Source organism: Undibacterium sp. (assembly GCF_030683615.1).
GTDB classification, from domain to species: Bacteria; Pseudomonadota; Gammaproteobacteria; order Burkholderiales; family Burkholderiaceae_D; genus Undibacterium; species Undibacterium umbellatum.
Genome location: NZ_JAUXQE010000036.1, coordinates 1 through 57,671, shown reverse-complemented (window position 1 = coordinate 57,671; position 57,671 = coordinate 1). Strand labels below are relative to the sequence as shown.

Here is a 57,671-nt window from a genome sequence, read left to right as displayed (position 1 = left end):
CCTACGTCCGGTGCGGGACATGAATGGCCTTGTGATACTGGCTGAAGATGAATTCATCAAGCCACAATCCAGCATGACAGCGCTGGCCTCACTCAAGGCTTCATTTGAAATGCCCGGCAAGATGGGTTTTGATAGTGTCGCCATACGCAAGTATCCGCACATTGAACGCATCAACCATGTGCATACAGCCGGCAACTCTTCCGGCATCGTCGATGGTGCTGCCCTCGCCCTGATAGGCAGCGAAACTATGGGCAAGCGCCTGGGACTGAACCCGCGTGCCCGCATCGTCGCTACAGCAGTGACGGGCACTGACCCGACCATCATGCTGACTGGACCCGGGCCCGCCACTTTGAAAGCTCTGGGCAAAGCTGGCCTGAGGATAGAAGATGTCGACCTATTTGAAGTCAATGAAGCCTTTTCTGCTGTCGTCATGAAGTTCATGAAAGACCTCAAGGTGCCGGAAGAAAAAGTGAATGTGAATGGCGGCTCGATTGCCTTGGGCCACCCACTGGGGGCAACTGGCTGCATGTTACTGGGCAATCTGATAGACGAACTGGAAGCGCGTCAGTTAAAACGTGGCCTCATTACCCTGTGTGTGGGTGGCGGCATGGGCATCGCCACCATCATAGAGCGCGTTTAAACCAGAAATATAAGCGAAAAAAACATCATGATCAATTACAGCAAAGACGAACACAACATAGTCACTCTCAGCATAGACATGCCGGGTTTGTCAGTGAATATCATGAACGCAGCATTTCGTGATGCACTGGCATCTGCCGTCGCCAGACTGGAAGAAGAAAAAGAACAACTCAGCGGCGTCATCCTGACTTCAGGCAAGGACAGTTTTTTTGCTGGTGGCGACTTGCGCGAACTCATCAGCATACAAGATGCAAAGTCCTGTCTGGACATGGTAGAGAAAAACAAGGCTGTGTTGCGTCGTCTGGAAAAACTCAGCAAGCCCGTGGTCGCCGCCATCAATGGCAGCGCCATTGGCGGCGGACTGGAGTTGGCGCTGGCCTGCCATTACCGCATTGCACTGGATAATCCCAAAGCAAAAATCGGTTTCCCCGAAGTGACGCTGGGATTATTACCCGGTGCGGGTGGCGTGGTACGCAGTGTACGTCTGCTGGGATTGCAGGAAGTCATGCCTTATCTGCTGGAAGGCAAGCAGGTTTCTCCGGCAGCCGCTGTAAAGGCTGGTCTGGTACATGCCCTCGCCAGCAGCCATGAAGGCATGTTGCAACAGGCTACAACATGGATACTGGCCAATCCACACGCACAGCAGCCATGGGATGATGCGGCCTATAAACTGCCCGGTGGCGCAGCCAATTCTGCCAAACTGCTGCCGATGATTATGGTGGCACCAGCCATGTTGCGTGAAAAAACTCGTGGCAATTATCCCGCTCCAGAAGCAATACTGGCAGCGATGGTCGAAGGCGCACAAGTTGATTTTGACAATGCCCTGAAAATTGAAGGCCGTTACTTCACCCACCTAGCAACTGGGCAGGTCGCCAAGAATATGATAGGCACCCTGTTCTTCCAGATGCAGGAAATCAGCTCAGGCAAAAGTCGCCCGCAACATATCCCGAAATCCAATGTAAGCGAACTCGGTATCATTGGTGCTGGCATGATGGGCGCAGGCATAGCCGCTGTCAGTGCGGCGCGAGGCATCACTACCATATTGAAAGAGCATACACTGGAAAAAGCTGAGCAAGGCAAAACCAATATTGCCAACAATCTGCATAAAAAAGTCGCGCAAGGTCGCCTGCCAGCAGAAACAGCAGCACGCCAACTGGAGTTGATACTGCCAACAGCACATACCAGTGATTTTTCTGGATGCGACCTCATCATCGAAGCCGTGTTTGAAAACCGTGAACTCAAAGCCACGGTCAGCAGTGAAGCTGAAAGCATGCTGGCAGCAGATGGCATCATGGCAAGCAACACCTCTACCCTGCCGATCAGCGGCCTGGCAAAGGCTATCAACCATCCCGAACGTTTCATAGGTATACACTTCTTTTCACCTGTTGACAAAATGCAACTGGTGGAAATCATCAAGGGTAAACTAACGAATGAGGTAACACTGGCCCGCGCATATGACTACGTCCTGCAGATAGGAAAGACGCCCATTGTCGTCAATGACTCACGCGGTTTTTTCACCAGCAGAGTGTTTGCCAGTTTTGTCAACGAGGGTTTGAGCATGCTGGCAGAGGGCTTGCCAGCAGCGCTCATAGAAAACGCTGCACTCTCAGTCGGCATGCCGGTTGGTCCACTGGCAGTGCAGGACGAAGTATCGCTGAGCCTGTCGCGCCATGTCGCAGCGCAAACCAAAGCCGATCTGGAAGCGGAAGGCAAGAGCTGGCAAGCCCCGGCGTCTGCAGCCATTATCAATGCCATGCTTGATGAGCATCAGCGTGCAGGTAAAGCTGCTGGTGCTGGCTTTTATGAATATCCCGCAGACGGTGGCAAGAAATATTTGTGGCCAGAATTGCCCAAGTTGTTTGAAAAAGTCGGATACAGGCTGCCATATGCCGATTTGCAAGACAGGTTCCTCTATATACAGTCCATAGAAACCCTGCGTTGCATGGCTGAAGGCGTACTCGAATCCAGCCGCGATGCCAATATAGGTTCTATTTTTGGCATCGGCTTCCCAGCCTGGACTGGCGGTGCAGTGCAATTTATTAATCATGTAGGCGCAGAACGGTTTGCCGTGCGTGCAGCACGATTACAAGCGCAATTTGGGGAGCGTTTCGCCTTGCCAGAAAATTACCTGGCACTTACCCAGCCCCGTGCGAATGATTGAGTTAGCACAAACAAGTTGAATCTAATGGTAGCCTGCAATTGATTTGCAATTGACTCCAGTATGCCTGCGCGTGTTCAATAGTGTTTGAGTTCTTTGGACTTGCCTGACGACAGGGTAAGTTGAAAACACTACCCCTGACTGGAGGTGTATTTTGATCAAACTGCATTTCTTGGGTGCCGCTGGCACAGTAACCGGATCACGTTATCTACTGATTTCTGATCAAAGCAGAATTATGGTGGATTGTGGTCTGTTTCAGGGCTACAAACAATTGCGTTTGCGCAATTGGGAAGAGCCGCCCTTTGACCCAGCAAAAGTCGATGCCATTTTGTTGACCCATGCCCATCTTGATCATTCTGGCTACCTGCCACTGATGGTAAAACTCGGGTTCAAGGGCAAGATTTACTGCAGCAAAGCCACTTTCGCGCTATGTAAATTATTGCTGCGCGATTCTGCGCATCTTTTTGAAGAAGAAGCGGCCTACCTTAATCGACACCATCTGTCCAAGCATCAGCAAGCCCTGCCTTTGTATGACAGCAAAGATGTCGAGAAGGCACTCAAGCACTTTCATTACGTAGATGAACACACCAGCATTACGATTGCCGATGATGTGCAGGCAAAGTGGATACCAAATGGGCATATCCTTGGGTCTTGCAGTATCTCTTTGAAAATGGAGCAGACCAGCCTGTTATTTTCTGGCGATGTAGGGCGGCCGCGTGACTACATCATGAAGGCACCGGAATTCCCGGAAAAAACTGACTACCTGATCGTTGAATCAACTTACGGTGATCGACTACATAGCACGAACGTTCCAGAAAGTGATTTGCGTGATGTCATCAACAGTACTGTGCAACACGGTGGCTCAGTACTGATACCCTCCTTTGCTGTTGGGCGCGCGCAAACCTTGCTGTATTTGTTGTATCAGTTGCGCAAGAATAAGCAGATACATGATTTCCCCATTTATATGGACAGTCCCATGTCTGAAAGTGCGACGGGCATCTATAGTCACTATGCCGATTCTTTGAAACTCTCTGCTGAGGATGTCGCAGGTATGGTGGCCATGACCACCTATGTCAAAACGCCAGAAGAATCGCAGCGCCTCAATAATGAACGCTGGCCCAAGGTTATCATCTCCGCCAGCGGCATGGCAACAGGTGGCCGGGTGCTACATCACATGAAATACATGGCATCTGACGACAGAAATACCATCGTCTTTTGTGGTCATCAGGCTGGTGGAACTCGCGGCGAATCGATGGTTAATGGCGCAAACACGGTACGCATACATGGCCAGGATGTCAGGATACGCGCCAAAGTTGTACAAATTGATGGCTTGTCGGCCCATGCAGACTACCTAGAATTATTGGGCTGGCTCAAACATCTGAAGCAAGCACCACTGCGCACTTTTATCACACATGGTGAGCCTGCGGCGGCTGACCATCTGCGCAAGAAAATAGAGCGTGAACTGGGCTGGCGCTGTGAAGTTCCTGAACATTTATCCTGTTACAAGATCGAAGCTAAAACTCTGACTTCCCTGCATCCCCAAATACTGTGATAATCGCTGCTCGTATAAACGAACATCGGTGAACCTATGCAGGCACTCGCAGTGACGAAGAAAAAGTATCGTGTATCGCAATTAGTTGGTGGTGTTTTTTTGATGGCAAGCTGCCTGAGCGCAGCCAGCCATGCAAAACCCGTGTTGCGCTGTTATGTCAGCTATGCTGGCAGCATGCAAACGATAGAAAGTCAGATGGTGCAAGACCCCTATGATGTAAAGGCGACGGACATCGGTGAGCGCTTCACTTTCAAGGCGGTCATGGTAGGCAAGGTGCAACAGATAGACTATGTCAAACTATACGCCTATTTCCAGACACGTCGCGGCGACATACCTGTCCATCAGGCGACCTACCACCCACCCTTCAAAGTGACGGCCAAAGAAACTCGGTTAACGCCGCAAAATTCTGTCTATGCTGGCGATGTCGAGCGTGAATTGCAGTATCGCTGCACACTGCAAGAGGTGAAGCAATGAAATCCTTTAAACAAACTCTGAGTCATATAATTGCAGCCAGCACCTTGTCTATCATGGCTGCAGGTTCAGCACTGGCACAAGACAATAGCGTCAGCATACTCTTTGCCGGCGATGTGGTGTTGGATGGCAAGCCAGGAAAAATGATCGCTGAGGGTAAAGATCCGTTTTTCGCCTTTGCCAAGTTATTCAAGAACGCCGACATCCGCGTCGTCAACCTGGAATGCGTCGTCGCCACGACGGGTGACGCTGCCGACAAGAATTTTACTTTCCGCGCCCATCCTCGGACATTAGCTACGCTGAAGCAACATGTAGATGCAGTATCAATAGCGAATAATCATTCTGGTGATTTTGGACGTGCAGCTTTCCAGGAAATGCTGGGCTTACTGGATCAGCAGCACATCAAACGCTTTGGTGGTGGCTATAATCTGCGTGAAGCGCATACGCCACTGATCATTGAAAAGAAGGGTTTGCGCATCGCCCTTCTGGGCTATAACGAATACATGCCGCGCAGTTTTGAAGCAGAAGCACAGGCCGCTGGTGTGGCCTGGAGTGAAGATGAACAAGTGGTACTGGATATACGCAAGGCACGCCAGCAATACCACGCAGACCTGGTCATCCCGTATATGCACTGGGGCTGGGAGAATGACAAACTGGCAGTCGACAGACAGCGTCAGTTAGCCAAAGTCATGATCGACGCGGGTGCCGATGCCATCATAGGCGGCCATCCCCATGTGATACAGGATGTAGAACATTACAAGGGAAAACCTATCATTTACAGCCTGGGTAATTTCGTCATGGATGAACTCGACAATGAACCGCAAACCCGTGGCTGGGTGATACGCCTGCAACTGGACAAGAAAGGCGTGAAAGCCTGGGATACCCGTTTGGCCAAGATAGATGATGATGGCGTGCCACACCCTGTGCCTGAAGCCAGCACTGCCTGCTGGAATCGCAAGGATGGGCAACTCATGCAGTGCAGTAATGCGGCTGACTAAATTTCCTTATTAAACACGGTCGTTGCTGCTGGCACGTCCAGCACCACATCCGAGCGGGCCTGGGCTACACAAGGCAGTATCCAGCCCTCCTGCTTTTCTTCCAGGCTCAGGCCGGGCCAGTCTATCTTGTAATTAATTTTCCCTGCCAGCATCTTGCATATGCAAGTGCGGCAGGTGCCATTGCGACATGAATTGGGGATGCGTATACCTTCCAGCAAGGCGGCCTCCAGCAAGCTGAGTTCGGCCACAGTTTCGCAGGCCCAGCCATGCGGCTGCACAGTCAGCGTCCATATTGTATTGGCTAATGCATCCTGCTTACTCATTTTTTCTCGCTATCGTCCTTGTCTTCATGTCTGAATTTTACTAGATTGAAAGCCTGCCCTCCTGTTGACTGTCAGCAGCGGCAGAAGTCACTCCAGGAGCTAAACATGATGACAGCCAGTGCACATCTACTTTCCCAACAGCAAGATAGTTATTCAGAAAGGCGTAATGCCCGCGCACCAGATTTTATCCTGATGCAGCTTGATCCCCGCGACGTCATAGAAGGAGTAATGTTAGAAGGAGGTTTTCAATCCGAAGATGCGCCGTCGGCAGGTAATATGCGTGAGCATTGCCCCCACTGCAGCAGCGTGCAATTACAACTGATACTGCGCTATAAATTCGTCAAGCGCTCCCACCTGTTTTGCAGCAGTTGCACACGCTGCTATGATGCCCTGTATCCAGACGGTACTTCGGCACTGGCATTGAGTGCGATGTCGCTGGTGTGAGGGAAACGATATAGCAAGCCCCAGATAAAAACGGCATTTCCTCACAAAAGGAAATGCCGCTCTATTTAAGTTGGCCTTTCAGACCAGACTTACACCACCGTCTGCAAGCGCATGGCAACGCTCATGTCGCCTGTTACCTTAAGTTTGCCCATCATGAAACCATTCATAGGATTCAATTGACCAGTCAGCAAGGCTGCCAGGTTTTCCAGAGAAATTGTGATGGTGCAGCCAGCTTCGTTGTTTTCATTACTGACTGTATTTGGTGTCACCAGCGCATCAACAAATACCACGCCTTCATCACCGCAATCAAACTTCAGGGTGGCATTCAAACCACTATCATCACCAACTTTAGCGCGTATCGCTTCTGTGCAAGCTTGCAGATCCATGAATTACTCCAGAAAAAATATAAACGACTTGCAATGTATCACGGCAGGCTTTCGAGGGACAATACTAGAACTCATTTCAAGATACAAGTCAGCATCCAGTAGTAAGTATTTCTGAAAATACGGATATCGCGCACGGCAGGGCCAAATTTCTTGCGCAGTGCACTATCAGTAGGGAAATTCTTGAGTATCTCTACCCTGCTGCCATCTTCCTGCTTGCGTAACTGGAAGGTATTGCCTTCGAGGTCAGTGCGGGCGACTACCGTGCTACTGCCTTCTACATAATTATTGTCGATCAGGACCAGGGTAGTGCCTTTACCCGTCACCTTGCTCAGGTGGCCTAGCAAACTGGTTTGATCATCACGCATGACATGTGACCAGAAAAAACCGGCAAAGCAAGTTGTGTATTGGTCTGCCGTGGCTGCGGGCAAGTCATGCAAGTCAGCCAGGGCAAATTGCACTTTACCTTCAGGGTAAGACTTAGCCTGAGCCACGTCCAGCATGGGCTGGTTATAATCAGTTGCCACGACGCTTGCTGCCACAGGGGCAAAACGCTCAGTCCAGTAGCCTGTACCGCAAGCCACTTCCAGCACGCGCTGGTCTTTCAATACATCGAGGACTTTGCCCTGAATTTCGCGCAAGTCTTGCTGACGCTCGGGTTTTTGGTAAACCTTTTCCAGGGTCTGTGCACGTTGCGCATAGTATTCGCGCATTTTATTTTCACTCATTTTTATCTTTCAACAGAAAATCAACCAGCTCAACAAATCCCTCGCCGTATTGGGCCTGACAAACATAAGCCGGATGGGCTTCAAATCTGTCCAGATATTTGTAGATATTTGCCACCCCAACTGAAAGCGGGTAATGGGCAAACATACTGGCATCATTGGCAGAATCACCAATAAATACATAAGTCGTTTTTGCGACATCATCGCTGACGCCAAATACTTCATGCAGCACCCGCTGGCTCATGCTTTGCTTGCTGAAGGGCGCAACCGAGGCATGGGCATGGATGCTACTGGTGGTGGCATGCAAACCATGTTCATGGATCAGGGCCACGACCTCATTCAATTGTGACAGCGGTATCGCAGGAATATTTTCCGCTATATCAAAAGCCAGATCACCTATACGTTGCGAGGCATCGGCAGCTGGCAATACATTCGGAAAATGCCTTTGCATGATGTCGACAAAGTCCAGCAAACGTTGTCTGTGTTGCTGACGGGTTTGGGCATCAGCATAGAACATGGACTGCTGCCTGCCATCCCCACCCAGCCAAAACGCACTTGCACCATTCTCAGCAATGACAGCATCAAAATCACATAAGCGTAACAAAGGCAAGGTCCAGTAAGTTGGCCGCCCTGTCACGGCTATTCGCCGCAAACCCGCAGTTTTTGCCCGGTCAAGTGCGGCCAGAGCTGCTACTGTCAGCTTGCCGTGGCTACTGAAGGTATCGTCAATATCCGTCAATATGCCGCGCACTTGCCTGCGATGCTCTGCAGGCCAGGCACTCAGTGCCTGCATGCTCATAAATCGTAGGTATCCTTATTGCCCTGCATGACATTGTCTATCATTTTACGGTTCAGGGTAGGATTCAGTAATTCTATAAAAGTATAAATATAACTGCGCAGGTAAGCACCCTGCTTGATCGCTACCCGTGAAATGTTCATGCCAAACAAATGACCAACCGGTATGGCACGTAAATTCTTGTCGCGTTCGGCATCAAAGGCCATACCTGCAATAATACCAACGCCCATGCCTAGCTCCACATAAGTCTTGATGACGTCGGCATCAATGGCTTCCAGCAAGATATCTGGTTTCAGATTCCGGATCTGGAAGGCATGATCTATCTTGCTGCGGCCAGCAAAGGCAGCATCATAGGTAATCAATGAATAATTGGCAATTTCTTCCAGGCTGATATTCTTTAACTTCAGCAAGGGATGCTCGACCGGAACAACGACGACATGCTCCCATTGGTAGCATGGCAAGGAAATCAGACCATCAAAGCCAGCGATGGCTTCCGTTGCAATGGCAATATCAGCCTGGTCACGCATGACCATTTCGGCAATTTGCTTGGGATTGCCCTGCAACAGTGACAACCTTACCTTGGGATACTTTTGCATGAAGGCCTGCACGACCTTGGGCAAGGCATAGCGCGCTTGGGTATGGGTGGTGGCAATGGTAAAGCTGCCACTGTCCTGAGCTGCAAATTCCTTGCCTATGCGTTTAAGTCCGTCAATTTCTTGCATGATGAGTTCAACTGACTTCAACACTGCCCTGCCCGGCTCGGTGAGACCACGTATGCGCTTGCCATGACGGGTAAAAATATCGACGCCCAACTCTTCTTCAAGTTCAATAATTGCCTTGGAAACACCGGGCTGCGACGTAAATAAGGCCTTGGCAGCCTCAGTCAGATTAAAATTCTGTCTTACAGCTTCGCGTACAAAGCGCAATTGATGTAGGTTCATGGGTAGTTTTTGTAATAGCGAGGATAATCTCTTATGCAATTAGACCTAGGTTAGCATCGTTTGATATGCATACGCTAGTATATAGACCCTGAACCAAGAATTCCATGTTTCCACCAATTACCACATGCTTAAATCACTTTTACTGCTAGTTTTTAGTCTTGTCAGTTGTTTGCTGACCCCTACCCTCTCGTATGCAGAGAGCATTACCGTGCAAGCAACACATGTAAAGCAGCCCAAAATTTGCCTTGCATTGTCGGGCGGCGGCGCACGTGGCTTTGCCCACTTGGGCGTACTTAAGGTGCTGGAAGAACTACGCATCCCAATAGACTGCATTGCCGGCACCAGCATGGGTGCGGTAGTAGGAGGCCTGTATGCAGCAGGTTTCTCGGCCAGCGAAATCGAAGCCAGGCTGGATACTCTGAAACTCAATGACATCGCCCTCGACAGAGTAGAGCGACGTTTCCTGCCGCAAAGCGTCAGAGAAGAGGACGAGCAATATCCTTTGGGAGCTACCCTGGGCCTGAGTTCCAACGGTGTAAGATTACCCGCAGGCGTCGTCCAGGCCAGCCAGTTTCTTGAAATATTACAGAACTGGACTGCCCATCTACAGCCGGACATAGAATTTGACAGCCTGCCCATCCCCTTCCGCACTCTGGCGACCGATATGGAAACCGGTAAAATGGTCGTCTTTACCAAGGGGCATCTGCATAAAGCCATACGGGCCAGCATGGCAGCACCAGGAGTATTTGCCCCTATTGAGATAGATGGCAAATTATTATCAGATGGCGGCCTGGTCAGAAACTTGCCCGTGGATATTGCAAAAAAAATGGGCGCTGATGTAGTGATCGCCGTGAATATAGGCACACCTCTGATGCCTCGCGATCAGTTACTGACCTTGTTCAATGTCAGCCAGCAAATGGTTAATATCCTGACCGAGCAAAATGTGGAAGCGCAAAAGGCTTTGCTTGGTCCGAATGATTTGCTGATAGAACCCAGCATGGGCAATATCAGTTTCATGGATTTCGCCAGGTCAAAAGAAGCTGTGCTGATCGGTGAAAAAGCCACCCGCTCCATGGATGCCAAGCTGGCAGCCTATAGCCTGCCAGCAGAAATCTATGCCATCAGACATGAGATACGCCTGAACCCACAACTACCGCCAATCAAAATACAATTTGTCGATGTGGCTACCAATGGCGCAGTTCCTGAGAGCGATATCCGGCGTCAATTGGATATACGCACAGGCCTTGAATACAAGGCTGAAGACATCAACCGTAAGCTGGCCATACTCAACAATGCCCGTGAATTTGACAGTGTCAATCATGAACTGGTGGAGCGCGATGGCGAGTACGGCATACGCGTGAATGCCTATGGCCGTAACTGGGGCCCGCACTTCCTGCGCTTTGGTCTGGCACTTTCAAGCGGATTTGCAGGCACGGGCGGCTTCAAGCTACAGGTTGGACATAGACGCCCCTGGTTGACTGAGGGCGGACTTGAGTGGCGCAACGATCTTGAATTTGGCAACAGCATCAAGTTCCATACAGAATTACGACAGCCCTTGTTTGAACGCGAAGGTATGTACCTTGCACCATTTGCACAAGTCGGGCAAAACAACCGAAACTTATATAATGGCGATACCCGCATTGCCGAATACAATGTCCGCAGTGACAAACTGGGCCTGGATGTAGGTTTTCGCCTGGGCGAACAAAGCATACTAGGCGAAGCCAAGGTAGGTTTGAATTTCAACCACTATCGTGTACGCCCCAAGATTGGCGGACTATTGTATGCCAATGGAGATGGTAGTGTGGTTGCTGATTCCTTGCCCAGCGCTGACCTGCAGCAATTCGGCGTCAAGACGGCAATCGTAATTGACCAGCTTAGCGATACCAGCTTCCCTCGTTATGGCTATAAATTCGATGCCAACGCTTTTCTGGGAACCAATCGCGCACGCAAAAATTACCAGGAAGTCGCTGTCAATACAACCTGGGCGAATAGCTTCAATAATCACAGCATCAACCTGAAACTGAATGCGGCTGGGCTACTACAGACAGACACCGAAATACGTGGTGTCGGATCAACGCTGGGTGGCTTCCAGCAATTGTCAGCCTATCAGCCAGACCAGTTCACTGGCAACTATATGCTCTACGGCAGCGTGACATATTTGCTGCGTGCCGTGAAGTTTGACCTGGCTGGGCAAAGCCTGTTCTTGGGCACATCGCTGGAGGCAGGCAATGTCTGGAACAAGAGTGGAGATATTTCCTTGCAGTCGTTACGCAAAAGCGCCAGTCTGTTTGCTGGCTTCAATAGTTTTATGGGCCCTATATACCTGGGCTTTGCCCTTGGTCAGGGTGGTGCCAGAAATGTCTTTTTCCAGCTAGGCAGACAATAGAAAAGCTGGCTCATTTCTTCCGAAGTGAGCGCGTCCTTCTTATTTCTTAAAGCTGGAAACAGGTTTCAACCACCATACGCATAGACAAATTTCCCGCCCTGGATCTTGCCCATGACACGCGAGCGCTGGTCCAGTCCTACATGGTCAGTCGCACTCATATTGATCACCCCCTGAGGCACGACCAGGTCTTTGGTTTTTTCCAGCGCAGTGCGCAAGGCGAGTCGAAATGCCTTGCTGCCCGGCTGTGCAGTTTTCAAGGCAAGGGGAATTGCATTCGCCAGTAATATGTATGCACCCCAGGCATCGCCAGCAAACTGCGTTGCGCTGCCAGCACCATAGGCGGCCTCATATTGCCGCACAAAATCAGTAGAGACTTTTTTCACCACATGTTTTTCAGGCAATTGCCAAGCCACCACGGCTGGTCCGGTAGGGAATAAAGTACCCTCGACATCCTTGCCGCCCAGCTTTAAAAACTCAAGACTGGCGATACCATGAGTCTGGTAAATCTGTGACTTGTAACCACGCTCTATCAGGGTCTTTTGCGGCAAGACTGCAGGCGTGCCTGAACCAGCAATGAGCACCGCATCCGGCTTGGCTGCCATCATCTTCAAAACCTGCCCTGTAACGCTGGTATCGGTACGGGCGAAACGTTCATTGGCCACGACCTTGATATGCCGCAGCTCAGCCAGTTTGGAAAATTCACGCCACCAGCCTTCACCATACGCGTCAGCAAAACCGATGAAGGCTACCGTCTTTACGCCATGGTCAGCCATATGTTGCGTCAATATGGTAGTCATGTGAGTATCATTCTGTGGCATCTTGAAAGCCCAGGCACGCTTGGCATCCATGGGTTCAACGATACTGGCCGATGCTGCCAGGGTAATCATGGGCGTTTCGTTTTCTGCCACTGTTTCCAGCATTGCCAATGCACTGGGCGTCGTATTTGGGCCAACGATGACATCAACCTTTTCTTCTGTGATGAGCTTGCGCGCATTCTTTACTGCAATGCCGGGATCGCTAGCGTCATCCAGCAGGATGTACTCCACTTTCTTGCCGCCAATCTCTTTCGGCCACAGCATGATGGCATTTTTGGATGAAGCACCGATAGCTGCTGCCGGACCCGTCGTTGACAGATTAATGCCCACCCGTATTTGCGCCTGCGCTGCCAGGCTACTCAGGCTCAAAGCGGTGACAACAGCAGTACGCAAGGAATAAGAAAAGATCAAAGACATGCTGTGCTCCAGAACAGGTTTTTCAGGATATTGGATTGATTTCAACCCATGTTTACAAGTCAGGTTCAGCCACGCTCTGATCTATCGCCCCAAAGATGGATTTACCATTTTTATCCAGCATTTCTATCTTGATGCTGTCACCATATTTCATAAAAGGAGTAACAGGCTCGCCGACAGCGATCATTTCCAATGCGCGTTTTTCAGCGATGCAGCTATAGCCTTTGCTTGCATCCTTGTTCGAGACTGTGCCAGAACCGATGATGGTGCCTGCTCTCGCATTCCTGGTTTTGCACAAATGCGTGATCAATTGCGGGAAGGAAAACACCATATCCACACCTGCATTGGGTTGCCCGACCAGCATGCCGTTGACACTGGAGCGGAGTGCCAGATTGACTTTACCACCTTTCCAGGCCTCACCCAGCTCGTCTGGCGTCACTGCCACTGGTGAAAAACTGGACGCCGGTTTGGACTGAAAAAAGCCAAAGCCTTTCGCCAATTCTGCCGGGATCAGGTTGCGCAGGGACACATCATTCACCAGCATCAGCAGGCGTATGTAGTCACCTGCATGCTGCACCTTGACACCCATGGGCACGTCCCCAGTCACAACAGCAATTTCACTTTCAAAATCGATGCCCCACTCCTCAGAACCCGTAACAATATCGTCACATGGGCCGATGAAGTCATCGCTACCGCCCTGATACATCAGGGGGTCATGCCAGAAACTGTCAGGCATCTCGGCATTCCTGGCCTTTCGCACCAACTCCACATGATTGACATAGGAAGAGCCATCTGCCCACTGATAGGCACGCGGCAATGGGGCCATGCAGTTTTTTGGTTCAAAATCAAAACTATAGGCTGCACGCCCTGCATTGAGGCGGTTATATAATTCTTCTAGCTGTGGCTGGATAAAATTCCAGTCATCCAGCGCGCGCTGCAAGGTCGGCGCTATGCCGTCAGCGATGGCCGCAGTCTTTAAATCACGGGCCACCACTACTAGCTGCCCATCCCGCGAACCGTCTTTGAGTGTTGCAAGCTTCATAAATCCTCTGTATTGATCAGGTATTTTACGATTTTACCTGAAGGGCTCATCTAATTTGTCAGGAAACTGACAGGCACAACGACCAATGACCAATTTACTTAGCAGAACGGCGCGATTTTAGGTATGCTAAAACTTGGAACCGCTGTTGCCCGCCTCCCTCAATCTGATCTGTACAGGAATTGCAGCCATGAACTTCAATAATCTTAAAATCAGGGTACGTCTCAGCTTTGGCTTTGGTATGACTTTGCTAACCATGTTGTTCATGGTCGTCATCAGCGTAGTGAGATTGAATGACATTGCCGATCACAATAAACAAATCCTGGAAAATGATGCGGTCGGTGTCGCCAGTGCACTGGAGATCTCTGCCCTGATACAGGAAAACGGCAGCCGTACTCTGGAGTTGTTTATTACACCAGACCAGAATGCCCGCACTGGCCAATATACTGCTATTGATGCGAACAAGAAAAAAATAAGTGCTCTGATTGAAACATTAAAGAGACTTGCCTTGACCCCAACAGAAAAAGAGGCTGTTGAAAAACTGACCGCATCCAATGCAGCATTTGTCACGGCTTTCAGTAAGACTGGGGATCTGATCGAGCTGGATCAAAAAGATGAAGCCGTCGCCATGATGGGAAAATCCACCTTCCCTGCATTAAAGCAATCTCTGATCGATATAGACAAGCTCAGCACCATAAAAAAAACGGACATGAATGCCAATGGCGAGGAGATCAAAAATATCATCATGTTCTCGCGCAATCTGATGATCGTTCTGGGTATCATCGCCCTGCTTCTCAGTGCCGCTTTCGGTGCCTGGATAGCGCGCTCGATCACTGGCCCACTGGATGAGGCTGTCAAAGTTGCTACCAAGGTTGCCAATGGGGATTTGACAGGCCGTATAGAAGTACGCTCGCGTGATGAAACCGGGCAATTGCTTAGTGCCCTGGCAGATATGAATAATAGCCTGGTCATGACCATCAGTCAGGTGCATAACAGTACAGAGATGATCTCTACTGCATCAGGCGAAATTGCTTCTGGCAATGCAGATTTGTCCAGCAGGACAGAATCCCAGGCCAGCTCACTGGAAGAAACCGCATCCTCGATGGAAGAATTGACTTCTACTGTCAAACAAAACGCAGACAATGCACGTCAGGCTAATCAACTGGCGATCTCTGCCACAGAAGTTGCCACCAAGGGTGGTCATATCGTCAGCCAGGTCGTCAATACCATGGGCTCTATCAAGGATAGCTCGGGCAAAATTGTCGACATCATCGGGGTGATTGACGGCATCGCCTTCCAGACAAATATCCTGGCTTTGAATGCGGCGGTAGAAGCCGCCCGCGCAGGTGAACAAGGCCGTGGCTTTGCAGTGGTTGCGGCCGAAGTCAGGAACCTGGCACAGCGCAGCGCCAGCGCTGCCAAGGAAATCAAGACTCTGATTGATGACTCTGTTGAGAAAGTCAATCAGGGAAACAAGCTGGTTGAAGATGCTGGCATGACCATGGATGAAATCGTCACATCCATCAAGCATGTAGCCGACATCATGAGTGAAATCACCGCTGCCAGCCAGGAACAAAGTGCAGGCATAGAACAAGTCAATCTTGCCATCGCTCAAATGGATGAAATGACACAGCAAAACTCAGCCCTGGTTGAGCAGGCAGCGGCAGCAGCCGAGAGCATGCAAGAACAAGCTGGCGCTCTTGCGCAGGCCGTCAGCGTTTTCAAGCTTGACAGTGTAGTCAATAGCAAAAATGCTTCTCAGCCCGCCCTTGCCGTCAATAAGGTCCGCAGCAAACCGCCAACAACGACCACCTTAAAAATCAGCAAGGCACCTATAGCAAGCAAATCCGCACAAAAACCGGCTGCAAAAACGTCGAGCATGGAAAAGCCACCCGCTGGCGGCAACGATGATTGGGAAGAGTTTTAATCTCAAGTACGATTGGTTATATTCAAAAAAAAGCACAATTTCCTAAAGAGACTGTGCTTTTTTTGAAAATTGCAGGCAGATCATACCGACAAATCAACCTGCTGCAAGCTATGCGCCCTGCCATCCTCACTCAGCCAGATACCAGAAGAACGAAGCTGTCCATCAGATTGATTTTGCGTATTATTCAAAGCGAACTCTGTGCTCACATTGCCCAGATACAGCGCACCCACATTGGCTTGTTTCAAGCTTTGCAACTGATCTTTGCCGCTACTGTCCTTAGTCCAAACTTTTAATTTGTCAAAGACCGCATCGTTTTCATCTATCCAGTGATTGCCATCGCTATCATAGGCGGACAGCTCAGAAAACCCATTACCCGTGCCGGGTCCAAACAACTCACTGCCATTATTGATCTTGCCATCATTGTTTTTGTCCAACGCAAGAAAGCCAGCACCTTTAACAAAAGATATGTTCTCTTTTTTACCATCGCCATTTAAATCAAAGGAAAATTTCTGCGATGTTAATTGCGCAGAATGGCCATCAAAATTGATTACCAGAGGATCAACTTTCTTGCCATCACCCAGCCTGATATTCGTGCTGCTTTCTTCGTGATAGCTACGGTTGAGCTGGAATGACAGATCAAAACTGATTTCTCTATTGTCCGCCGTCACGATCTTTCCACTGGCCTGAAAAGAGGTTTGCTCGGTTTCGGTATAAGAATGATGTGTGTCTATTTCCACACCCCACCCGGCTTGTTTAGGCCCGGTCGCCTGGGCGGGCGTTACCGCCTCAGTTGGCACTGGCCGCGCGGCCGCTGGTGCTGGCGCATCACTCTGCTGTATATCCGCACTGCTCAAGAGATTGATTTTCTTACCTGTCATCAATTCCACGAGATATCTGATCAGGCGTATGCGGGGATCATTCTCTGCTTCATCACTGGCTTGCTGAACTGCCTCAGCCGCAGATGCAGCGGAAGCGGTTCCTGTCGGCGCGGCCTGCGCAGCCCAGCCCGCATCTGAGATTCTTACATTCGTCGAAGCGTCCCTCGTATTGGCTGGCAATCTGATACTGCTGCCTTCAAAATCCGGGCGCTTATTGCCGACCCAGGCACGCAATCTTTCTTGCGTCTCCATTGTCGTTGTCGCTGCATGTTGTGATGACAGAGAAATATCCGACGATGCAATTTTCATGATGCGCTCCAGCCATGGGCCGTTAAACCAACAAAAACCTGGAACACATACCAGCAAACATTGCATTTTCAAGACACGACAACGGTCCTCGCGGCTTCTGTGACAGGACGCGATCACGCATGGCTTGTCTGCCCAATATCTGTTCCATCCGCACGCATTTCGAAAGCCTTGAACATTCAAATGGAATATGCGTGATCTACACAGGTAACGGTAAAAGAACAAAAAGCTTTATGAAAAAAACGGCAATATGCCAGTTTTTTTTGACTCGTTTCTGCCCGCACGGGAACTGCCACACGTTGTCCAGAGTCATAGCAAACTCGTGCGCGCATAGTGGTATGCTTGCAAACTATTTTATTTTTTCATTTTCTGGAAAGTCTTATGCTCAAGTTGCGCCTTTTAACTAGTGTCCTGATTTCTGCTGGCGTACTTAGTTGCACCAGCGTTATGGCGGCGAGTGACACTGCCTCAGCTAAAGACAAACATGCTGTAGTTGCACAATCGGGGCTGCAAGGAAATCTAAAACAAAGCCAGCAACTGAGTAAGCTTGCAGATGAATACTATGACAAGCAGGCTGCTTACGATCCCCTGGAGGCGACCTATAACGGTGACACTCGCTATGATGACAAGCTGCCCATGAACTTGTCGCAAGCAGTACGCGCCAAACAAGTCGCCATGTGGAAGGATATTTCCAGCAAATTGGCAGGTATCAAACGTGAGCAATTATCGGCAACAGATGCTGTCACCTATGACTGCCTGGACTACGAACTCAAAGCCAATCTGGACATGGCAAAATTTGATGATCATCTTTTACCGATCAATCAGATGGAAAACGTGCCAGTGACCCTGGCCCACTTTGCCTCGGGACAGAGCGCGCAGCCCATGAAAACGGTGAAACACTACGAAGTCTTTCTGCGTCGTCTGGTGCAATTGCCAACATGGATGGGACAGGCCACCAGCAATATGCGGGAAGGTGTGAAGCGCGGCATCGTCCTGCCAAAGGCATTGGTCAGCTCGGTCCTGCCCCAGTTTGCGCAACTGGTGACTGATAAAGTCGAAGATCATGCCTATTTTGCACCAATCAAGAATTTCCCCAATGGCTTCAGTGAGGCTGAAAAGCAACGTCTGAGCAAGGAATACAAACAGGTTCTGACAAAGAAAGTCTTGCCTGCCTTGCGTCAGTTTAACCAATTCCTGACCCAGGATTATCTTGCTGCCAGCCGCAACAGCAGTGGTTTCAGCGCCTTGCCAGGGGGTGATGTCTGGTATCGTGCCCTGGTACGCGACCAGACCACAACCAGTCTGGACCCTGAAACCATCCATGCCCTGGGCTTGAAAGAAGTGGCACGCATACAAAGTGAATTTGTCGCCCTTGGCCCCAAGTTGGGTTACAGCGGTGAACCGGCAGGTTTGCCTGCCTGGATAGATACACAAAAACAGTATCGCCCCTACAAGACTGAAGCTGAGGTGCTTGATGGTTATCGACAAATAGAAAAGATGGTCAATGCCAAGTTGCCTGAACTGTTTAACAAGGTGCCCAAGGCCGCACTGGATATCCGTGCAGAACCAGAAATCAGCCGCGAGACTGCATCTGACCATTATACTCAGCCTGCCATAGATGGTTCGCGCCCAGGCGTATTCTGGGCCGTCATCAACAATCCGGCCGACTATAGCACCGTCGGTATGAAAACCCTGTACTTGCATGAGGGCCAGCCTGGCCACCATTTCCACTTGGCAACATTACAGGAATTGGACATCCCCAAGTTCCGCAAGTTTGGTGGCAATAATGCCTATACCGAAGGCTGGGCACTGTATGCTGAAACCCTTGGTAAAGAGATGGGTTTGTTTGAAAATGATCCTGCTGCTTACCTGGGTCATCTGACGGATGAACTATTGCGCGCCACGCGCCTGGTGGTTGACACTGGCCTGCATACCAAGGGCTGGACACGTGAACAAGCTATCCAGTATCAACAGACAACACTGGGTTACAGCGAAGCCGTTTCCCGCCAGGCAACGGAACGCTATATGGCTTGGCCAGGGCAAGCCCTCGGTTACAAGATAGGCTCATTGAAAATCGTTGAACTCAGACAAAAAGCGAGTAGCATCCTGGGCAAGCGCTTTGATCTGCGTCAATTCCATGATGTCATACTCAGCGATGGCACACTGCCCCTGGCATTATTGGAAGCTAAAGTAAATAAGTGGATAGACAGCCAAAAGACAAATTGAGCAAGTTTGGATTTATTTTCTATCGCTTGATTGACCTGCAACACTATCTGAAGCAGAATGAAATCATGTGAATTCATTCTGCAAAAACAGGCAATGAATAGAACCCAGGACTGGACTTATTAAGCAAAAGACAAGATAAGCCCTTTGCTGACCGACTGGGTGTTCATTGCACCCACCATATGTTTGTTTAACGTGTGCAAAAGACATAGCGATGAATAAAATCGATGCGCTCAACAGCATAGCTGAACAAGCCAAACGGGGAGAACTGATTTTCCCGACGAATGTTGCGGCTTCCCTCAAGATACAACAAACCCTGGACGACCCTGAGTGCAGTATCGAAACTGCAAGCAAGCTGGTTCTGAATGAGCCCTTCCTGGCTGCCCGCATGGTTGCCATTGCCAATTCGGCAGCTTACAACCGTGGCAATGATGTCACCAACGTCAAGGCAGCCATTAGCCGCTTGGGCTTCCGCACGCTGCGTGCCGTGGTCGCCTCGTTGGTAGTACGGCAGTTGGCTGGCACCAGCAAAAACAAGCAATTGCTGGCCATGACCAATAAGTTGTGGGAGCATACCGCCCAGGTTGCAGCGCTATCGCGCGTGATAGCGCGACGCATCACCAAGCTGGACCCGGACACTGCCATGTTTGCCGGTATTGTGCATGAAGTAGGCAATTTTTACTTGCTGTCACGTGTCGATGAGTTTCCATCCCTGCTGGAACGTGACGAGCCTGCACCAGACTCCAGCCTTGATGATTTGCCTTCTTTCACTGATACCATCATCGACCGCGAATCAACCGAATCGCAGATAGGCGCAGCCGTCATCAAGAGCCTGATGCTGCCACAAGCCGTGGTTGAGGCGGTTGAAGCCCTGTGGTTCGGCTTGCGTGCCATGCCGCCAGAAACTCTTGGAGATACCTTGTTGTTGGCGAATGAACTGGCAACTACGCATTCACCTATGGATATCCATTCGTATGCGGAAGAGTCTGAACAGTGTTCTTCAGAAATTGATTTCGTTGTCGGCGATGGCACACTCAATAGCATCCTGGAAGAGTCGGAAGAAGAAGTGAAAACCCTGGCAGCAGCCCTGCAACTCTGAACTTGCTCTGAACCTGTCTGTGTGCAAAACCAAAGGGAGCAAATGCTCCCTTTGGTTTTGTGCCTAATTGTTAATACTCAAGCCGTCAGCGCTGCCTGAATTTGCTGCAAGGAAGAAGGGTCTTCTATCGTCGTCAAATCCCCAGCTTCACGTCCTTCGCAAATCGCCTGTATGGATCGGCGCAGCAACTTACCGGAGCGGGTTTTCGGCAACATGCTGACAAAATGCACACGTGACGGTCTTGCAACTGCCCCTAGCTGCTTGTCAACCACACTCATGACCTCGGCTTCCAACGCCCGCTTTTGTTCTGGCGTTTCAGCCAGTTCAGGATTTTTGAGTATGGCAAAAGCCACAGCCACTTGGCCCTTTAGCTTATCTTCCACACCCACCACCGCCACTTCAGAAATTTGTGGATGGCTGGAAATGCTCTCTTCTATCTCACGGGTACCCAGCCTGTGCCCTGCAACATTGATGACATCATCGGTGCGGCCAAGGATGAAGTAATAGCCATCAGCATCCCTGATGCCCCAGTCAAAGGTTGAATATAATTGCTCATGCGAGAAATTGGACCAGTAGGTATTTACAAAACGCTGGTCGTCGCCATACACGGTTTGCATGCAACCTGGTGGCAACGGCCCTTTGATAGCAACTACACCTTTTTCATTGGCTGCACATTCTGCACCCGTGTTTTCATTGATGATGCGTACGTCATAACCGTACATGGCTACTCCTGGACTACCGAGGCGGGTGGCGGTCTGCTCAACGCCACGCGCGACCGACAATATGGGCCAGCCAGTCTCGGTTTGCCAGTAATTGTCGACAATGGGCACGCCAAGCTCGGTTGCTATCCAGCTTGAAGTAGTTTCATCAAGCGGCTCACCTGCCAGGTAAAGAGCTTTGAGCGAGGACAAATCATATTTGCGCATTAGCTCAGGCGGATGCTTTTTCAAGACGCGCACTGCAGTCGGCGCCGAGAACATACGCGTGACCTTGTATTTCTCGACGATGCTCCACCAGATGCCAGCATCAGGGCGTATAGGCGTACCTTCATACATGATGGTGGCCATACCAGCAATTAACGGACCATAGACGATGTACGAGTGACCCACCACCCAGCCTATGTCCGAAGTCGCAAAATAGGTTTCTCCCGGCTTGCCGCAGAAAATATGCTTCATCGACGACGCCAGCGCCACTGCATAACCACCGACATCACGCTGCACACCTTTGGGCTTGCCCGTCGTACCCGAGGTGTACAAGACGTAGGACATGACGTTTGATTCCAGCCAGGTTACAGGTACTTGTGCATCCAGATGCTGCGCTCTGGCTGTCGCATAATCAACATCACGCCCGGCCACCAACTTCATTTCGTCCAGACCGCGATTCACCAGCAAGACATGTGCAGGTTTGTGCTCAGCCAAGGCTATGGCCTCATCCAGCAAGGGTTTATATGGCACAGCTTTACCACCTCGCATGCCAGCATCAGCCGATACCACCAGTACAGGCTTCGCATCATCAAGCCGCGTACCCAGGCTCTTTGAAGCAAAACCACCAAACACGACGGAATGCACGGCACCTATGCGGGCGCAGGCGAGCATGGCAAACGCCGCTTCGGCAATCATGGGCATGTAGATCAACACCCTGTCGCCCTGCTTGACACCCAGGCTAAGCATGATGGCAGCCATGCGCTGCACTTCTGCATGCAACTCGGTAAAACTATAAGTTTTTTCGATATTGGTTTCAGTAGAAATGGCGATCAGCGCGGGCTGGTCTGCCTGGGTAGCCAGCCAGCGATCGACAGCGTTATGGCAGAGATTGGTTTCACCGCCGACATACCATTTGGCAAATGGTGGTTTGCTATGATCCAACACCTGATCATAAGGCTTGTGCCAGTCTATCAGTTTGGCTTCCTGGTCCCAGAAAGCTTCGGGCGCTTGTATGGATTTTTGATAAAAAGCAGCATAAGACATGGTATCTCCTTCATTTTATTATCACTGGAACCGCATTTTTTACAATTTACAATCAGGACTCAGGCAAAGCCGCTCCTGCGCTGTCGCGCCCGAGGACTGAATTCCACCCATCTAAACAAGTACATGATCGCCATCTTGGTGATGGCACTGACCGTCGCCAAAAACAATAAAGGCCAACCAGTCTGCAAACCCATGGCAAAGGCAAACAAGATCGTCGTCACATCCATGGCCAAAATGAACTGGCTCATTTTCAACGAGACCGCGCCGGTTTTACCAGACTTCCAGATCAGACTGATCTGATGCGCATATCCCTGGGCCAAAAACAGGGTAACCAGCACGATCAGGCTTTGAGAAACCTCGCGACCTTCATCTATAAAAGTTCCATCAAAAACCCTGCTGATCATCAGCCCCGACAAGGCCAGGAACATGATGACTGCCGCCATCATGGAAGAAGCAAAAGCAAGTTTGGTCTTGCGGTCTGTATAAATTTCCCACAACAAAACCAGTATCAGCATCGCTGCTATCATCCTCGGCCAGACAATGAAATGATTGAATGGCCGTATGGAATAACCATAAACAAAGAATGAGCAATACGCCAGGAAGCTGACAGTGAACTGGTTTAAGGACAGCAAGTCAGTCGGCTTTTCGCTCTCACTACCATTCACTCCAAGCGCTGTCCGTGCCGCAGCCTTTCTATCCCAAACCATCTTCACCTGTGACCAGATCCCGTACAGGCTGATCAGTATAAAGATGGAGTTCAAACTGCCGGCGAGGGTGTACCACATGCTTATCCTTCATTTCACAGTTTTTTTGCACAAAAATCCGGGCGCAAACCTGCCATGCACTCAGGTGCTTCCACCTGAGTGTTGGTTATGTTTATCTTGAATTACTTTGCTTGCTGCAGGCTTACCAGGCACGCCAACAGCCAAAAAAGAATCAGAAGCCGCCACCGGGTATGCGTACCCAACCTTCCATGAGCACACGTGCGCTGCGGCTCATGATGGCCTTGGTGACACTCCATTCGCCGTTGACTTGCGTCGCTTCTGCGCCCACCCGCAAAGTGCCGGATGGGTGACCAAAACGCACCGCAGTGCGTGTACCACCGCCAGCAGCCAAATTCACGAGGGTGCCGGGGATTGCTGCCGCAGTACCGATAGCCACGGCTGCTGTCCCCATCATCGCATGATGCAGCTTGCCCATGGACAGGGCACGTACCAGCAAATCGATATCCGCTGTCTGGACTTGTTTGCCGCTGGACGAAGTGTAGTCAGCAGCCTTGGCAACAAAAGCTACCTTGGGAGTATGCTGGCGTTGTGCCGCTTCAGAGATATCCTTGATCAGACCCATACGCAATGCGCCATGCGCACGTATAGTCTCAAACATGGCAAGAGCCTTGGCATCACCATTGATGGCATCCTGCAATTCAGTACCTGTATAGCCTATCGCTTCTGCATTGATGAAGATGGTGGGAATACCGGCGTTGATCATGGTTGCCTTCAGCATACCGACACCCGGTACGTCCAGGTCATCGACCAGATTGCCAGTCGGGAACATCGAGCCACCTGCACCCTCTTCATCGGCTGCCGGGTCCATGAATTCAAGCTGTACTTCTGCCGCCGGAAAGGTGACTCCATCAAGTTCAAAATCACCAGTTTCCTGTACTACCCCTTCGGTCATCGGCACATGGGCAATGATGGTCTTGCTGATATTTTCCTGCCAAACACGTATCGTGGCAATACCGTTTTGAGGCAGACGCTCAGCATCAACAAGGCCAGCACTGATGGCAAAGGCACCGACAGCGGCGGACAGGTTGCCGCAATTGCCGCTCCAGTCAACAAAAGCTTTATCTATAGCCACCTGGCCAAACAGGTAATCAACATCGTGATCTGGCTTGCTACTTTTTGAGAGAATGACAGTCTTGCTGGTGCTTGATGTCGCACCACCCATGCCATCGATCTGCTTGCCATATGGGTCGGGGCTGCCTATCACGCGCAGCAGCAAGGCATCACGTGCTGCGCCTGGCTGTTGCGCAGCCTCGGGCAAATCCTGCAGGCGAAAAAACACACCCTTGCTGGTGCCGCCGCGCATATACGTCGCCGGGATTTTGATCTGTGGAAGATGGGCCATAGTCTTAAATTCTTTAAAATTTGATTCAGAGGCAGCACTACTCAATCAAGAGTAGTGCTAGCACGCAGTGTCAATAAAACTCATGCAGCCTTGGCAGACTCCAGGAAGTCCTGTGCAAAACGCTGCAAGACACCACCGGCTTCATAAATCGACACTTCTTCTGCCGTATCGAGGCGGCACAGCACAGGCACTGCCACAGATTCACCATTCTTGCGGTTGATGATCAGGGTCAGGGTTGCGCGTGGCATACGCTCACCTATGACATCAAAGGTTTCTGTGCCATCAATGTTCAGGGTCAGGCGGTTCACGCCTGGCAAGAACTCCAGCGGCAAGACACCCATGCCGACCAGGTTGGTGCGGTGTATGCGCTCGAAACCTTCAGCAACAATCACTTCCACACCCGCCAGGCGCACACCCTTGGCTGCCCAGTCACGTGATGAGCCCTGGCCATAATCGGCGCCGGCAATCACGATCAGCGGTTGTTTGCGTTCCATATAAGTTTCTATGGCTTCCCACATGCGGGTGATTTTGCCTTCGGGTTCGATACGGGCCAGTGAACCTGCCTTGACCTTGCCATCTACCACGACCATTTCATTCTTCAAGGTCGGGTTGGCAAAGGTAGCTCGTTGTGCCGTCAAATGATCACCACGGTGGGTCGCATAAGAATTGAAATCTTCCTCCGGCAAACCCATCTTGGCGAGGTATTCACCAGCGGCACTATCGAGCATGATGGCATTTGATGGTGACAGATGATCTGTCGTGATGTTGTCACCCAATACTGCCAGCGCACGCATGCCTTTCATGCTGCGCGCCCCTGCCAATGCACCTTCCCAATATGGTGGGCGGCGGATGTAGGTAGTCTGTGGACGCCAGTCGTACAGGGGACTGACTTTTTCACCGTCATCAACCTGTTTGGCAAACATGGGAATATAAACCTTGCGGAATTGTTCAGGCTTGACGCTGGCAGCGACCACGGCATCGATCTCGGCATCGGTCGGCCAGATGTCTTTGAGTGTCACTGGCTTGCCTTCTGCATCCAGCCCCAGCACATCTTTCTCAATATCAAAACGGATGGTGCCAGCGATGGCATATGCGACCACCAGCGGCGGCGAAGCCAGGAAAGCTTGTTGCGCATACGGATGAATACGACCATCAAAATTACGGTTACCCGACAACACAGCCGTCGCATACAGGTCACGGTCTATGATTTCTTTCTGGATGACAGGATCAAGCGCACCCGACATGCCGTTACAGGATGTGCAGGCATACGCAACCACACCAAAACCCAGTTGCTCCAGCTCAGGCATGAGATTGGCTTCTTCCAAGTACAGGGTCACAGCCTTGGAACCAGGAGCGAGTGAACTCTTGACCCATGGCTTGCGAGTCAGACCCAGCTTGTTGGCATTGCGTGCCAGCAAACCGGCAGCCACCATATTGCGCGGGTTATTGGTATTGGTGCAACTGGTGATAGCGGCGATGATGACGGCACCATCTGGCATCAGACCAGGCTCATTTTCTACCGTGCCGCTGATGCCACGTGCTGCCAGTTCTGAAGTCGGCACACGCTTGTGCGGGTTGGACGGGCCAGCGATGTTGCGCACGACAGAAGACAGATCAAACTTCAGTACGCGTTCATATTCCGCATTCTTCAGTGTATCTGCCCACAGACCAGTTTCTTTGGCATAGGTTTCTACCAGCTTGACCAATTCATCATCGCGGCCCGTGAGTTTCAGGTATTTGATGGTTTGCTCATCGATGTAGAACATCGCAGCAGTGGAACCAAATTCCGGTGCCATGTTGGAAATCGTTGCGCGGTCACCCAGGGTCAGGTGGGATGCACCTTCGCCATAAAATTCCAGGTAAGATGACACGACTTTTTGATTGCGCAAAAACTCTGTCAATGCCAGCACCGTGTCTGTTGCCGTGATACCTTCCTGCGGTTTGCCTGCCAGCTCGACACCGATGATGTCTGGCAAACGCATCCAGGATGCGCGACCCAGCATGACGCTTTCTGCTTCCAGACCACCGACACCAATCGCAATCACTCCCAGCGCATCCACCATGGGTGTATGGCTGTCAGTACCGACCAGGGTATCCGGATAAGCCACACCATCTGTGACTTGCACGACTGGTGACATGCGTTCCAGATTAATCTGATGCAGGATGCCATTGCCGGGCGGGATCACATCGACATTCTTGAATGCCTTTTTTGTCCAGTTGATGAAGTCAAAACGGTCTTCGTTCCGCCTGTCTTCAATTGCACGGTTTTTGTTGAAGGCATCCGGATCAAAACCGCCGCACTCAACAGCCAGCGAATGATCCACCACCAGTTGCGTAGGCACCACAGGATTGACCAAGGCAGGATCCCCACCTTGCAGGGCAATCGCATCGCGCAGACCTGCCAGATCAACCAGCGCAGTCTGACCGAGGATATCGTGGCATACTACACGCGCCGGGAACCAGGGAAAATCAAGGTCGCGCTTGCGTTCAATGAACTGGCGCAGAGAATCGGTGAGCGTAGCCGGGTCACAGCGGCGCACCAGGTTTTCTGCCAGTACGCGTGAGGTGTATGGCAGCTTGTCATAGGAACCTGGCACGATCGCATCGACTGCTTCGCGTGTATCAAAATAGTCCAGTGTAGTGCCTGGTAGTGGCTTGCGGAATTGAGTATTCATGGCTCGCTATTGTCAATATTAGTATTCGATATTCAAGGCAGCTCAGAGTTGTAACTTGAAACCTTCATGTGATGCGGTGAAGCCCAAACTTCCATAGAACCTGTGCGCCTGTATGCGCTTCTTGTCACTGGTCAGTTGAACCAATTGGCAACCACGTTCGCTTGCCAGTTGTATCGCCTGCTTTATGAACCAGTGACCTATGCCCTGGCCACGCAAGTAGCCATCAACCCGCACGCTTTCTATCATGGCGCGGGTAGCGCCTTTCCTGCTCAGGCCAGGGATGAACGTCACCTGCTGCATGGCAATGATGCGGCCATCCAGCTCAGCTACCATCAAGAACTGATTATCGTCGGTTGTTATGCGGTCAAAGGCTTCTGAATAACATGCATCCTCCGAGCCTACGCCTTCACGGTTCTTGCCCAGATCATCATCAGCAATGAGTTCCAGCAGGCGAGGCAGATCTTGCCTCACAGCGCGTCTGGTACTGAGTTTGGACAGGTCTGCCTGCACTTTCATTTTGCAACCTCTGGCTTATTTACTCTCGTTGATTTATTTGCGTTTATTTATTTGCGTTTATTCAAAGGAACAAATTTCAGGTCTTCAGGGCCAACATAATTAGCGCTAGGGCGAATGATCTTGTTATCGATACGCTGTTCTATGATGTGTGCCGCCCAGCCAGAGGTACGCGCGATCACGAATAGAGGAGTGAACATGGCAGTCGGTACACCCATCATGTGGTAGGACACGGCAGAAAACCAGTCCAGGTTAGGAAACATCTTTTTGATATCCCACATCACGGTTTCCAGACGTTCGGCAATATCAAACATCTTCATCGCGCCCGCTTCTTTAGACAGGTTGCGCGCGACTTCCTTGATGACCTTGTTGCGTGGATCAGAGATAGTGTACACAGGGTGACCAAAACCAATCACGACTTCCTTGTTCTCCACACGTTTCTTGATATCGGCTTCTGCTTCATCTGGATTGTCATAACGTTTCTGGATTTCAAACGCGACTTCATTCGCGCCACCGTGTTTAGGGCCACGCAAGGCACCAATAGCGCCGGTGATGGCAGAATACATGTCAGAACCTGTGCCTGCGATGACACGACCAGTAAAGGTCGATGCATTGAACTCATGCTCTGCATACAGTATCAATGAAGTATGCATGGCTTTTTCCCACGACGCACTTGGCTTTTCACCATGCAGCAGATGCAGGAAATGGCCGCCTATGGATTCATCATCGGTTTCAGTTTCTATGCGTTTGCCATTATGACTGTAATGGTACCAGTACAGCAGCATGGAACCCAGCGAAGCCATCAGGCGGTCAGCGATATCGCGTGCGCCAGGATTATTGTGGTCATCTTTTTCTGGCAATACGCAACCCAGTGCAGACACACCGGTACGCATGACATCCATAGGATGAGAAGAGGCTGGTAGCCATTCGAGTGCCGCCTTGACATTGGCTGGCAAGCCACGCAGGGCCTTCAATTTAGCTTTGTAACCACGCAACTCTGCGACAGTCGGCAATTTGCCATGCACCAGCAAATGGGCAATTTCTTCAAATTCGCAGGCGTCGGCCACATCCAGGATATCGTAGCCACGGTAATGCAGGTCATTGCCTGTTTTACCTACAGTGCAAAGCGCGGTATTGCCAGCAGTAACGCCAGACAGGGCAACGGATTTCTTTGGTTTGAATGGAACGGCTTCAGTCATGATTATTTCTCCATTGGTACATTAGAAGTGCTATTCCCGCCCGCTGGCTTGATACAGCACAAGGCCGGGAAGTCTATTTGGTTTTTATTTGGATTTTTGCTGGGCAAACAGAGCATCCAGCTTTTGCTCAAAGTCGTGGTAATTGATGCGCTCATACAATTCCATGCGGGTCTGCATGGTGTCGACGACATTCTTTTGCGTACCGTCACGGCGTATCGCGCCGTAGACGTTTTCTGCTGCCTTGTTCATGGCGCGGAAAGCTGACAATGGATACAAAACAAGACCCACATCCACTGCGGCCAGTTCGTCGACAGAAAACAAAGGAGTAGCACCGAATTCCGTGATATTTGCCAGGATAGGCACTTTGACGGCATTGGCAAACTGCTTGTACATCGCCAGTTCGGTAATCGCTTCCGGGAAGATCATGTCGGCACCTGCCTCCACACAAGCCAGGGCACGTTCGATGGCAGCTTCCAGACCTTCAACGGCCAGGGCATCAGTACGGGCCATGATGACGAAGTTTTCATCGGTACGCGCATCGACTGCGGCCTTGACGCGGTCAACCATTTCCTGTTTGCTGACGATCTCTTTGCCTGGACGGTGACCACAACGCTTGGCCCCGACCTGATCTTCAATATGAATGGCTGCAGCGCCGAACTTGATCATGGATTTGACGGTACGTGCCACATTGAAGGCGGATGAACCAAAGCCGGTATCCACATCCACCAGCAAAGGCAGGTCGCAAACGTCAGTAATGCGGCGCACATCAGTGAGGACATCGTCAAGATTGGAGATGCCCAGATCAGGCAAACCCAGGGAACCGGCAGCAACGCCGCCACCAGACAGATAAATTGCCTTGAAACCGGCACGTTTTGCCAGCAAGGCATGGTTGGCATTGATTGCGCCCACGACTTGAAGCGGGGATTCTTCCTGCATCGCCTTACGGAAGGCGGCACCTGCGGAGTATGTACTCATGTGTATGCTTTCAGGTTAATGAACAGATTCTGGGATAGACATTGCAATGAGCGTGCCAGCCTGCAGGCACACCCTGCTGTTTCTGGATGATGTGTATATAAATCAAATACTTATTCGCTATGCTCGCACAACAAATCTTGTTCAGGAACCCAGATTTGTTTCATAATGATGTTTCACATTGAATTTTGAAACATTAATTGAAACATATATGAAACATCCGCCGGCGATACGTGATACCCACGACAAACCCGTTATCTGGACAGTGTCCATCTCACGCCTGTTCGACATGTTCCGCGACATCATGGTCGAATACGATGTCAGTGCCGACATAGAGCCCATACATATGGGTTTTGAAGAGGCAGCACAGTACCTGAAAGAGCGCCTGCAAACCGAGAGGTGCGATGCCGTCATTGCGGCTGGCTCCAACGGTGCCTATCTCAAGAACCGCCTGCCCGTCCCGGTCGTGATTGCCAAGGCCAGTGGCTTTGATGTCATGCAGGCACTGGCAAGGGCACGCAAGGTGTCACCCGCAATAGGTCTGATCAATTATCAGGAAACCATGCCAGAACTGGCGGATTTCAAGGCGACTTTCGGCTTCCCGCTAGAGCAGCGCACCTACGTCACCGAAGAAGATGCGCGCGCCCAGATCAGTGAGCTCAAGGCGGGTGGTATCAAGGTCATCGTCGGAGCAGGACTGATTACTGACCTGGCTGAGGAAGCTGGACTGACTGGCATTTTCATGTATTCAGCCACCTCGATACGTCAGGCCTTTGATGATGCACTGGAAATCGCTCGACTGACGCGACTGGAATCAGCCCGCGGGCGGCATCATCCGGCAGCAGAATCACTACGCGCCAAACATGGCATTAACGATTTGCGGGGTGACTCTGCCCTGATGCAGGCTACGCGCAAGTCCATCGCCTTGTTTGCCCGCTCTCCTGCAACAGTGTTGTTGCAAGGTGAAACCGGCACTGGCAAGGAGCTGGCTGCCCAGGCTTTACACCGGGAAAGCACAAGAGCACGCCAGCCTTTTGTCGCTGTGAATTGCGGTGCCATTGCCGAGAGTTTGCTGGAATCAGAATTGTTTGGCTATGAAGAAGGTGCATTTACCGGTTCGAAACGGGGCGGGCACGCTGGATTGTTTGAAATTGCTCACAGAGGAACGGTATTTCTGGATGAAATTGGTGAGATGCCACTCGCCTTGCAAACCCGCCTGCTGCGCGTATTGGAGGAACGTGAAATCACGCGGGTCGGAAGCATGCGCCCCATACCTGTCGATGTACGCATTATCAGTGCCACACATTGCGACCTGGTGGCAAGAGTAAAAGAAGGAAAGTTTCGGGCTGATCTATATTTCCGCCTTGCCGTATTACGCTTGCATTTGCCAGCATTACGGGAGCGTGCAGATGACACACTGCCGCTTGCAGTATGGTTCCTGAAGCATGCCCTGGCTGCCATTGGCGTCAGACCACATGCCAATCTGCACGCAGAAATGGCCAGTTGCGGCATGCTTTTACAACCTTATGCCTGGCCAGGAAATGTAAGAGAACTACGCAACCTGATGGAGCGACTTGCCCTGTTTCTGGCAGCCGAACCACTGCAAGCATTGACACCGAGTTTCGTGGCAAAAACATTGCCCGAGTTAAGCATCACTGAGAATACACCCGCTATTTCAACGAAACAGTCAACACCAGAGTCACTGGAACAGGTCATGGAAAAGTTCAATAACAACCGCGACGCAGCTGCTGACTATCTGGGCATCAGTAGAACGACCCTGTGGCGACGCCTCAAGCAAAAATCGTAATCATTTGAAACATTAATTGATCATCTGAATGGCGAATTTTATGCCGCACTAAGGTAAAATGAATTTACGCTGTCACTCACATTTCCTGGGTGCATTAGTTTTGCATAAAATACATTATGAAAAAAATACTCATTGTTGACGATAGTAAAGTTTCCCGCATGGTGATTCGCGCGCATGTAAAGGCAGTGCATCCGGATTGGGAATTCTTTGAGGCTGGCAGTGGTGAAGAAGGCATCAAGTCAGTGATAGAGAACAAACCCGACTATTGCACCATGGATATCAACATGCCTGGCATGCTGGGCACTGACGCCGCAGAGCAGATTTTGCAAACCAGTCCACATATACGCATCGCCATTTTTTCGGCAAATGTACAGGACACCATGCAAAACCGGGCTACCTCCATAGGCACCATTTTTGTCGCCAAACCAGTCACTGAAAAATCCATCACCATCGTCCTCAATTATTTCGCGAGCGAATAATGAATTCCCTCACCGAACTTCATCTCGATGCACTAAGTGAGGTCTTCAATGTCGGCGCTGGCAGAGCTGCTGCCAGCCTGAGTGACATTGTAGGAGAAGAAGTTCGCTTGTCGGTCCCTTCTGTCGAAATCCGAAAATCCTCGGAAATTGATGTTTCTGCAATGGGTTTGCAAAGTGAGCGCTTTGGCACAGTGCACCAAACCTTTAGTGGCTCGTTTGAAGCAGAAGCAATCCTCCTGTTCACTGAAGAACACGCCCTGGAAATTGTGCGCGACATGATGGGGTCGCAAATCAGCCTGGAAGACCTGGCCGAATTTGAACAGGAAGCGATGTGCGAACTCGGCAATATCATCCTCAATGCCTGCCTGTCCGCGATGGCAGATATGCTGAATATTCCGCTGAACTGCTCATTACCAGATTACTCAGTGGCAACGACCGAAGAAATTTTCCGTCGTGTCAGTGACGATCTCGATCAACCTTACGTCCTGTTGTTGCATATCGACCTGGCGATAGAAAGGCGACATTCTGAAGGCCACCTGATTTTCTTGTTGAGTTCCACATCTTTAAAAGGTTTGATTATCCAGCTTGAGCGCTTTTTGGGAGCAGTGTAATGGCGCAGTTGCTGTCACCGTCTCCATTTGCAATGGAGCAAATATTCAATTCCATCAGCCTGGGACTGATTGTGCTTGACGCGCAACAGACTGTGCACCTGTGGAATGGCTGGGTGGAGAGACACACAGGCATTCCCGCCAAACAGGTCATCGGCAAGCACATCTCCGAAGCTTTTGAAGAGTTGCCCAGCCGTGCCATCCTGAATGCCATCACCAATACACTGAGTTATGGCCTGCCTGTGGTTTTGTCAAATGCCTTGCATCGCTCACCCTTGCCGTTGTTTCAGCGCAACGAGCAAGATGATGGGAAAAGCCGCATCGATCAATCCATCACCATCACGCCGATTACTGCGGAGTATGGCGAGCGTCATTGCCTGATACAGATCAGTGACTCGACCACATCGATCAAACGCGAAAAAATCTTGCGCACACATTCTGAAGCGCTGAAGCGAGAAGCCACCACCGACAGCCTGACAGGCATTTATAACCGTCGCTTCTTTGATGAGCATTACAAAATGGCCCTGGGCCATGCCGTGCGTCATAGTGTGCCCATGTCAGTGTTCATGGTCGATATCGATTACTTCAAGGAATATAACGACAGCTATGGCCATGTGGCGGGAGACAAGGCGCTAATACAAGTCGCCACCGCCCTGCGCAAACAATTGATGCGTGCAACCGATGTACTGGCCCGTTTTGGTGGTGAAGAATTCATCCTCATGTTGCCCAACATGGCACCTGACTCTGCCATGCTGTTTGCTGAAAAACTGCGGCTGGCTGTGTGGGATTTGAACATACCACATATTAATTCCCGCATTAGCCAGCGTATCAGTGTCAGCATAGGCTTTAGCAATTTCTATAAGCATCCTGATATTGATGCCAATTCCCTGCTCAAGTGTGCCGATGCTGCACTGTATGAAGCCAAAAAAGCTGGTCGCAATCAAAGTCAATATATGTCTTTGCAGCACTTCAATATGCAAACTACAGCACCCGCTGGCACCTTACATCAATCTGTCAGCAATTGAACTCCGGCTACGTTTTAGCGAAGAAGGCAGTACAAGTAGCTGTGTGACGGTTTTGCGTAAATCCTATTTCAATTACTTTGGTCTTCCAGGAAATAATATGACTAATTTTGCCGCCCGCTTTACAGTTTCACGCCGCAACATCATGATTGCCGCCAGCTTGCTGGCATTCACCAGCTTGACCCATGCGCAGCAAATCTTAAGAGTTTCCGCCATCCCCGACGAAGCACCGACAGAGTTGCAGCGTAAATTCAAACCTCTGGGTACCATGCTTGAGAAAAAACTGGGCATGAAGGTAGAATTCATTCCCGTCACTGATTATGCCGCCTCAGTAGAAGGCCTGGTCAATAAAAAGCTGGATATGGTCTGGTTTGGTGGCTTCACTTTCATACAAGCCAAGGTGCGTAGCAAAGAGCAAGTCATACCACTGGTGCAGCGGGAAGAAGATGAAAGATTCAAATCCGTCTTCATCACCACCGATAAGAACATTACCAAGCTAGAAGACCTGAAAGGCAAGACTTTTGCTTTTGGTTCTGAATCTTCTACTTCCGGCCACCTGATGCCACGCTCTTACTTGCTGGCCGCCAAAATCAACCCTGATACGGACATGAAGCGCATCGCTTTTTCCGGCGCCCATGATGCCACTGTTGCAGCCGTATCTGGCGGCAAGGTAGATGCTGGCGCCCTGAATATTTCAGTATGGGAAAAACTGCTGGCGCAAGGCAAGGTCGATACCAAACTGGTGCATGTGTTTTATACGACTCCAGGCTACTTTGACTATAACTGGTCGGTACGCGCCGACATGCCTGCCGAACTACGCAAAAAAATCACAGATGCATTCCTGAATCTTGATCCGGCCAATCCGCAAGACAAGGAAATCCTGGATCTGCAACGTGCGACGCGCTTCATCCCTACCAAAGCTGACAACTACAAGGCCATCGAAGCGGCAGCACATAATGCCGGCCTGCTGAAGTAATGCCAGCAGCACCGCTGCTTTTGCAGCAATTGAGCGTGGCTTTTCCCGGTGCAGTACATACTGCTCCGGTGGCAGGGCAAACTGAGCAGCAATACATACTTGAAAACCTGAACCTGACGGTAGCCCAGGGCGAGCAGATTGCCATCATAGGCCCGTCTGGTGCGGGGAAAACCACGCTATTGCATACCCTGGCTGCAGCGCACCAGCCAGCCAACGGCCAGTTCCAATTCATGAACCACGATGTCTGGGCACTGTCAAACAGGGCGCGCCACGCATTGCGCCGCCATCTGTTTCTGGCACCACAAACGCCGCCGCTACCAGCGCGTCAGCGCGTTGTGACTGCTGTACTGGCCGGACGCCTGCCGCAATGGACGCTGGCGCAGGCACTGCGCAATCTGATCAAGCCAGCAGACCCACTGTCTGCCTGGCAAGCATTGCAGCGTTTTGATCTGCAACATAAACTCTATGCCAGGGTCGACAAGCTGTCTGGTGGTGAACGCCAGCGCTGTGGCCTGGCGCGTCTGCTATTGTCGGATGCCAGCCTGCTACTGGTAGATGAACCCCTGTCTGCTCTCGACCCAACGTTGGCGCTGCAAACCCTGAACACCTTGCAACAAGAAGCAAAGCAACGCAATGCGACACTGATCTGCAGCCTGCATCAGGTAGAACTGGCACGTCAGCACTTCTCGCGCATCATAGGATTGCGCGCTGGCAAAGTCATGTTCGATAGTGACAAGGTCAATGATCAGATGATCGCTGACCTGTACCGAAATGCAGGTAGCCCTGAGCAGCAGTCTTTGCACATGACTGCGCCGGATCAGACTGATTTTCCTGATGCACCCCGCTGTTTTTAAGCAACATGACACAGCAGGCGAACCATACCGATATTGAGCATGATCCTGCATGGCGCATGCGGATGACTATCAGCTTATGCATGCTGGTGTTGCTATGGCCCATGCTGATCATCACTGAATTCAAACCCTGGCAACTGATCGATGCGCAAAGCCTGGCTGCGACCTGGCGTTTTCTATCCGGGTTTTTTCCACCTGCGCATTCCGCAGAATTCTTATTGATCGTGCTGGAAGCAACCTGGCAAACAATCGCCATTGCCACAGCAGGTCTGACGCTGGCACTGCTGGGCGCTATTCCGATGACACTGATCGTCAATGAGCACTTATCGATTTCGCGCATAGGCAGCAGACGTATGCATGGCATGGCAAGATTGCTGCGCCAGATCGTGCGCTGGAAACTGGTTTTATTGCGCAGCGTTCCCGAACTGGTCTGGGCCTTGCTGTTTGTGCGCCTGGTCGGACTGGGGCCGACTGCGGGCGTATTCGCCATCGCCCTCACCTATTCCGGCATGCTGGGCAAAGTCTACGCCGAAATCCTGGAAGCCAATGATGCCCACGCCACCGACAGCCTGCTCAGGAATGGCAGTAGCCGCCTGACAGCTTTTCTCTATGGGGCATTACCCAATGCGGCTCCAGAACTGATCTCCTACACTATCTACCGATGGGAATGTGCCATACGCGGCTCTGTCGTGATGGGCTTTGTTGGCGCTGGAGGCCTGGGTCAGCGTATGGATGAATCCATGAAAATGTTATCCGGCGATGAAGTATCGACCATGCTCATCGTATTCGTACTGCTGGTGGGCCTTGCTGACCTGACCAGCAAACTATTCCGCAAAGCGCTGGCATGAGTACGCAAGATAACAACATGCCAGCCCCACCGGCGCTATTAAGTCCACTCAAGCTGGGATTAAGTGCGGGCATCATGCTGCTGGTGATCGCCAGCTTTGTCAGCCTCAACATGGAATGGCGCGCGCTGTTCAGTGACGATGCAGCAGGCAAAACCTGGGAATTCCTGCAGGGCTTTGCGCCGCCCGACATCAGCCCTGCCCTGCTGACAAAAACCGCTCTGGCCTCTTTTGAAACCCTGGCCATGTCGGCACTGGGCACCCTGATTGCAGCCATCCTGGGTCTGTTCCTGGCCCTGCCAGCCAGCGGCCGCTTTGGCCAGGCGGCAAAAAGCAGTACCCGATTATTCCTGAATGTGGCGCGTGCCATTCCTGAACTTGTTTGGGCATCCATCATGCTGATTGCCGCTGGCCTTGGTCCCTTTGCTGGCACTATTGCGCTGGCCGCCCATACCACCGGTGTACTTGGTCGCCTGTTTGCTGAAGTTCTGGAAAACGCCCCACCGCAGGCTGAATCCACGTTGCGCCTGAACGGTGCCTCTGCCGTCAATGCTTTCCTGTATGCCACGCTGCCACAAAGCCTGCCGCAAATGCTGTCTTACACCCTGTACCGCTGGGAAAACAATATCCGCGCCGCCGCCATATTGGGTGTGGTCGGTGCTGGTGGCCTTGGGCAGATGTTGAAGTATCACCTGTCACTTTTCCAGATGCAGACCGCCGCCACGGTCATTATCGCTATGCTGATACTGGTCGCCATGGTGGATGCATTGAGTTTTGCCATGCGACGCTGGTTGATGCATTAATACTACCAACTGATCACGCATGACAAGGCTAGCAGCCCCAGGGATAGGACAAAGTACAGTAACTGCAAGGGTATCATCCACTTGGCCCAGGTCGCCCAGGGTATGCGCGCAAGTGCCAGCACGCCAACCGTAATGCCGGATGTCGGTATCATCGGTGTCGTAAATTCACCAAACTGGAATGCCAATATCGCCGTCTGCCTGCTTACACCCACCAGGTCAGCCAGCGGTGCCATGATGGGCATGGTCAATGCAGCCTGCCCACTGCCCGAATGGATGAAGAAGTTGATGACAGACTGGATCACAAACATCTTGTGGGCCGCGAAGATGGGATGCGAAGACTGCACAAAAGGCATCAGGAAATTCAACATAGTGTCGATGATATTGGCATCGCGCGCCAGTATCATGGTGCCGCGAGCCAGGGCAATCACCAGCGCGGTAGTCACAAGGTCCTTGGCACCGTGCATGAATGCTTCAACAAAACTGTCAGCATTGAGTTTGCCAACGATACCCACCAGTATCGCCATGACCAAAAACAATGCTGCAATTTCTTCGATATACCAGCTGTATCTGACTACGCCGACCACCATGGTGATGAGTGCAAGCAGGAATATAAACAGCACGGCCTTGTGGGTCGCCGTCATGCCAGTAAAATGATTGAACTCATCGATTTTAAGATTTTGACGTTTTTCCGTATCAATTTCAAAAGTCGGACTCAACTGCGGGTTTTTCTTGATGCGCGCCGCATACCAACTAAGAAATGCAATGGTAACCAATGTCGCCAATGCCCAGGCGAGCAGGCGGAAACCTATGCCAGAAAACAGTGGAACACCAGCAATACCCTGGGCAATACCCACATTGAAAGGATTCAAAAACGCCGCAGCGAAACCGACTTGCGAACCAATAAAGGGGATCGATACGCCCACCACCGAATCATAGCCAAGCGCCAGCGCCAGTGGAATAAAGATCATGACGAATGGTATGGCTTCTTCGGCCATGCCAAAAGTAGCCCCACCCAAAGAAAACAAGGTGACAAATAAAGGAATAATCCCAGCCCTTACCATACTGGAATGGGTATGCGCCTTGGCCACGGATTTGATCATGGCATCGATTGCTTCCGTCTTTTGCAAGACAGCGAAAGCACCACCGACAATGAGCACAAAACCGATGATCAATGCGGCTTCCACAAAGCCCTTGATTGGTGCCATCATCAGAGCTACTACACCCTGCGGATTACTGGTGACGTAATGGAACGTGGTCGGGTTAATGAGCGTCTTGCCATTGACTACATGGGTATCATATTTGCCGCCAGGTACCAGCCAGGTAGCTAATGCAATCAATGCCAGCAAAGAAAACAGCAGGACAAAGGTATTCGGCAATCTGATTTTTTTCAGCATGATGAACTCCTCTTTACAAAGACAGTAAATTACCGCTGCGGTAAGCAACGGCGCCAGCGATTTTGGCAATACGCATGCCATGTGTGGCATAGCGTGTGGCGACGCGAGCAAATAAAATGCCGGACAGTGTCGCCAATACCGGCGTCACTTGTGAGCTGACAGGATCAACAATATCTGCCACTTTTTCACCAGCCTCGATGTAATCACCCACAGCTTTGGTAAATACCAGTATGCCTGAACGTGAGGCAAGCAAAGGCTCGACACCTTCCAATGGTGTAGGCTGACATAAAACTTTCGGTAAAGCGGGTGCTCTGCCACGCAGATAGCCAGCCTGACTGAGGAAATGAATAATGGCCAAAGCATCTGCCTGTGCAAGTTCATGACTGACTTCGGTTTCCCCGCGCAATTCCACCGTGATGGCCATGCAAGCATTTGGGACAGGTGTGGCAGCACCAAAGTGCTGTGCCAGTTCCCACCAGTGGCGCGAACAAGATTCATCGAAAGGATCATCTCCCGACAATACCGATACCAGGACCGCTCGCGCCCCGAGGTAGGCAGCCAGCGGCAGACAGTCTTGCGCAAGCGGTGTACCAGTATATAAATGCATGACAGCCTGGTTATCACAATGCAGGTCCAGCACGATATCGGCGTCCACAGCAAGAGTTTGCAGGATTTTCTTTTGCTGATCAGTTGCGGTGTCTGGTTGCCATGCCAGCAACACCGCCAATGCCTGCTGGCGTATCAGTTTTACATTTTCGTTGCCATCGGCACCCAGCTTGTCTTCCAGCAGAGGCAGCAAAAATGGTGTCAAGTGGCGATAGCCACGGTTGAAATTGATACCTGTCGCCAGATCAAAGCGGCCGAAAGGCGTGCCCTGTATGTTCTGCGCCAAACCTATGGGATTAGCAACAGGTACAAGTACGATTTCGGAGGCGATGTCTCCGGCTTCTTCATATTGCGCGAGCATGTCGCGCAAATAATGATTCACCAGCATGCCAGGGATCTCGTCAGCATGCAAAGACGACTGTATATACACTTTGCGACCCTGACCCGGCGTACCGAAATGAAAACTCCGCAATTCACGTGATGACCCGCTACTGACATCGGGCAAGGCATGGCGCTGTATCTGCATAGGAAACTCTTTTCTTCGTTGGTAATGCTTGGACCAAAAAAACAGAATCACAAATCGATTCTGGATTTACATGATGTAGTCTGGCTTACACAGGATTTATCCTGACTGTGTTCCCGCTTATCCAATAGTAGTTTGTGCAAGCAGCGCAAAAACAACACTGTTTGAACCTCTCTCCGTCTGTAAGCAATGAACGATTTTTTACATATTCTACATTTATGAAAATAAACTGACAAATAGTATTGAAAATATTTTTAAACAGGTCTACAGTTCATTCATCGAAAAAAGTTTTGCTGAAAGTTTCAGTGATTGATGTACATGAAAAAACTAAATACTCCTGTCGAATCTACTTCACCCGAGATGGTCTTTGCAAAATCCACGCTGGGTGAATCATTAATGCTGGTCTTGCAGGAGGGCTCTCCCTCTTATAAGCGCATTGCCAATTTTCTCTTGCGTAACCAGGTCAAGGTGACGGCATTGGGTATAGAAGACATGGCAGAACAATGTGATGTTTCAACAGCTACGATCAGCCGCTTTGCGCGTGATATGGGTTTTAATAACTACGCCGGTCTGCGTAACCAGATTGCGGAAGTGGTGCAGGCAGTGTTCCAGCCAGTAGAAAAACTGCGCAATACCATAGAAGCCAAAAAAAATGCGCCCTCGCCCGCCCACACCAGCATGCAGTTTGCTGCCGCCAATATTGATGCAGCAAACCAGGGCATGTCTGAACAGAGTTTGAGCCAGATCGTCAGTCACCTTGCAAAGGCGAATACCGTGTATGTCATGGGCTTTGGACTGAGTGCCCATCTGGCTGGCATGCTGGCCCTGCATTTACAGCCCTTTTGTTCACATGTGGTGGAAGTGGTGGGTTACGGCGGCACGGAAGTAGCTGCTGGCCATCTGGCAAACATTACCGACAAGGATGTGCTGATTGTTATCTCCTTCCCACGCTATGCGCTGGATGTCATCAAGCTCACGCAGTTTGTGCGTGACCACGGTGCCTGTGTCGTGACGATCACCGATTCTCCAGCGTCACCGATTGCACAACTAGGCAATTACTTACTGCTGGCACCCAGCACCCATGGCGTCTTACCCAGCAGTGCCAGTGCAGCTATTGCCGTCATTGAAGCCCTGGTCAGCAGCATGATGGTGTCGAATAAGAAAAATGTGGAAAAGGCCATGCGCCTGACCGAAGCGATATCAGCCTATTTGCATAGCGCTGACAACAATATCAAATACACAAAGCCGGATAGCAATAAAACCAAGAAGTAAATAAGCAAAAATAAGCGAATCACAGTCACTCTGCGGAGTGACTGAGGGGGATGCTTTTTTTAAATTTCTGTAAAACCTGAGGAGAGCAAGGCAATGGCAACGAAAAAACAAGCATGTCAGCCCATACCCAAGAAATTGGCTGTCGCAACCTGGTCAGCAATGAGCGTCATGGCTATGCTGGGCGCCCCCCAGCAAAGCGCATGGGCACAGTCTGAAACCGATTCAATCAAACCGCAACGTGTAGAAATCACTGGCTCATCGATAAAACGCATCGATGCAGAAACTGCCTTGCCAGTGCAAATCATCAGCCGTGAATCAATAGATAAATCTGGTGTCACCACGGCGGCAGAATTATTGAGCAAAGTCTCGGCCAGCACTGCAGGCCTCACAGACGGTGCCAGCTTCAGCGATAACGGCGGTACGCAGCGCGGCTTTAACGGCGCCAACCTGCGTGGCATAGGTGTGTCATCCACACTTATATTATTGAATGGTCGCCGCCTCGCCAACTTCGCCTCGCCCGGGACATCTTCTGGTGTGGATTTGAATTCCATTCCTTCTGCTGCCATACAGCGCGTGGAAGTGTTGAAAGATGGCGCGTCCGCCATCTATGGTGCAGATGCAATTGGTGGCGTCATCAATTTCATTACCCGCCCTGATTATCAGGGAGCAGAAATATCCGCTTATGTGGGCAATACCCAGCATGGCGGTGCAGACAAAAAAATCATCAGCCTGTCAGGTGGTGTAGGCAGCTTGAACCAGGACAGATACAACCTCATGGGCGTGGTCAATTTCCAGAATACTGGCGGCTTGCGTTCTACCCAGCGTTCATGGATAGGATCAGCATATCAGCCTGACATCAATCTCGATGTGGGCAGCTCCAACACTTTCCCGGCCAATGTGCGCCGTACTACGGCTAGCGGTGGCGCGACCGGATCACGCCTGAACCCCAGCGCACCAAACTGCAACCCACCCGCCACGGTGTTTGCTGCCGACAGCTTTGTCGGCAGCAAAGCCTGTTTGTATGACTACATGCATGACACCGAGATATTCCCTGAATCCCAGCGCGCCTCCCTCTTAGGCCGTGCCCAATTTGCGATCGATGCCGACAACACACTGTTTGCTGAAGTCTTACACAGCGATACAAAAACCACTTACCGCATCAGCCCGCTTACAGTCACCAACCTCAATTACCCTGTGACTGGGATTTACTATCCCAACGACTTAATCACCACCAACAAAACGCCTTTGCGCGTAGGCCTGCGCCTCAGTGCTGCTGGCCCGCGTACCAATGAAGTGAATGCAGTTGCACAAAGGCTGGTAGTCGGTGCGAAAGGTACGATCGCAGGCTGGGATTATGATACCGCCGTGAACCACAGCGTCAGCAAGGTTGATGATAAATATGTCGATGGCTATGTCAGAACATCGGCATTTGACAGCGCCTTCCTGACTGGAAAAATCAATCCTTTCGGACCATCTGGAGCAGAAGGCACGAACTTGCTGAATGCATCAAAAATCAGTGACGCTGCCCGCAAGTCACGGGCCACTACCGATGCTTTTGATATCAAGGCTTCACGCGAATTGTTTGCCATGGCAGGTGGAAACGCCGGTCTGGCGATAGGTGCAGAATACCGCCGCGAAAAACTGGAATTCACACCATCCGCTCTGCTGGCCGCTGGCGAAATACGCGGTGACGGTGCCGCATCTGCTTATGGCGGTAGCCGTACTGTCAAAGCCCTGTTTGCCGAATTGAATTTGCCCATACTCAGAAACCTCGAGGCCCAAGCCGCCGTGCGACATGACAGCTATAACGACGTGGGCAGCACCACTAATCCAAAATTTGGATTGCGCTGGACACCAGCCAAAGAAATCGTAGTACGCGGCTCTTACAGTGCAGGTTTCCGTGCACCCAGCCTGGCAGATATCAACGAACCGGCACGCACAGGCCAGACCAGCGGCATCTACAATGACCCGCTGGGCTGTATCAAGACCGGCAATATCGACAATACCAAGAATCCCGACTATTGCGGCATACAGCCAGACCTGATCAAAGGCGGCACCGCGAATTTGAAACCTGAGACATCGAAGCAGTTTTCTGCAGGTATCGTGGTTGAACCCAGCCGCAGCCTGACTGCCTCCCTGGATTACTGGCGCATAGAAAAGTCTGACACCCTGCTGGCTAACGAAGGTGCTTACTTTAGCGATCCAAAATCCAATCCGGGCTACGCGATACGTGGCGCGGCTGACCCCAGCCTGCCAGGCATCCCAGGCCCGATCTTGTCAGTAGATGGCCGAGTGAAAAATATCGGTTCGTTGAAAACCTCAGGCGTGGATGTCAACGTCAATTGGAAACTGCCAGAAAACAGCCTGGGTAAATTCAACGCCAGCCTGAACGGCACCTATGTCATCGACTACAAGACCCGTAACACAGCCGCCAGCCCGGAAGTAAATGGTGTAGGCGTCTATACCGACACCCAGGTAGTACAGCGCTGGAGACATACCCTGACATTTGATTTTGACCGTGGCCCTTGGGGTGCAACACTGCAACAGACTTACTATCAGGGCTATCGCGACCAGAACGCCCTGGCCAACGGCAGCACCCGTGACGTGCCCGCCTATGTCTTGTGGGATTTCAGCGGCAGCTATAAATTCAGCAAAGCATTCAGCTTGCGTGCCGGCATCAAGAACCTGCTGGACGCCAATCCACCGCGTTCTAACCAGGTATATAGTTTCATCGCTGGTTATGACCCCAGCTATACCGATCCTCGTGGGCGCTTTGTCTATATCTCAGGTAACTATGCATTCAAATAAGCAGTATCAATAAAGACTTCCAAAGCAGCGCGTTCGGGGACAGCACTTGGTGTTGTCCCCTTTTTTTAAATTCACGCGCGTAGTGGTGAATTGAATCACTTACAATGTCAAAAAATCAGGATGAAGAAAATGATAATTTTTCTGAAAAATGCAGGTTCGCTACTAATCAGCTTGCGTAGTTTGCGCAACTTACTAAGCTGTATGGCTCTCTTACTCTGTCAATTACCTATGAATGCTCATGCAGAAGACGCCACACTGCAACAATCAAAAGGCTCCCTCGTCATTATCGGTGGTGCCTTGCGGGTAGATAATGCAGTAGTCTGGCAGCGCATCGTGCAACAGGCTGGGGGCAAAGGTGCCAAGATTGCAGTTATCCCTGCGGCAGCGGGCAGCCCGGAAAGATCTGGTGGATTTGCGGTGAAATCCCTGAACCAGCATGGTGCCCAGGCTTTCTTGATACCCTTGTCAGTCAAGCATGCGCAATTCAAACCGGAAGATATCGTCAATGATGCTGTCTGGCTGGATAAGCTGAAAAATGCTAGCGGCGTGTATTTTACTGGCGGCGATCAGGGCCGCATCGTGCAGGCGCTGGTCAAGCCGGATGGTAGCAAGACTGCGATGCTGGAAGCAATCTGGGCACTACATCAGCGCGGTGGAGTTATCGCAGGTAGTAGTGCCGGTGCTGCCATCATGAGTACCACCATGTTCTATGATGCCAAACCTGTGCTACCAACGCTCAAGTCAGGCGTGACTGATGGCAAGGAGATTGCAGCTGGTCTGGGTTTCATAGGACCGGATGTATTCATAGACCAACACCTGATCATACGTGGCCGCTTTGCCCGCATGCTGCCTGTCATGCTGAAAAAGAATTACAAACTGGGCCTGGGTGTCGATGAAAATACTGCCATGGTAGTGAGCAATCAGGGTGAGGTCGAAGTCATTGGCTATAAAGGTGCCATTCTTTTTGATCTAAGTCAGGCAAAAACGGATGATTCCCAGAAAAATTTTAATCTCAGCAATGCCCGCATCAGCTACCTGGACCGCGGTGACCGTTTCAATTTGCGTAGCAGGACGCTGGTACCATCGACAGACAAGCTGCTACACAAGCTCAATCCTGCTCAAGCTAATAATGCTGATCATCGTTTTTATCCCGATATTCTGGCCAATACGGTAGTCACTGACCTGATGTTTCATTTGATCGATGGCAAGCAGGAGCGCGCGATCGGCCTCGCTTTTGGCATGGATAATCCGGCGGAACTGGGTTTTGAATTCAACTTCAGCAAAGTGGCAGAAAGCCTGGGTTACTTTTCCAGCGCGTCTGGTGCCGAGAGCTATACCATCCACAATCTGCGACTCGATATACGGCCTGTGAGCATGAACCTGCCGATTTATAAGTAAGTCCTTGTAAGCAGGATGGTGCCGAGTACCATCCTGCCGTTCATTCCGATCAAGTATCGAACTGATTTGTCGTTTGTTTGCAAATTCTTCCTCTCTGGCATCTTCGCTTCACTTACAATCAGACCACGGTTTCCGCTGCGCGCCGCAGGCGGGGCCGTGCGCTTGCCAATGATTAAAACTATGCAGACCCGCTCTGAATGCAGGTGGATTAGCAGGAGGTGATACCAGACTCTCTCTCGCATCCGCCCAGCATTGCGGCACACTGCAGCAAACCAGTGAGACCACGCCATGAAACTTAGCACCCGCATCATCTTGCTGTGCGCCATCACCCTGTTCGGCATTTCTGTCATTTCTGCCATTTCTTTGTACTCGCTGCGTCAGACCATGAAAAAGGAGCGTACTGAGCAGATTTCCAACATGGTTGAAATGGCGCATGCAGCGATAGAAAAAGCCCATGCACTGGAACAATCAGGCAAGCTCTCACGTGAAGAAGCCGAGAAACAGGCCAAGCTGGCGATTTCCAGTTTCCATAAAGAAGACATGTATTTCTTTGTGCGTGGCTACACAGATGACTTGTTACGGGTACATCCAAAAACATCACGCATAGGGGTGCCGCAAAAGGATATGAAGGAATCAGGCGACCGTTATCGCGCCGCTCTGGCCAAAGGGAAAATAGGCATCGTAGAAGCACCAGGTACCCGGCCCGGGGTAGAAGGCCAGGTAGACAAGATCTATGCCGTCATGCAATTCGCCCCTTGGGACTGGCTGATTGGCACCGGCACCTATCTGGATGACATCAATGATGCCTTCTGGCGGCAGGCCGGCATCATGCTGGGAGTAGGAGCCATCATGATGACCATGGTAGGCGCATTGGCCTGGCATATGACACGTTCCATTCTGCGACAGCTTGGTGGTGAACCTGCGTACGCAGCTGAAGTCGTTGGCCATATTGCAGAAGGTGATCTGACTGCGGATATACAAGTCAAAGACCATGATCAGTCCAGCTTATTGTTTGCAATCAAAACCATGCGTGACAAGCTGGCCTCTGTCGTCAGCGAAGTACGTACCGGGTCGGAGTCCATTGCCACTGCATCGGGTGAAATCGCTTCGGGTAACCTGGATCTGTCTAATCGCACCGAGCAACAGGCAGGCGCACTGGAAGAGACGTCTTCCACTATGGAGGAACTGACTTCCACAGTCAAACAAAATGCGGACAATGCCAGACAGGCAAATCAACTGGCAATCTCGGCATCTGAAGTGGCGACACAGGGCGGCAATGTCGTTGGCAAAGTGGTGGCCACGATGGGCTCCATCAATGAGTCTTCAAAAAAGATCGTCGATATCATCAGCGTGATTGATGGCATCGCTTTCCAGACCAATATCCTGGCCTTGAATGCCGCCGTGGAAGCCGCGCGTGCGGGTGAGCAGGGTCGCGGTTTTGCCGTGGTTGCCAGTGAGGTGCGTAACCTGGCACAGCGCTCAGCCTCTGCAGCCAAAGAAATCAAAACCCTGATAGACAGCTCGGCAGAAAAAGTGGAAGAAGGTGGCAAGCTGGTTGCCATCGCCGGCTCCACCATGGATGAAGTCGTTGCCAGCGTCAGACGCGTGACTGATATCGTCGCCGAGATTGCTTCTGCCAGTCAGGAGCAAAGTTCAGGCATAGAACAAGTCAATCATGCCATCGTTGATATGGATAATATGACGCAGCAAAATGCTGCCCTGGTAGAACAGGCTTCCGCCGCTGCCCAGGCCATGAATGAACAGGCAGCCAGTCTGGCGCAGGTAGTCAATATTTTCAAAGTGCATACCGCAGCAGCGCCCCTGATTAGCCCGGCACGTGCTCAGGCAAGAACGAACTCAGCACAAGCGACACAGCCACGTCGTTTGCGCTAAAGCCTCGTGCAATTCTTCAATCAAGGAATATTTGATTCCTCAAACTATCAACCATGCGCAGGCGCTGTTGGGCCTGCGCACTTGCTGAAGCATGCGGGCCAGTATTGACGTGCAGGTTAATCTTGCTATCTTGCTTGTCAGGATGGGTTTGTGTGCTAACCAGCTTGCCAAGTTCGTAGCTGGACACTGACAGCAAACGGTCACTACTCTTTTCCAGGCTCGCACTATTCAACTGGTTTTTGTCAAAGCCCAGTATCAGCTTGTTGCTGGCATGGTCTTCCACCTTGGAATAGCGATAACTTTGCGAATTCCTGTCACTACTTAAGACCGGCTTTTCATTTGATTTTAACTCCTGATGAAAGGCGGCACTCAATCTGGAATCAAGTATCTGGCTGATGCTGCCATTGGCCGCATGGCCCTGCTGCGTCGTCTTTTGGCTGACTTGATAATTGAAATAATCGCTTTCCTGCAAATGAGCAGGATTGGGGGTGCTCACCACGCCAGTGATTTTTGCATTGAAATCCGCAAGCCCGGTTAATAAAGGCTGGGCAGCATCGTCCCAGAAACTTGGCGCACGACCTGGCAATTGCGTGCTTAAATCAGAACCATCTTCTTCGGTATTGATTTTTTGCATGATGGAAAAAGCATCCTTATAGAGCGATACCAGTTCTTTGTCAGCACCGCCACGATTGCCTGCAGTATCGATTTGCCCAAGAAATAGTTGTATCGCCTTATTCCTTTGCGCAGCATTGCCACGCAAGCCAGGATTGTCATGACTGACATCAATATCTATTTGCCCACTGGCAGATTTTATGTTGAGCTGATGGTGGGATTGATTGATATTAAAATTCAATTCCTGCTCACCGACTTTAATTTCCAGTTTGAGCGAACTGATGGCAAAAGTGTCGAAGTTTGCCAAGGCATCGAGATTGATACGCTGGTCTGCAAAATAGCTATTGGCAGTTTTCTCCAGGCCAGCCGCCAGTTTTTCCAGCGCCCTGCTCTCGGACTCAGTCAGTTGGGCGCTGCTGCTGGCTTCCACACTCAGGCCATCAACATTACTTTTGATGGAAAATTCTATACTACGCCCTGATGCCAGCGTGACACTCAGCCCCATGCTTTGATCTGCATTCTCACGCAAATTATTCAACCTGGCCTGGCTTAGTTCAGCCACATTTTGATTAGCGTTTGATTGCGCAGGATAAGTGGCAACCACTGCCTGCTTGAAATCACCTTGAGTGGTTTGAAAACGCTCTATCACGCCAGAGGCAACACCATTGAAACGTCCTGAAACAGTCGTTAACCTGGCATTTTGCTCCAGCATATAACTGAAAGTATCGTCGCTCTTGTTTTCCAGCCACTGGCTGGCCGGATCTGGTACAAAACCAGCCTGGTCATAGGTCTGTGGCACTAACACTGCACGTGCAGTGCGCAAATTGAGCTGATAAGAAGATGATACTGCCACCGGGCTCGCATTATCCAGCGCTACCGATATGCCTGCACCTTGCTTGTCCAAAGCCACAGACTGGCTTGCGCCAGCACGCACATTGACTTGCGTAGCAGGCGTGCTCAGGCTTGAAAGAATAGTCGCCATATCAAGTGTGCATCCTAAAAATAAATTCTTGCATTACGATCAATCAAATAACGACAAGCTTTATAAATTCTTTAATAAAAGCACACCAAAATCACATATCCGAAGACAGCGTTATGTTGCATCACCCATAAAAAAAGAGATGCCATTGCATCTCTTTTTGCGCTGTCACGCTGATATCGGAAGATCAGGAAAGACTCCAGACATATTCCAGCTTGGTCCAGGCTTGCTGAGGTTTGCCATCTTTGGCACCAGGTTTGAATTTGCAGGAAGAATAAATTTTTTGTGTTGCCTTATCCAAAGCCTTGGAGCCACTGGATTTTTCAACCTTGGAATCAACTACGGCACCATCAGGGCCAACCAGGATGGACAAAACTACTGTGCCAGTTTCTTCATTCATCAATGCAGATTTTGGATAAACCGCTTTTTCGCAAGATTGTTTTTCAACAGAAGGAGCGATTTCACTTGCAGATGCAGAGAACGCAGAAACGAATAGTACTGTGGCGAGAATTGATTTTTTCATGTGAATAATGAGATAGACAAGATGCAAAGAAAGGAAGAGATTGCCATGCGGAAACAGGGCCATATTTTACTGCACAATTTTTCCACAAGGCAATTCTTTTTACCTTTAACAGCGCTTAGCACTGTTAAAGATTGTGCCCCTCCAATGAAAAATGTAACTTCGCTTTGCACTATGCCAATATAGCCTTTCAAAACGTTGCTTTGCGGCATGCCATTTTGCATTTTTTACACTTCTCTACTAGCCTTCATTCAGGCCCAGTGTCGCCGCGGTTGCCAGACCAGAACTATTGATAAAAATAATTTGTACAGAGGGAGACAACAATCGAACTCAGGAAATTCTGGCCTACTATAAGCAGGTTGCCCCCTGCCTCTACTTTTTTTCTCTAACAATTTACCGCCTGCCTTTTGCCAACCATCTATGGCAACCAAATTGAGAAAAACGCGACTGAGTCACAAACCGCATTTCTTTTAAGACAATGTGCGTCATCGAACAGACGCGCAGTGCGCCACCACGTAACTTTACATCCAGTGTCAAGAATAAAACATTTCTTTCACGGTCATACATTTATTGCGAAGTAAACGCGGCGGTGCAGACACGCCGGTCCCCCCATTTGCCTGCAAAAATTAAGCTATAGTCCAGCACCATACGCGTTCTTTTTGCGCACCATATTAAGGAGCCGCTTCATGGCCAAGCGAATTCTCGTTGTTACGAATATTGTTACTGATGCGCTTGCACTCCAGGACGCGCTGCGCAAAGCCCACGATGGCCCTTACGAAACCCAGTTTGCGAGCAGCCTCTCAAACGCACTTGAACAAATACAAAAAAAGCAGATTGACGCAATCCTGGTTGACCTGTCTTTGCCGGATAGTGAAGGCATAGCGACGTTCGAGGCCTTGTTTGAAGTGGCATCCAAAATCCCCATACTTACACTTTGTGATTTGGACGACAGCCTGGCAGTCGAAGCGGTTGGACTAGGCGCGCAAGGCTATCTGACCAAGGGACATTTCTCCAGCTATCTGGTACCGCAATCCCTGCGCAATATCATCCAGCGCAAAGCAGTTGAACAAGCGGCGTATATAGAAAAAGCGCGGGCAGAAATCACCCTTAACTCTATCAGCGATGCGGTGATAGGTACTGATATGGCCGGCAATGTCGACTACCTGAATGTCGCCGCCGAGCACATGACCTTATGGAAACGTGAAGAAGCACAAGGCCAGTCCATCAATCTTGTCATGCCTCTGGTTCAGTGTGAAAATAAACAGGCAAAAGCCAATCCGATTATACAAGTATTGCGACAGGATAAAGCCACGACTTTAACCCCGGGAACCATATTGCTCAGGCGTGATGGCAGTGAAGTGGCAATCGAAGATTCGACTGCTCCCATTCACGACTCTGAAGGCAATATGGCGGGTGCGGTGATGGTATTTCATGATGTTTCGGCGACCCAGGCCATGGCTGTGAAGATGGCACATCTGGCGCAGCATGATTTCCTGACCAATCTGCCCAACCGCGCACTACTGAATGACCGTATTGCCCAGGCAATCGGTTTGGCAAAGCGTCGTGAGACACATCTGGCCATACTTTTTCTTGATCTGGATAATTTCAAGCACATCAATGATTCACTGGGGCACGCCATAGGTGATATGTTGTTAAAATCAGTCACCGAACGCCTATGTGCTTGTGTGCGCAGTTCAGATACTGTCAGCCGCCAGGGTGGCGATGAATTCGTGATCCTGGTGACAGATGACAAGTCCGCCGAAAATGCGGCCTATACAGCCGAGAAGCTATTGAAATCCCTGTCAGCACCGCACAGTATCAACAAGCATGAACTGTATGTCACCACCAGCATAGGCATCAGTTCTTACCCCGCTGATGGCACAGACGCAGAGACGCTCATCAAGAATGCAGACACTGCCATGTATCAGGCCAAGGATAGAGGACGGAATAATTTCCAGTTCTTTAAACCGGAAATGAATGTGCGCGCAGTGGAACGACAAGTCATAGAAGCCAATCTCAGGCTGGCACTGATACGCAATGAATTCTCGCTGCACTATCAACCGAAGATCAATCTGGAAAGTGGTGCCATCACTGGTGCAGAAGCCTTGTTGCGCTGGGCACACCCACAATGGGGCATGGTACCGCCCATACGTTTTATCCGCATAGCAGAAGACTGCGGCGTCATCATACCGATAGGCCGCTGGGTCTTGCGTGAGGCATGTGCACAAACCAAACAATGGCAGGATGACGGACTAACAATTGCAGCGATTTCGGTAAATATTTCTGCAGTTGAATTTCGTCGTCAGGATTTTGTTGAAGGTGTGCGGACGATACTTGCAGAGACAGGTCTCTCACCGAATTGCCTGCAACTGGAAATTACAGAAAGTGTCCTGATGCACCATGCAGAAGGTAGTGTCGCGATCCTCCAGCAACTGAAAGAGATGGGTATACAACTGGCTGTCGATGATTTTGGTACGGGTTATTCCAGCTTGAGTTACCTGAATCAATTCCCGATTGATGTCTTGAAAATCGACCAGTCCTTTGTAAACGATATCGGTGCGTCAAAAACTGATGGCGATGGTGGCATCGTCAGTGCCGTCATTGCGATGGGGAATAGTCTGAATCAGAAAGTGATTGCTGAGGGCATAGAAAAACAAGGACAACTGTCTTTTTTAAAAGCCCAGCATTGCGAAGAAGGACAAGGCTATATTTTCAGCAGGCCACTGGCTGCAGAGCAATTCGCAAAACTTCTGCGTCTGGGTGTTACGGCACATGTACCGATTTCTGCTGTTATGCCGAATTAAACTGCTACAAAACACAGACGCATAAAAAAACGGACATGCAAGCATGTCCGTTTTCATTGACACCAAAGCCGTCAAAGCTTATTCGTAATCACTAACTGGTATGCAAGAGCAGAACAGATTACGGTCACCATAAACATTGTCGGCACGGCCAACCGGCGCAAAGTATTTATTCTTGCGGAGGGAAGCAAGCGGGTAAGCAGCAACTTCACGGCTGTAAGCATGTGACCACTCATTGGCGATCAGCACTTCTGCTGTGTGTGGTGCATGTTTCAGCGGATTGTCCTTGGCATCGAATTCGCCACTGGCAACCTTGGCGATTTCTTCACGGATGCTGATCATGGCATCGATGAAGCGGTCAAGTTCAGCCTGTGATTCACTTTCTGTCGGTTCTATCATCAAGGTACCAGGCACAGGGAAGCTCATGGTCGGTGCGTGGAAACCAAAGTCGATGAGGCGTTTGGCCACGTCCTCATTGCTGATGCCAGTAGCATCTGTCAACGGACGCAGATCCAGTATGCATTCATGCGCTACCAGGCCATCATGACCACTGTACAGAACAGGGTAATGGGGTGCCAGGCGTTTGGCGATATAGTTAGCTGCCAGGATCGCTGTTTCTGTCGCGGCCTTCAAACCTTCAGAACCCATCATGGCGATATACATCCAAGAGATAGGCAAGATGCTGGCAGAACCAAACGGTGCGGCGCTGACGGCAGAAATACCATCTTCACCACGGACATAACCTGTTGATTTCTGGTTAGGCAAAAACTTCGCCAGATGCGCACCAACTGCAACTGGGCCTACGCCTGGGCCGCCACCACCGTGAGGGATACAGAAAGTCTTGTGCAAATTCAGATGACTGACGTCGCCACCAAACTTGCCTGGTGCTGCTACGCCGACCAGCGCATTCATATTCGCGCCATCAACATACACCTGGCCACCGTGGCTGTGGACGATTTCGCACAATTGTTGTATGCCTTCTTCAAACACACCATGCGTGGATGGATAAGTCACCATCGCTGCAGCCAGGTTGGCGCTATGTTTCTCTGCCTTGGCTTGCAGGTCAGCCAGATCAACGTTACCGTTTTCATCGCAGGCAACAACGACCACGTCCATGCCTACCATGCTGGCAGATGCTGGATTGGTGCCGTGTGCAGAAGATGGGATCAGGCAGATATTGCGGTGTGCTTCACCACGGGACGCGTGGTAAGCCTGGATCACCAGCAAGCCTGCATATTCACCTTGGGAACCGGCATTTGGTTGCAGGGATACGGCGTCGTAGCCAGTTGCTGCGCACAACATAGCTTCCAGCTGGTCTATCATTTCGCGGTAACCGGTAGTCTGGTCATTTGGCGCAAATGGATGGATGCTGGAGAATTCAGGCCAAGTGACCGGGATCATTTCGCTGGTGGCATTCAACTTCATCGTGCATGAACCCAGCGGTATCATGGTGCGGTCCAGCGCCAGATCTTTGTCAGCCAGGCTGCGCAGGTAACGCAGCATTTCATGTTCTGCGTGATAGCGGTTGAAGGTTGGGTGCGTCAGGTAAGTCGTGCCACGTGTCAGCGCTGCCGGGTAGGCATCATTGACACCAGCTTCTATCGCCGCAAAATCAGGTGCCGTAGTTACGCCGCTGGCCTTGGCGAAAATCGCCCACAGAGCTTCAACATCGGCACGTGTCACTGTTTCATCCAGAGAGACACCAACCTGTGTTGCGCTGATCTGGCGCAGGTTGTAGCCAGCAGCTTCAGCAGCCTGATGGTAGGCAGCAGCATTAGCGACATTCACTGTCAGAGTGTCAAAGTAAGTTGTGTTGGCGATAGCCAGACCTTGTTGTTTGAAGCCGCCAGCCAGAACACCAGTCAGACGGTGTACGCGCAAGGCGATCTGGCGCAAGCCTGCAGGGCCGTGATAGACGGCATACATGGATGCAATCACTGCCAGCAAAACCTGGGCGGTACAGATATTCGATGTAGCTTTCTCGCGGCGGATATGCTGTTCACGTGTTTGCAGTGCCAGGCGATAAGCCTTGTTACCTTGAGCATCAATCGTCACGCCAACCAGACGACCTGGCATGCTGCGCTTGAACGCATCGCGTGTGCCCATGTAGCCTGCGTGCGGACCACCAAAGCCCAGTGGTACGCCAAAGCGCTGGCTGTTACCAACGACGACGTCAGCGCCCCATTCACCTGGGGAAGCGATCAGTGTCAGTGCCAGCAAATCGGCAGCAGCGATGACCATCGCACCCTTGGCATGCAAGGTGGCAGCAAATTCGCGGTAATCGCGGATGGCGCCATCAACGCCAGGGTATTGTAGCAAGATACCAAAGCAATCATTATCCAGCGCTTCTGTACCTGTACAAGTACGCACTTCTATACCCAGCGGCTTGGCGCGAGTTTCGATAATTTCGCGGGTCTGTGGCAACACATCGTCGCCAACATAAAACACATTTGATTTGGACTTGCCTACGCGCTGTATCAGCGTCATCGCTTCAGCTGCAGCCGTGCCTTCGTCAAGCATGGATGCGTTCGCGATGTCCATGCCAGTCAGGTCAGTGATGACTTGCTGGAAGTTCAAAATGGCTTCCAGACGACCTTGTGAAATCTCTGGCTGGTAAGGTGTGTAAGCTGTGTACCAGGCAGGGTTTTCAAAGATATTGCGCAGGATTACGCCTGGTGTATGCGTGTTGTAATACCCCTGACCGATCAGAGACTTCAGTACACGGTTTTTCGACGCCAGTGCCTTCAATGTTGCTAATGCTTCCTGTTCGGACTTGGCTTCTGTGAATTGCGCCAGTGGCAGCACATCGTGACGGCGGATATTGGCCGGGACGATGGCATCAATCAGGGCTGTGCGGTCAGCATAGCCCAAGGTTTTCAGCATGGCGGCTTGTTCTGCTTCAGAAGGGCCGATATGGCGAGCGATGAAAGCGTCGTGCGCTTCCAGTTGAGTCAGTGAAGGACGGGTCATGGTATATGGGGTACAGAAGAGTAACGTGGAATATCAGGCGGAGCTATGCAGGGCAAACCGCATTCAGGCAAATCCATATTAAAAGAGGCGACTTTGGTGAACTGTAATGGCTAAAACGGCAGTGCCTCTCGCGCCCTTGGCGATCATGGCTGCGTTGCAAATGCTCGCGATAGCTTACTATCGCTGCGCTTTGCGCCTTGCCCTGATCACCAAGATGCGCGCCTTTCACTTTCGTTTTAGCCATTACAGTCCACCGGCTACCTCTTTTAACTACATAATCAAGCGATGTTCTTGGCGTAAGCTTCAGCATTCATCAAGGCATCAACATCAGCAATATTTGCTGGTTTCAGTTTGAACAGCCATGCTGCAAAAGCGTCAGCATTGATAGATTCTGGTGCGTCGGCCAGTGCTTCGTTGATGGCAACAACTTCGCCAGTCACTGGTGCATAAATATCGCCAGCCGCTTTAACAGATTCAACCACGGCACAATCCTTGCCCGCTTCGAGTGCTGTGCCAACTTTAGGCAAGTCAACGAATACGATATCGCCCAAAGCATCTTGAGCAAACTCAGTAATGCCAACAGTGATAGTGCCGTCTGCTTCTGTGCGTACCCATTCGTGGGATGTTGTGTATTTCAGGTCTGCTGGTACGTTCATGATGGGCTCCAGATAAATAAATTGTTTTAAATAATAATGAGTGGCTAATCAAATAATAGTCAGTGCTAATACGCTGCACTGACTGCAGATCAAATTATACGGCCAGGATTTTGCCATTACGGACAAAAGGCAGTTTGACAACAGATGCGGCCAGTTGCTTGTCACGGATAACGACATGCACAGTATCGCCTACCGACACGCCCATAGGCAAACGCGCCAGTGCAATTGCCTGTTCCATGGTAGGGCTGAACGTACCGCTGGTGATTTCGCCTTCGCCTTGTGCACATACTACTTTTTGATGGGCACGCAGTATGCCGCCTTTTTCACGCAGGATCAGGCCCAGGAACTGGGCGTTCTGGCCTTGTGTTTGCAGCGCTTGCTTGCCTACGAAATCACGCTCGCTGACCAGATCGATAGTCCAGGCCAGACCAGCATCGAGCGGGTTGACTGTTTCATCCATATCCTGGCCATACAAATTCATGCCAGCTTCCAGACGCAGAGTGTCACGCGCACCGAGGCCAGCAGGTTTGACACCTGCTGCTACCAAGGCATTCCAAAAATCAGTTACGCGGTCGGCGGAAACAGCAATCTCGAAACCGTCTTCACCGGTATAACCAGTGCGTGCCACCATGACTTCACCAAAGGAAGTGTCGGCAACGATAACTGCGTTAAAAGGTTTGATTTCTGCACTGGCTGCTTTGGTTTCTGGCAAGACTTCCCATGCTTTGGCGCGGGCATTCGGGCCTTGCACTGCCACCAGAGCAAAGGCATTCGCGCCATCGCGGCGCTGGGTAATCGTCAGGCCGCTATTGGTTTCTGCATTGCGGGCATTCATCCAGGCGATGTCTTTTTCTGCCGTGCCAGCATTGACGACGAGACGGAACCAGTTTTCGCTAAAGAAATAAATGATAAGGTCGTCGATGACCGTGCCTTCAGGCTTCAACATGCAGGAATACAGGGCCTTGCCCGCTACCTGCAATTTATCGACATTATTTGCCACCAGGCCACGCAGGAAGCCGCGTACATTCTCGCCCTGCAAATCAACGACGCACATATGGGATACATCAAACATGCCGCAATCAGTGCGCACTGCATGATGTTCTTCGATTTGGGAACCATAGTTGACAGGCATGTCCCAGCCGCCAAAATCAACCATTTTTGCACCAGCCGCACGATGGGCTGCATTGAGGGGAGTTGCCTTGAGTGATGTCGCTGCTTGCGTCATGAGTGCCTCGTTACCAGATTGAAGGGACGAACAAACGCATGCCGGCGAAGAGACGCCACATGCGCTGAAATCGCATACCCCTCTGTCCTGGTACCTGAGAGATTACGGGAGCTATGTATGTTTGCTGCCCGCGCGCACCTTCGGTGGGTAGTCCGGCGACTTGCTCTGCCGCTACCGCTCTCCAGAGTTGGGGCAACTTTTAACTACCCCGTTGATCGGTCCTTTTGCCTGAGAGTTTTTTGGGTATTAGCCCCTTCGGCGGTAACTTTCGTTACGCTCTCCCGATCAAGTAGCGCGATTATATAAGGCTTGCAAGGGCTTGGATAGTTGAGCTTGGAAATATTTACAGAAAAATGACTTCCCCAAACAAACCAATTGCCGAATTGATAAATAAATATCTGATAAAAACACCTCTATATTTATCTCTTTAGCATGAATTCTCGTGTTGCGTAGCATATTAAGTTCATTAGAAGCTATCTAGCCTGGAAATAAAATCAGAAACCAAAGACCCAGAGTAAAAGCAGAGCTTTCGCTTGTTCTTGCTGTTCTTGCTTTTCTCGGAGCGACTCTGTGTCTGGGTGCCTCATTGTTGAGAGGTCTTGACCTTGTTTTTGATCTTGTTTTTGTTTGTTATTTTTGTTTTTTTTGTTGCG

45 protein-coding genes and 2 riboswitches (1 of these 47 running past the window's edge) are annotated in these 57,671 nt (G+C 50.8%); of the genes, 23 read left to right on the top strand and 22 right to left on the bottom strand.

The window, feature by feature from the left end:
• The 5 genes from Q8K39_RS18655 to Q8K39_RS18635 all read left to right on the top strand — a co-directional run.
• A protein-coding gene (locus tag Q8K39_RS18655) for an acetyl-CoA C-acetyltransferase (RefSeq protein WP_305262592.1) crosses the window boundary here: on the top strand, positions 1-640 show its 3' portion. Its footprint begins 563 nt before the window's first position; only the last 640 of its 1,203 coding nucleotides appear in the window; its start codon lies off the left edge, out of view; it ends in the stop codon at positions 638-640.
• Between the two features lie 27 nt (positions 641-667).
• The gene (locus Q8K39_RS18650; RefSeq protein ID WP_305262591.1) at positions 668-2,800 is read left to right on the top strand and encodes a 3-hydroxyacyl-CoA dehydrogenase NAD-binding domain-containing protein; all 2,133 of its coding nucleotides are present in this window, start codon (positions 668-670) and stop codon (positions 2,798-2,800) included.
• 154 nt (positions 2,801-2,954) lie between these two features.
• Positions 2,955-4,349, top strand: coding sequence for an MBL fold metallo-hydrolase RNA specificity domain-containing protein (locus Q8K39_RS18645; protein ID WP_305262802.1), 1,395 nt, complete (start codon positions 2,955-2,957; stop codon positions 4,347-4,349).
• Between the two features lie 36 nt (positions 4,350-4,385).
• Entirely contained in the window at positions 4,386-4,823 is a 438-nt protein-coding gene (locus Q8K39_RS18640; protein ID WP_305262589.1) for a hypothetical protein, read from the top strand.
• Positions 4,820-5,818, top strand: coding sequence for a CapA family protein (locus tag Q8K39_RS18635; RefSeq protein WP_305262586.1), 999 nt, complete (start codon positions 4,820-4,822; stop codon positions 5,816-5,818). The genes Q8K39_RS18640 and Q8K39_RS18635 overlap by 4 nt, the downstream gene beginning before the upstream one ends.
• On the opposite strand, the gene Q8K39_RS18630 is transcribed toward Q8K39_RS18635, so the two are convergent.
• Positions 5,815-6,141 (bottom strand): 2Fe-2S iron-sulfur cluster binding domain-containing protein, encoded by a 327-nt coding sequence (locus tag Q8K39_RS18630; RefSeq protein WP_305262584.1) that lies wholly within the window; start codon positions 6,139-6,141, stop codon positions 5,815-5,817. The two genes, Q8K39_RS18635 and Q8K39_RS18630, sit on opposite strands and share 4 nt — an antisense overlap.
• A 105-nt stretch (positions 6,142-6,246) precedes the next feature.
• On the opposite strand from Q8K39_RS18630, the gene Q8K39_RS18625 reads away from it, so the two are divergent.
• Complete coding sequence (locus Q8K39_RS18625) at positions 6,247-6,585, top strand: hypothetical protein (RefSeq protein ID WP_305262582.1); 339 nt, start codon at positions 6,247-6,249, stop codon at positions 6,583-6,585.
• 89 nt (positions 6,586-6,674) lie between these two features.
• Here Q8K39_RS18625 and Q8K39_RS18620 read toward each other — a convergent pair whose 3' ends face one another.
• The 4 genes from Q8K39_RS18620 to Q8K39_RS18605 all read right to left on the bottom strand — a co-directional run bounded on the left by Q8K39_RS18620 (position 6,675) and on the right by Q8K39_RS18605 (position 9,430).
• Entirely contained in the window at positions 6,675-6,971 is a 297-nt protein-coding gene (locus Q8K39_RS18620; protein ID WP_186951940.1) for an SCP2 sterol-binding domain-containing protein, read from the bottom strand.
• 71 nt (positions 6,972-7,042) lie between these two features.
• Complete coding sequence (locus Q8K39_RS18615; protein WP_305262580.1) at positions 7,043-7,696, bottom strand: class I SAM-dependent methyltransferase; 654 nt, start codon at positions 7,694-7,696, stop codon at positions 7,043-7,045.
• Positions 7,689-8,492, bottom strand: a complete 804-nt coding sequence (locus Q8K39_RS18610) for an HAD-IIB family hydrolase (RefSeq protein WP_305262578.1) — start codon at positions 8,490-8,492, stop codon at positions 7,689-7,691. Before Q8K39_RS18610 ends, Q8K39_RS18615 begins: the two co-directional genes overlap by 8 nt.
• Positions 8,489-9,430 carry a CysB family HTH-type transcriptional regulator gene (locus Q8K39_RS18605; RefSeq protein ID WP_305262576.1) on the bottom strand — a complete coding sequence of 314 codons (942 nt, stop codon included), beginning with the start codon at positions 9,428-9,430 and terminating at the stop codon, positions 8,489-8,491. The genes Q8K39_RS18610 and Q8K39_RS18605 overlap by 4 nt, the downstream gene beginning before the upstream one ends.
• A 208-nt stretch (positions 9,431-9,638) precedes the next feature.
• Between Q8K39_RS18605 and Q8K39_RS18600 the strand changes: the two genes are divergently transcribed.
• Complete coding sequence (locus Q8K39_RS18600) at positions 9,639-11,816, top strand: patatin-like phospholipase family protein (protein ID WP_305262573.1); 2,178 nt, start codon at positions 9,639-9,641, stop codon at positions 11,814-11,816.
• A gap of 65 nt (positions 11,817-11,881) precedes the next feature.
• Here the strand turns inward: Q8K39_RS18600 and Q8K39_RS18595 are convergent, their stop codons facing one another.
• Together Q8K39_RS18595 and Q8K39_RS18590 are read right to left on the bottom strand one after the other, a co-directional pair.
• Positions 11,882-13,048, bottom strand: coding sequence for an ABC transporter substrate-binding protein (locus Q8K39_RS18595; RefSeq protein WP_305262571.1), 1,167 nt, complete (start codon positions 13,046-13,048; stop codon positions 11,882-11,884).
• Between the two features lie 52 nt (positions 13,049-13,100).
• Positions 13,101-14,087, bottom strand: coding sequence for a fumarylacetoacetate hydrolase family protein (locus Q8K39_RS18590; RefSeq protein WP_186951946.1), 987 nt, complete (start codon positions 14,085-14,087; stop codon positions 13,101-13,103).
• Between the two features lie 187 nt (positions 14,088-14,274).
• Here Q8K39_RS18590 and Q8K39_RS18585 point away from each other — a divergent pair, with 187 nt between their 5' ends.
• Positions 14,275-16,011 carry a methyl-accepting chemotaxis protein gene (locus Q8K39_RS18585; protein ID WP_305262568.1) on the top strand — a complete coding sequence of 579 codons (1,737 nt, stop codon included), beginning with the start codon at positions 14,275-14,277 and terminating at the stop codon, positions 16,009-16,011.
• A gap of 80 nt (positions 16,012-16,091) precedes the next feature.
• Here Q8K39_RS18585 and Q8K39_RS18580 read toward each other — a convergent pair whose 3' ends face one another.
• On the bottom strand, positions 16,092-17,198 hold the full coding sequence (locus tag Q8K39_RS18580) for a hypothetical protein (protein WP_305262566.1): 1,107 nt from the start codon (positions 17,196-17,198) through the stop codon (positions 16,092-16,094).
• A 378-nt stretch (positions 17,199-17,576) separates the two neighbouring features.
• On the opposite strand from Q8K39_RS18580, the gene Q8K39_RS18575 reads away from it, so the two are divergent.
• Positions 17,577-19,421, top strand: coding sequence for a DUF885 family protein (locus Q8K39_RS18575; RefSeq protein WP_305262564.1), 1,845 nt, complete (start codon positions 17,577-17,579; stop codon positions 19,419-19,421).
• A gap of 211 nt (positions 19,422-19,632) precedes the next feature.
• Positions 19,633-20,517, top strand: coding sequence for an HDOD domain-containing protein (locus tag Q8K39_RS18570; RefSeq protein WP_186951950.1), 885 nt, complete (start codon positions 19,633-19,635; stop codon positions 20,515-20,517).
• Between the two features lie 77 nt (positions 20,518-20,594).
• Here the strand turns inward: Q8K39_RS18570 and Q8K39_RS18565 are convergent, their stop codons facing one another.
• The 7 genes from Q8K39_RS18565 to prpB all read right to left on the bottom strand — a co-directional run bounded on the left by Q8K39_RS18565 (position 20,595) and on the right by prpB (position 29,973).
• Entirely contained in the window at positions 20,595-22,484 is a 1,890-nt protein-coding gene (locus Q8K39_RS18565; RefSeq protein WP_305262561.1) for a propionate--CoA ligase, read from the bottom strand.
• Positions 22,485-22,543: 59 nt separating this feature from the next.
• The gene (locus Q8K39_RS18560) at positions 22,544-23,269 is read right to left on the bottom strand and encodes a hypothetical protein (protein WP_305262559.1); all 726 of its coding nucleotides are present in this window, start codon (positions 23,267-23,269) and stop codon (positions 22,544-22,546) included.
• A 151-nt stretch (positions 23,270-23,420) separates the two neighbouring features.
• The gene (prpF, locus tag Q8K39_RS18555; protein WP_305262556.1) at positions 23,421-24,611 is read right to left on the bottom strand and encodes a 2-methylaconitate cis-trans isomerase PrpF; all 1,191 of its coding nucleotides are present in this window, start codon (positions 24,609-24,611) and stop codon (positions 23,421-23,423) included.
• An 80-nt stretch (positions 24,612-24,691) separates the two neighbouring features.
• A complete protein-coding gene (acnD, locus tag Q8K39_RS18550) occupies positions 24,692-27,286 on the bottom strand; it encodes a Fe/S-dependent 2-methylisocitrate dehydratase AcnD (protein ID WP_305262554.1) in 2,595 nt (864 codons plus the stop codon).
• Between the two features lie 42 nt (positions 27,287-27,328).
• Complete coding sequence (locus Q8K39_RS18545; RefSeq protein WP_305262552.1) at positions 27,329-27,802, bottom strand: GNAT family N-acetyltransferase; 474 nt, start codon at positions 27,800-27,802, stop codon at positions 27,329-27,331.
• Between the two features lie 47 nt (positions 27,803-27,849).
• Positions 27,850-28,998, bottom strand: a complete 1,149-nt coding sequence (prpC, locus tag Q8K39_RS18540; RefSeq protein WP_305262550.1) for a 2-methylcitrate synthase — start codon at positions 28,996-28,998, stop codon at positions 27,850-27,852.
• Positions 28,999-29,082: 84 nt separating this feature from the next.
• Positions 29,083-29,973 (bottom strand): methylisocitrate lyase, encoded by an 891-nt coding sequence (gene prpB, locus Q8K39_RS18535; protein WP_186951956.1) that lies wholly within the window; start codon positions 29,971-29,973, stop codon positions 29,083-29,085.
• Positions 29,974-30,181: 208 nt separating this feature from the next.
• Between prpB and prpR the strand changes: the two genes are divergently transcribed.
• The 8 genes from prpR (at position 30,182) to phnE (ending at position 37,361) form a co-directional block, all read left to right on the top strand.
• Complete coding sequence (prpR, locus tag Q8K39_RS18530) at positions 30,182-31,777, top strand: propionate catabolism operon regulatory protein PrpR (RefSeq protein WP_305262548.1); 1,596 nt, start codon at positions 30,182-30,184, stop codon at positions 31,775-31,777.
• Between the two features lie 116 nt (positions 31,778-31,893).
• The gene (locus tag Q8K39_RS18525) at positions 31,894-32,256 is read left to right on the top strand and encodes a response regulator transcription factor (RefSeq protein ID WP_305262546.1); all 363 of its coding nucleotides are present in this window, start codon (positions 31,894-31,896) and stop codon (positions 32,254-32,256) included.
• Entirely contained in the window at positions 32,256-32,867 is a 612-nt protein-coding gene (locus tag Q8K39_RS18520) for a chemotaxis protein CheC (protein WP_186951959.1), read from the top strand. Before Q8K39_RS18525 ends, Q8K39_RS18520 begins: the two co-directional genes overlap by 1 nt.
• A complete protein-coding gene (locus Q8K39_RS18515; RefSeq protein WP_186951960.1) occupies positions 32,867-33,889 on the top strand; it encodes a GGDEF domain-containing protein in 1,023 nt (340 codons plus the stop codon). Before Q8K39_RS18520 ends, Q8K39_RS18515 begins: the two co-directional genes overlap by 1 nt.
• A gap of 142 nt (positions 33,890-34,031) precedes the next feature.
• Positions 34,032-34,862 (top strand): putative selenate ABC transporter substrate-binding protein, encoded by an 831-nt coding sequence (locus Q8K39_RS18510; protein ID WP_305262801.1) that lies wholly within the window; start codon positions 34,032-34,034, stop codon positions 34,860-34,862.
• On the top strand, positions 34,862-35,716 hold the full coding sequence (locus Q8K39_RS18505; protein ID WP_305262544.1) for a phosphonate ABC transporter ATP-binding protein: 855 nt from the start codon (positions 34,862-34,864) through the stop codon (positions 35,714-35,716). Before Q8K39_RS18510 ends, Q8K39_RS18505 begins: the two co-directional genes overlap by 1 nt.
• Positions 35,717-35,721: 5 nt before the next feature.
• Positions 35,722-36,561: an ABC transporter permease gene (locus Q8K39_RS18500; protein WP_186951963.1), complete on the top strand. Its 840-nt coding sequence runs from the start codon at positions 35,722-35,724 to the stop codon at positions 36,559-36,561.
• Complete coding sequence (phnE, locus tag Q8K39_RS18495; protein ID WP_305262542.1) at positions 36,558-37,361, top strand: phosphonate ABC transporter, permease protein PhnE; 804 nt, start codon at positions 36,558-36,560, stop codon at positions 37,359-37,361. Before Q8K39_RS18500 ends, phnE begins: the two co-directional genes overlap by 4 nt.
• Positions 37,362-37,363: 2 nt before the next feature.
• Here phnE and Q8K39_RS18490 read toward each other — a convergent pair whose 3' ends face one another.
• Together Q8K39_RS18490 and Q8K39_RS18485 are read right to left on the bottom strand one after the other, a co-directional pair.
• Complete coding sequence (locus tag Q8K39_RS18490; protein ID WP_305262540.1) at positions 37,364-38,755, bottom strand: YfcC family protein; 1,392 nt, start codon at positions 38,753-38,755, stop codon at positions 37,364-37,366.
• Positions 38,756-38,768: 13 nt separating this feature from the next.
• Positions 38,769-39,887, bottom strand: coding sequence for a succinylglutamate desuccinylase/aspartoacylase family protein (locus Q8K39_RS18485; protein ID WP_305262538.1), 1,119 nt, complete (start codon positions 39,885-39,887; stop codon positions 38,769-38,771).
• A 315-nt stretch (positions 39,888-40,202) separates the two neighbouring features.
• On the opposite strand from Q8K39_RS18485, the gene Q8K39_RS18480 reads away from it, so the two are divergent.
• The 4 genes from Q8K39_RS18480 to Q8K39_RS18465 all read left to right on the top strand — a co-directional run bounded on the left by Q8K39_RS18480 (position 40,203) and on the right by Q8K39_RS18465 (position 47,255).
• Positions 40,203-41,156: a MurR/RpiR family transcriptional regulator gene (locus Q8K39_RS18480; protein ID WP_230413572.1), complete on the top strand. Its 954-nt coding sequence runs from the start codon at positions 40,203-40,205 to the stop codon at positions 41,154-41,156.
• A 93-nt stretch (positions 41,157-41,249) separates the two neighbouring features.
• Positions 41,250-43,964, top strand: coding sequence for a TonB-dependent receptor (locus Q8K39_RS18475; protein WP_305262533.1), 2,715 nt, complete (start codon positions 41,250-41,252; stop codon positions 43,962-43,964).
• A gap of 228 nt (positions 43,965-44,192) precedes the next feature.
• On the top strand, positions 44,193-45,362 hold the full coding sequence (locus Q8K39_RS18470) for a cyanophycinase (protein ID WP_305262531.1): 1,170 nt from the start codon (positions 44,193-44,195) through the stop codon (positions 45,360-45,362).
• A gap of 288 nt (positions 45,363-45,650) precedes the next feature.
• Positions 45,651-47,255: a methyl-accepting chemotaxis protein gene (locus Q8K39_RS18465; protein ID WP_305262527.1), complete on the top strand. Its 1,605-nt coding sequence runs from the start codon at positions 45,651-45,653 to the stop codon at positions 47,253-47,255.
• A gap of 16 nt (positions 47,256-47,271) precedes the next feature.
• Here the strand turns inward: Q8K39_RS18465 and Q8K39_RS18460 are convergent, their stop codons facing one another.
• Positions 47,272-48,849: a hypothetical protein gene (locus Q8K39_RS18460; RefSeq protein WP_305262525.1), complete on the bottom strand. Its 1,578-nt coding sequence runs from the start codon at positions 48,847-48,849 to the stop codon at positions 47,272-47,274.
• A 184-nt stretch (positions 48,850-49,033) separates the two neighbouring features.
• The gene (locus tag Q8K39_RS18455) at positions 49,034-49,369 is read right to left on the bottom strand and encodes an energy transducer TonB (protein WP_186951969.1); all 336 of its coding nucleotides are present in this window, start codon (positions 49,367-49,369) and stop codon (positions 49,034-49,036) included.
• A gap of 683 nt (positions 49,370-50,052) precedes the next feature.
• Between Q8K39_RS18455 and Q8K39_RS18450 the strand changes: the two genes are divergently transcribed.
• On the top strand, positions 50,053-52,170 hold the full coding sequence (locus tag Q8K39_RS18450; protein WP_305262522.1) for an EAL domain-containing protein: 2,118 nt from the start codon (positions 50,053-50,055) through the stop codon (positions 52,168-52,170).
• A 78-nt stretch (positions 52,171-52,248) separates the two neighbouring features.
• Here the strand turns inward: Q8K39_RS18450 and gcvP are convergent, their stop codons facing one another.
• The 3 genes from gcvP to gcvT form a co-directional block, all read right to left on the bottom strand.
• Positions 52,249-55,137, bottom strand: a complete 2,889-nt coding sequence (gene gcvP, locus Q8K39_RS18445) for an aminomethyl-transferring glycine dehydrogenase (RefSeq protein WP_305262520.1) — start codon at positions 55,135-55,137, stop codon at positions 52,249-52,251.
• Positions 55,138-55,415: 278 nt separating this feature from the next.
• The gene (gene gcvH, locus Q8K39_RS18440) at positions 55,416-55,793 is read right to left on the bottom strand and encodes a glycine cleavage system protein GcvH (RefSeq protein WP_305262518.1); all 378 of its coding nucleotides are present in this window, start codon (positions 55,791-55,793) and stop codon (positions 55,416-55,418) included.
• A gap of 94 nt (positions 55,794-55,887) precedes the next feature.
• On the bottom strand, positions 55,888-57,018 hold the full coding sequence (gene gcvT / locus Q8K39_RS18435; protein WP_305262516.1) for a glycine cleavage system aminomethyltransferase GcvT: 1,131 nt from the start codon (positions 57,016-57,018) through the stop codon (positions 55,888-55,890).
• A gap of 72 nt (positions 57,019-57,090) precedes the next feature.
• A riboswitch (glycine riboswitch) is annotated at positions 57,091-57,213 on the bottom strand.
• 11 nt (positions 57,214-57,224) lie between these two features.
• Positions 57,225-57,312: riboswitch (glycine riboswitch) on the bottom strand.
• Between the last annotated feature and the right edge of the window lie 359 nt (positions 57,313-57,671).

Coding starts and splice junctions, on each gene's coding strand:
- phnE (WP_305262542.1), top strand. CDS start 36,558: ATGAGTACGCAAGATAACAACATGCCAGCCCCACCGGCGCTATTAAGT.
- Q8K39_RS18475 (WP_305262533.1), top strand. CDS start 41,250: ATGGCAACGAAAAAACAAGCATGTCAGCCCATACCCAAGAAATTGGCT.
- Q8K39_RS18640 (WP_305262589.1), top strand. CDS start 4,386: ATGCAGGCACTCGCAGTGACGAAGAAAAAGTATCGTGTATCGCAATTA.
- Q8K39_RS18635 (WP_305262586.1), top strand. CDS start 4,820: ATGAAATCCTTTAAACAAACTCTGAGTCATATAATTGCAGCCAGCACC.
- Q8K39_RS18585 (WP_305262568.1), top strand. CDS start 14,275: ATGAACTTCAATAATCTTAAAATCAGGGTACGTCTCAGCTTTGGCTTT.
- Q8K39_RS18480 (WP_230413572.1), top strand. CDS start 40,203: ATGAAAAAACTAAATACTCCTGTCGAATCTACTTCACCCGAGATGGTC.
- Q8K39_RS18470 (WP_305262531.1), top strand. CDS start 44,193: ATGAATGCTCATGCAGAAGACGCCACACTGCAACAATCAAAAGGCTCC.
- Q8K39_RS18605 (WP_305262576.1), bottom strand. CDS start 9,430: ATGAACCTACATCAATTGCGCTTTGTACGCGAAGCTGTAAGACAGAAT.
- Q8K39_RS18560 (WP_305262559.1), bottom strand. CDS start 23,269: ATGTGGTACACCCTCGCCGGCAGTTTGAACTCCATCTTTATACTGATC.
- Q8K39_RS18630 (WP_305262584.1), bottom strand. CDS start 6,141: ATGAGTAAGCAGGATGCATTAGCCAATACAATATGGACGCTGACTGTG.
- Q8K39_RS18615 (WP_305262580.1), bottom strand. CDS start 7,696: ATGAGTGAAAATAAAATGCGCGAATACTATGCGCAACGTGCACAGACC.
- Q8K39_RS18610 (WP_305262578.1), bottom strand. CDS start 8,492: ATGAGCATGCAGGCACTGAGTGCCTGGCCTGCAGAGCATCGCAGGCAA.
- Q8K39_RS18500 (WP_186951963.1), top strand. CDS start 35,722: ATGACACAGCAGGCGAACCATACCGATATTGAGCATGATCCTGCATGG.
- gcvT (WP_305262516.1), bottom strand. CDS start 57,018: ATGACGCAAGCAGCGACATCACTCAAGGCAACTCCCCTCAATGCAGCC.
- Q8K39_RS18650 (WP_305262591.1), top strand. CDS start 668: ATGATCAATTACAGCAAAGACGAACACAACATAGTCACTCTCAGCATA.
- Q8K39_RS18595 (WP_305262571.1), bottom strand. CDS start 13,048: ATGTCTTTGATCTTTTCTTATTCCTTGCGTACTGCTGTTGTCACCGCT.
- Q8K39_RS18515 (WP_186951960.1), top strand. CDS start 32,867: ATGGCGCAGTTGCTGTCACCGTCTCCATTTGCAATGGAGCAAATATTC.
- Q8K39_RS18455 (WP_186951969.1), bottom strand. CDS start 49,369: ATGAAAAAATCAATTCTCGCCACAGTACTATTCGTTTCTGCGTTCTCT.
- Q8K39_RS18590 (WP_186951946.1), bottom strand. CDS start 14,087: ATGAAGCTTGCAACACTCAAAGACGGTTCGCGGGATGGGCAGCTAGTA.
- Q8K39_RS18510 (WP_305262801.1), top strand. CDS start 34,032: ATGATTGCCGCCAGCTTGCTGGCATTCACCAGCTTGACCCATGCGCAG.
- Q8K39_RS18465 (WP_305262527.1), top strand. CDS start 45,651: ATGAAACTTAGCACCCGCATCATCTTGCTGTGCGCCATCACCCTGTTC.
- gcvH (WP_305262518.1), bottom strand. CDS start 55,793: ATGAACGTACCAGCAGACCTGAAATACACAACATCCCACGAATGGGTA.
- Q8K39_RS18570 (WP_186951950.1), top strand. CDS start 19,633: ATGAATAAAATCGATGCGCTCAACAGCATAGCTGAACAAGCCAAACGG.
- prpR (WP_305262548.1), top strand. CDS start 30,182: ATGAAACATCCGCCGGCGATACGTGATACCCACGACAAACCCGTTATC.
- prpC (WP_305262550.1), bottom strand. CDS start 28,998: ATGACTGAAGCCGTTCCATTCAAACCAAAGAAATCCGTTGCCCTGTCT.
- prpF (WP_305262556.1), bottom strand. CDS start 24,611: ATGGCCCATCTTCCACAGATCAAAATCCCGGCGACGTATATGCGCGGC.
- Q8K39_RS18625 (WP_305262582.1), top strand. CDS start 6,247: ATGATGACAGCCAGTGCACATCTACTTTCCCAACAGCAAGATAGTTAT.
- Q8K39_RS18575 (WP_305262564.1), top strand. CDS start 17,577: ATGCTCAAGTTGCGCCTTTTAACTAGTGTCCTGATTTCTGCTGGCGTA.
- Q8K39_RS18520 (WP_186951959.1), top strand. CDS start 32,256: ATGAATTCCCTCACCGAACTTCATCTCGATGCACTAAGTGAGGTCTTC.
- Q8K39_RS18505 (WP_305262544.1), top strand. CDS start 34,862: ATGCCAGCAGCACCGCTGCTTTTGCAGCAATTGAGCGTGGCTTTTCCC.
- acnD (WP_305262554.1), bottom strand. CDS start 27,286: ATGAATACTCAATTCCGCAAGCCACTACCAGGCACTACACTGGACTAT.
- Q8K39_RS18490 (WP_305262540.1), bottom strand. CDS start 38,755: ATGCTGAAAAAAATCAGATTGCCGAATACCTTTGTCCTGCTGTTTTCT.
- Q8K39_RS18450 (WP_305262522.1), top strand. CDS start 50,053: ATGGCCAAGCGAATTCTCGTTGTTACGAATATTGTTACTGATGCGCTT.
- prpB (WP_186951956.1), bottom strand. CDS start 29,973: ATGAGTACATACTCCGCAGGTGCCGCCTTCCGTAAGGCGATGCAGGAA.
- Q8K39_RS18620 (WP_186951940.1), bottom strand. CDS start 6,971: ATGGATCTGCAAGCTTGCACAGAAGCGATACGCGCTAAAGTTGGTGAT.
- gcvP (WP_305262520.1), bottom strand. CDS start 55,137: ATGACCCGTCCTTCACTGACTCAACTGGAAGCGCACGACGCTTTCATC.
- Q8K39_RS18485 (WP_305262538.1), bottom strand. CDS start 39,887: ATGCAGATACAGCGCCATGCCTTGCCCGATGTCAGTAGCGGGTCATCA.
- Q8K39_RS18525 (WP_305262546.1), top strand. CDS start 31,894: ATGAAAAAAATACTCATTGTTGACGATAGTAAAGTTTCCCGCATGGTG.
- Q8K39_RS18460 (WP_305262525.1), bottom strand. CDS start 48,849: ATGGCGACTATTCTTTCAAGCCTGAGCACGCCTGCTACGCAAGTCAAT.
- Q8K39_RS18580 (WP_305262566.1), bottom strand. CDS start 17,198: ATGAAAATTGCATCGTCGGATATTTCTCTGTCATCACAACATGCAGCG.
- Q8K39_RS18545 (WP_305262552.1), bottom strand. CDS start 27,802: ATGAAAGTGCAGGCAGACCTGTCCAAACTCAGTACCAGACGCGCTGTG.
- Q8K39_RS18565 (WP_305262561.1), bottom strand. CDS start 22,484: ATGTCTTATGCTGCTTTTTATCAAAAATCCATACAAGCGCCCGAAGCT.